62 protein-coding genes, 7 tRNA genes and 2 pseudogenes (2 of these 71 only partly in view) are annotated in these 57,671 nt (G+C 40.1%); 10 read left to right on the top strand and 61 right to left on the bottom strand.

What is annotated here, in order from left to right; genetic code table 11:
- Positions 1-718, bottom strand: partial view of a type II asparaginase gene (locus NSQ36_RS02860; protein WP_137055579.1) — the 5' portion only. The gene continues 431 nt to the left of window position 1, outside the view; only the first 718 of its 1,149 coding nucleotides appear in the window; the start codon lies at positions 716-718; its stop codon lies beyond the left edge, outside the window.
- A gap of 275 nt (positions 719-993) precedes the next feature.
- Between NSQ36_RS02860 and NSQ36_RS02855 the strand changes: the two genes are divergently transcribed.
- The gene (locus NSQ36_RS02855; RefSeq protein ID WP_339206705.1) at positions 994-1,362 is read left to right on the top strand and encodes a UPF0715 family protein; all 369 of its coding nucleotides are present in this window, start codon (positions 994-996) and stop codon (positions 1,360-1,362) included.
- On the opposite strand, the gene NSQ36_RS02850 is transcribed toward NSQ36_RS02855, so the two are convergent.
- The 7 genes from NSQ36_RS02850 to NSQ36_RS02820 all read right to left on the bottom strand — a co-directional run bounded on the left by NSQ36_RS02850 (position 1,359) and on the right by NSQ36_RS02820 (position 7,776).
- Positions 1,359-2,369 (bottom strand): alpha/beta fold hydrolase, encoded by a 1,011-nt coding sequence (locus NSQ36_RS02850; RefSeq protein WP_050945640.1) that lies wholly within the window; start codon positions 2,367-2,369, stop codon positions 1,359-1,361. The genes NSQ36_RS02855 and NSQ36_RS02850 overlap by 4 nt on opposite strands.
- Entirely contained in the window at positions 2,366-3,118 is a 753-nt protein-coding gene (locus NSQ36_RS02845) for a MerR family transcriptional regulator (RefSeq protein ID WP_161522987.1), read from the bottom strand. The genes NSQ36_RS02850 and NSQ36_RS02845 overlap by 4 nt, the downstream gene beginning before the upstream one ends.
- Before the next feature lie 105 nt (positions 3,119-3,223).
- A complete protein-coding gene (locus tag NSQ36_RS02840) occupies positions 3,224-3,985 on the bottom strand; it encodes an SDR family NAD(P)-dependent oxidoreductase (RefSeq protein WP_050945638.1) in 762 nt (253 codons plus the stop codon).
- A gap of 105 nt (positions 3,986-4,090) precedes the next feature.
- On the bottom strand, positions 4,091-4,456 hold the full coding sequence (locus NSQ36_RS02835) for an MmcQ/YjbR family DNA-binding protein (RefSeq protein WP_003213869.1): 366 nt from the start codon (positions 4,454-4,456) through the stop codon (positions 4,091-4,093).
- A 140-nt stretch (positions 4,457-4,596) separates the two neighbouring features.
- The gene (locus tag NSQ36_RS02830; protein WP_212046667.1) at positions 4,597-5,490 is read right to left on the bottom strand and encodes an alpha/beta hydrolase; all 894 of its coding nucleotides are present in this window, start codon (positions 5,488-5,490) and stop codon (positions 4,597-4,599) included.
- A gap of 195 nt (positions 5,491-5,685) precedes the next feature.
- Positions 5,686-7,125: a DHA2 family efflux MFS transporter permease subunit gene (locus NSQ36_RS02825; protein ID WP_050945631.1), complete on the bottom strand. Its 1,440-nt coding sequence runs from the start codon at positions 7,123-7,125 to the stop codon at positions 5,686-5,688.
- Positions 7,126-7,197: 72 nt separating this feature from the next.
- Positions 7,198-7,776, bottom strand: a complete 579-nt coding sequence (locus tag NSQ36_RS02820; protein ID WP_050945624.1) for a TetR/AcrR family transcriptional regulator — start codon at positions 7,774-7,776, stop codon at positions 7,198-7,200.
- Positions 7,777-8,081: 305 nt separating this feature from the next.
- On the opposite strand from NSQ36_RS02820, the gene NSQ36_RS02815 reads away from it, so the two are divergent.
- Positions 8,082-8,813 (top strand): glycoside hydrolase family 16 protein, encoded by a 732-nt coding sequence (locus tag NSQ36_RS02815; protein ID WP_003214284.1) that lies wholly within the window; start codon positions 8,082-8,084, stop codon positions 8,811-8,813.
- Between the two features lie 42 nt (positions 8,814-8,855).
- Here the strand turns inward: NSQ36_RS02815 and NSQ36_RS02810 are convergent, their stop codons facing one another.
- Positions 8,856-9,257: a MerR family transcriptional regulator gene (locus NSQ36_RS02810; RefSeq protein WP_113386745.1), complete on the bottom strand. Its 402-nt coding sequence runs from the start codon at positions 9,255-9,257 to the stop codon at positions 8,856-8,858.
- Positions 9,258-9,474: 217 nt separating this feature from the next.
- Here NSQ36_RS02810 and NSQ36_RS02805 point away from each other — a divergent pair, with 217 nt between their 5' ends.
- Both NSQ36_RS02805 and NSQ36_RS02800 read left to right on the top strand, forming a co-directional pair.
- Entirely contained in the window at positions 9,475-10,524 is a 1,050-nt protein-coding gene (locus NSQ36_RS02805) for an NAD(P)-dependent alcohol dehydrogenase (protein ID WP_003213908.1), read from the top strand.
- 248 nt (positions 10,525-10,772) lie between these two features.
- Positions 10,773-11,234, top strand: a complete 462-nt coding sequence (locus NSQ36_RS02800) for a CarD family transcriptional regulator (RefSeq protein WP_003214090.1) — start codon at positions 10,773-10,775, stop codon at positions 11,232-11,234.
- A gap of 280 nt (positions 11,235-11,514) precedes the next feature.
- On the opposite strand, the gene NSQ36_RS02795 is transcribed toward NSQ36_RS02800, so the two are convergent.
- From NSQ36_RS02795 to NSQ36_RS02780, 4 genes are all read right to left on the bottom strand, one after another.
- A complete protein-coding gene (locus tag NSQ36_RS02795; RefSeq protein WP_003214229.1) occupies positions 11,515-11,718 on the bottom strand; it encodes a cold-shock protein in 204 nt (67 codons plus the stop codon).
- Positions 11,719-12,072: 354 nt separating this feature from the next.
- On the bottom strand, positions 12,073-12,450 hold the full coding sequence (locus NSQ36_RS02790; RefSeq protein WP_050945610.1) for a hypothetical protein: 378 nt from the start codon (positions 12,448-12,450) through the stop codon (positions 12,073-12,075).
- 362 nt (positions 12,451-12,812) lie between these two features.
- Positions 12,813-13,613 carry an alpha/beta hydrolase gene (locus NSQ36_RS02785; protein WP_212046672.1) on the bottom strand — a complete coding sequence of 267 codons (801 nt, stop codon included), beginning with the start codon at positions 13,611-13,613 and terminating at the stop codon, positions 12,813-12,815.
- Between the two features lie 145 nt (positions 13,614-13,758).
- On the bottom strand, positions 13,759-14,094 hold the full coding sequence (locus NSQ36_RS02780; RefSeq protein WP_113386742.1) for a helix-turn-helix domain-containing protein: 336 nt from the start codon (positions 14,092-14,094) through the stop codon (positions 13,759-13,761).
- A gap of 177 nt (positions 14,095-14,271) precedes the next feature.
- On the opposite strand from NSQ36_RS02780, the gene NSQ36_RS02775 reads away from it, so the two are divergent.
- Positions 14,272-15,246, top strand: a complete 975-nt coding sequence (locus NSQ36_RS02775; protein ID WP_113386741.1) for an NAD(P)-dependent alcohol dehydrogenase — start codon at positions 14,272-14,274, stop codon at positions 15,244-15,246.
- Positions 15,247-15,547: 301 nt separating this feature from the next.
- Positions 15,548-15,892, top strand: coding sequence for a hypothetical protein (locus NSQ36_RS02770; RefSeq protein WP_034620217.1), 345 nt, complete (start codon positions 15,548-15,550; stop codon positions 15,890-15,892).
- Between the two features lie 392 nt (positions 15,893-16,284).
- Here NSQ36_RS02770 and NSQ36_RS02765 read toward each other — a convergent pair whose 3' ends face one another.
- The 23 genes and pseudogenes from NSQ36_RS02765 to NSQ36_RS02655 all read right to left on the bottom strand — a co-directional run bounded on the left by NSQ36_RS02765 (position 16,285) and on the right by NSQ36_RS02655 (position 34,269).
- On the bottom strand, positions 16,285-17,115 hold the full coding sequence (locus tag NSQ36_RS02765; RefSeq protein ID WP_088003288.1) for a hypothetical protein: 831 nt from the start codon (positions 17,113-17,115) through the stop codon (positions 16,285-16,287).
- 103 nt (positions 17,116-17,218) lie between these two features.
- Positions 17,219-17,599: a cystatin-like fold lipoprotein gene (locus NSQ36_RS02760; RefSeq protein ID WP_113386740.1), complete on the bottom strand. Its 381-nt coding sequence runs from the start codon at positions 17,597-17,599 to the stop codon at positions 17,219-17,221.
- Positions 17,600-17,770: 171 nt separating this feature from the next.
- Positions 17,771-18,811, bottom strand: coding sequence for a tetratricopeptide repeat protein (locus tag NSQ36_RS02755; RefSeq protein ID WP_339206699.1), 1,041 nt, complete (start codon positions 18,809-18,811; stop codon positions 17,771-17,773).
- Positions 18,812-19,079: 268 nt separating this feature from the next.
- Entirely contained in the window at positions 19,080-19,661 is a 582-nt protein-coding gene (locus NSQ36_RS02750) for a hypothetical protein (protein ID WP_333982361.1), read from the bottom strand.
- Between the two features lie 4 nt (positions 19,662-19,665).
- On the bottom strand, positions 19,666-20,337 hold the full coding sequence (locus tag NSQ36_RS02745; protein ID WP_339206695.1) for a hypothetical protein: 672 nt from the start codon (positions 20,335-20,337) through the stop codon (positions 19,666-19,668).
- A gap of 416 nt (positions 20,338-20,753) precedes the next feature.
- The gene (locus NSQ36_RS02740) at positions 20,754-21,254 is read right to left on the bottom strand and encodes a hypothetical protein (RefSeq protein ID WP_339206693.1); all 501 of its coding nucleotides are present in this window, start codon (positions 21,252-21,254) and stop codon (positions 20,754-20,756) included.
- Positions 21,255-21,263: 9 nt separating this feature from the next.
- A pseudogene (locus NSQ36_RS02735) lies at positions 21,264-22,243 on the bottom strand (lysozyme family protein).
- On the bottom strand, positions 22,240-24,366 hold the full coding sequence (locus NSQ36_RS02730) for a hypothetical protein (protein WP_339206691.1): 2,127 nt from the start codon (positions 24,364-24,366) through the stop codon (positions 22,240-22,242). The pseudogene NSQ36_RS02735 and the gene NSQ36_RS02730 overlap by 4 nt, the downstream one beginning before the upstream one ends.
- A 12-nt stretch (positions 24,367-24,378) precedes the next feature.
- Positions 24,379-24,561: a hypothetical protein gene (locus tag NSQ36_RS02725; RefSeq protein ID WP_339206689.1), complete on the bottom strand. Its 183-nt coding sequence runs from the start codon at positions 24,559-24,561 to the stop codon at positions 24,379-24,381.
- 1,163 nt (positions 24,562-25,724) lie between these two features.
- Positions 25,725-26,081 (bottom strand): annotated as a pseudogene (locus tag NSQ36_RS02720) (ATP-binding protein); the annotation flags it as partial.
- An 85-nt stretch (positions 26,082-26,166) separates the two neighbouring features.
- Positions 26,167-26,250, bottom strand: a tRNA-Leu gene (locus NSQ36_RS02715).
- A gap of 48 nt (positions 26,251-26,298) precedes the next feature.
- A tRNA-Leu gene (locus tag NSQ36_RS02710) sits at positions 26,299-26,381 on the bottom strand.
- A gap of 7 nt (positions 26,382-26,388) precedes the next feature.
- Positions 26,389-26,464, bottom strand: a tRNA-Lys gene (locus tag NSQ36_RS02705).
- A gap of 30 nt (positions 26,465-26,494) precedes the next feature.
- Positions 26,495-26,569 (bottom strand) — tRNA-Gln (locus NSQ36_RS02700).
- A 20-nt stretch (positions 26,570-26,589) separates the two neighbouring features.
- Positions 26,590-26,661 (bottom strand) — tRNA-Glu (locus NSQ36_RS02695).
- Positions 26,662-26,670: 9 nt separating this feature from the next.
- Positions 26,671-26,761, bottom strand: a tRNA-Ser gene (locus tag NSQ36_RS02690).
- Between the two features lie 4 nt (positions 26,762-26,765).
- Positions 26,766-26,840: transfer RNA gene (locus NSQ36_RS02685), tRNA-Asn, on the bottom strand.
- Positions 26,841-27,049: 209 nt separating this feature from the next.
- Positions 27,050-28,897: a sigma-54-dependent Fis family transcriptional regulator gene (locus NSQ36_RS02680; RefSeq protein WP_339206687.1), complete on the bottom strand. Its 1,848-nt coding sequence runs from the start codon at positions 28,895-28,897 to the stop codon at positions 27,050-27,052.
- A gap of 108 nt (positions 28,898-29,005) precedes the next feature.
- Positions 29,006-30,385: a dihydrolipoyl dehydrogenase gene (gene lpdA, locus NSQ36_RS02675; protein WP_339206685.1), complete on the bottom strand. Its 1,380-nt coding sequence runs from the start codon at positions 30,383-30,385 to the stop codon at positions 29,006-29,008.
- An 18-nt stretch (positions 30,386-30,403) separates the two neighbouring features.
- Complete coding sequence (locus tag NSQ36_RS02670) at positions 30,404-31,549, bottom strand: dihydrolipoamide acetyltransferase family protein (protein WP_137055568.1); 1,146 nt, start codon at positions 31,547-31,549, stop codon at positions 30,404-30,406.
- A 17-nt stretch (positions 31,550-31,566) separates the two neighbouring features.
- Positions 31,567-32,604, bottom strand: a complete 1,038-nt coding sequence (locus NSQ36_RS02665) for an alpha-ketoacid dehydrogenase subunit beta (RefSeq protein ID WP_137055567.1) — start codon at positions 32,602-32,604, stop codon at positions 31,567-31,569.
- Positions 32,605-32,627: 23 nt separating this feature from the next.
- Entirely contained in the window at positions 32,628-33,602 is a 975-nt protein-coding gene (locus NSQ36_RS02660) for a thiamine pyrophosphate-dependent dehydrogenase E1 component subunit alpha (protein ID WP_284905678.1), read from the bottom strand.
- A 193-nt stretch (positions 33,603-33,795) separates the two neighbouring features.
- Complete coding sequence (locus tag NSQ36_RS02655) at positions 33,796-34,269, bottom strand: SprT family protein (RefSeq protein WP_003214448.1); 474 nt, start codon at positions 34,267-34,269, stop codon at positions 33,796-33,798.
- Positions 34,270-34,368: 99 nt separating this feature from the next.
- Between NSQ36_RS02655 and cmpA the strand changes: the two genes are divergently transcribed.
- A complete protein-coding gene (cmpA, locus tag NSQ36_RS02650) occupies positions 34,369-34,503 on the top strand; it encodes a cortex morphogenetic protein CmpA (protein WP_339206681.1) in 135 nt (44 codons plus the stop codon).
- 19 nt (positions 34,504-34,522) lie between these two features.
- On the opposite strand, the gene NSQ36_RS02645 is transcribed toward cmpA, so the two are convergent.
- From NSQ36_RS02645 to acpS, 14 genes are all read right to left on the bottom strand, one after another.
- Positions 34,523-36,682, bottom strand: coding sequence for a Tex family protein (locus NSQ36_RS02645; RefSeq protein ID WP_284905679.1), 2,160 nt, complete (start codon positions 36,680-36,682; stop codon positions 34,523-34,525).
- A 76-nt stretch (positions 36,683-36,758) separates the two neighbouring features.
- Positions 36,759-37,358, bottom strand: coding sequence for a PP2C family serine/threonine-protein phosphatase (locus NSQ36_RS02640; protein ID WP_003214034.1), 600 nt, complete (start codon positions 37,356-37,358; stop codon positions 36,759-36,761).
- Entirely contained in the window at positions 37,358-38,146 is a 789-nt protein-coding gene (gene sigB, locus NSQ36_RS02635; protein WP_003214304.1) for an RNA polymerase sigma factor SigB, read from the bottom strand. Before sigB ends, NSQ36_RS02640 begins: the two co-directional genes overlap by 1 nt.
- The gene (gene rsbW, locus NSQ36_RS02630) at positions 38,112-38,600 is read right to left on the bottom strand and encodes an anti-sigma B factor RsbW (protein WP_003214356.1); all 489 of its coding nucleotides are present in this window, start codon (positions 38,598-38,600) and stop codon (positions 38,112-38,114) included. The genes sigB and rsbW overlap by 35 nt, the downstream gene beginning before the upstream one ends.
- Positions 38,597-38,926, bottom strand: coding sequence for an anti-sigma factor antagonist (locus NSQ36_RS02625; protein ID WP_003213847.1), 330 nt, complete (start codon positions 38,924-38,926; stop codon positions 38,597-38,599). The genes rsbW and NSQ36_RS02625 overlap by 4 nt, the downstream gene beginning before the upstream one ends.
- A gap of 59 nt (positions 38,927-38,985) precedes the next feature.
- Positions 38,986-39,993, bottom strand: coding sequence for a PP2C family protein-serine/threonine phosphatase (locus NSQ36_RS02620; protein ID WP_137055564.1), 1,008 nt, complete (start codon positions 39,991-39,993; stop codon positions 38,986-38,988).
- Positions 39,994-40,003: 10 nt separating this feature from the next.
- On the bottom strand, positions 40,004-40,405 hold the full coding sequence (locus NSQ36_RS02615) for an anti-sigma regulatory factor (RefSeq protein ID WP_003214085.1): 402 nt from the start codon (positions 40,403-40,405) through the stop codon (positions 40,004-40,006).
- 2 nt (positions 40,406-40,407) lie between these two features.
- Complete coding sequence (gene rsbS, locus NSQ36_RS02610; RefSeq protein WP_003214235.1) at positions 40,408-40,776, bottom strand: RsbT antagonist protein RsbS; 369 nt, start codon at positions 40,774-40,776, stop codon at positions 40,408-40,410.
- Positions 40,777-40,780: 4 nt separating this feature from the next.
- Positions 40,781-41,611 carry an RsbT co-antagonist protein RsbRA gene (locus tag NSQ36_RS02605; RefSeq protein WP_003214372.1) on the bottom strand — a complete coding sequence of 277 codons (831 nt, stop codon included), beginning with the start codon at positions 41,609-41,611 and terminating at the stop codon, positions 40,781-40,783.
- Between the two features lie 114 nt (positions 41,612-41,725).
- Complete coding sequence (gene ndoA / locus NSQ36_RS02600) at positions 41,726-42,076, bottom strand: type II toxin-antitoxin system endoribonuclease NdoA (protein WP_003214169.1); 351 nt, start codon at positions 42,074-42,076, stop codon at positions 41,726-41,728.
- 4 nt (positions 42,077-42,080) lie between these two features.
- Positions 42,081-42,362, bottom strand: coding sequence for a hypothetical protein (locus NSQ36_RS02595; protein WP_003214273.1), 282 nt, complete (start codon positions 42,360-42,362; stop codon positions 42,081-42,083).
- 293 nt (positions 42,363-42,655) lie between these two features.
- Entirely contained in the window at positions 42,656-43,837 is a 1,182-nt protein-coding gene (alr, locus tag NSQ36_RS02590; RefSeq protein WP_284905680.1) for an alanine racemase, read from the bottom strand.
- A 135-nt stretch (positions 43,838-43,972) separates the two neighbouring features.
- The gene (locus NSQ36_RS02585) at positions 43,973-44,989 is read right to left on the bottom strand and encodes an outer membrane lipoprotein carrier protein LolA (RefSeq protein ID WP_106030172.1); all 1,017 of its coding nucleotides are present in this window, start codon (positions 44,987-44,989) and stop codon (positions 43,973-43,975) included.
- 160 nt (positions 44,990-45,149) lie between these two features.
- A complete protein-coding gene (acpS, locus tag NSQ36_RS02580) occupies positions 45,150-45,515 on the bottom strand; it encodes a holo-ACP synthase (protein WP_226804681.1) in 366 nt (121 codons plus the stop codon).
- A 94-nt stretch (positions 45,516-45,609) separates the two neighbouring features.
- On the opposite strand from acpS, the gene NSQ36_RS02575 reads away from it, so the two are divergent.
- Positions 45,610-46,215 carry a rhomboid family intramembrane serine protease gene (locus NSQ36_RS02575; RefSeq protein ID WP_050945548.1) on the top strand — a complete coding sequence of 202 codons (606 nt, stop codon included), beginning with the start codon at positions 45,610-45,612 and terminating at the stop codon, positions 46,213-46,215.
- 56 nt (positions 46,216-46,271) lie between these two features.
- On the opposite strand, the gene NSQ36_RS02570 is transcribed toward NSQ36_RS02575, so the two are convergent.
- The 7 genes from NSQ36_RS02570 to NSQ36_RS02540 form a co-directional block, all read right to left on the bottom strand.
- Positions 46,272-47,768 (bottom strand): PH domain-containing protein, encoded by a 1,497-nt coding sequence (locus NSQ36_RS02570; RefSeq protein WP_339206674.1) that lies wholly within the window; start codon positions 47,766-47,768, stop codon positions 46,272-46,274.
- Positions 47,758-48,237, bottom strand: coding sequence for a PH domain-containing protein (locus NSQ36_RS02565; protein WP_212046679.1), 480 nt, complete (start codon positions 48,235-48,237; stop codon positions 47,758-47,760). The genes NSQ36_RS02570 and NSQ36_RS02565 overlap by 11 nt, the downstream gene beginning before the upstream one ends.
- Before the next feature lie 110 nt (positions 48,238-48,347).
- Positions 48,348-49,838, bottom strand: coding sequence for a DEAD/DEAH box helicase (locus NSQ36_RS02560; protein ID WP_003214093.1), 1,491 nt, complete (start codon positions 49,836-49,838; stop codon positions 48,348-48,350).
- Between the two features lie 165 nt (positions 49,839-50,003).
- Positions 50,004-50,342: a hypothetical protein gene (locus tag NSQ36_RS02555; RefSeq protein ID WP_003213982.1), complete on the bottom strand. Its 339-nt coding sequence runs from the start codon at positions 50,340-50,342 to the stop codon at positions 50,004-50,006.
- Between the two features lie 127 nt (positions 50,343-50,469).
- Positions 50,470-51,162 (bottom strand): alpha/beta fold hydrolase, encoded by a 693-nt coding sequence (locus NSQ36_RS02550; protein WP_003214409.1) that lies wholly within the window; start codon positions 51,160-51,162, stop codon positions 50,470-50,472.
- A 27-nt stretch (positions 51,163-51,189) separates the two neighbouring features.
- A complete protein-coding gene (gene murF / locus NSQ36_RS02545) occupies positions 51,190-52,554 on the bottom strand; it encodes a UDP-N-acetylmuramoyl-tripeptide--D-alanyl-D-alanine ligase (protein WP_339206671.1) in 1,365 nt (454 codons plus the stop codon).
- 81 nt (positions 52,555-52,635) lie between these two features.
- Positions 52,636-53,718 carry a D-alanine--D-alanine ligase gene (locus NSQ36_RS02540; RefSeq protein ID WP_253621834.1) on the bottom strand — a complete coding sequence of 361 codons (1,083 nt, stop codon included), beginning with the start codon at positions 53,716-53,718 and terminating at the stop codon, positions 52,636-52,638.
- A gap of 183 nt (positions 53,719-53,901) precedes the next feature.
- Here NSQ36_RS02540 and NSQ36_RS02535 point away from each other — a divergent pair, with 183 nt between their 5' ends.
- Both NSQ36_RS02535 and fbpB read left to right on the top strand, forming a co-directional pair.
- Positions 53,902-54,222, top strand: coding sequence for a thioredoxin family protein (locus NSQ36_RS02535; RefSeq protein ID WP_034663973.1), 321 nt, complete (start codon positions 53,902-53,904; stop codon positions 54,220-54,222).
- Positions 54,223-54,568: 346 nt separating this feature from the next.
- On the top strand, positions 54,569-54,718 hold the full coding sequence (gene fbpB / locus NSQ36_RS02530) for a Fur-regulated basic protein FbpB (protein WP_003214266.1): 150 nt from the start codon (positions 54,569-54,571) through the stop codon (positions 54,716-54,718).
- Positions 54,719-54,817: 99 nt separating this feature from the next.
- On the opposite strand, the gene NSQ36_RS02525 is transcribed toward fbpB, so the two are convergent.
- The 4 genes from NSQ36_RS02525 to NSQ36_RS02510 form a co-directional block, all read right to left on the bottom strand.
- Entirely contained in the window at positions 54,818-55,153 is a 336-nt protein-coding gene (locus NSQ36_RS02525) for a hypothetical protein (RefSeq protein ID WP_137055558.1), read from the bottom strand.
- A 117-nt stretch (positions 55,154-55,270) separates the two neighbouring features.
- Positions 55,271-56,038 carry an ABC transporter permease gene (locus NSQ36_RS02520; RefSeq protein ID WP_137055557.1) on the bottom strand — a complete coding sequence of 256 codons (768 nt, stop codon included), beginning with the start codon at positions 56,036-56,038 and terminating at the stop codon, positions 55,271-55,273.
- Positions 56,016-56,942: an ABC transporter ATP-binding protein gene (locus NSQ36_RS02515; protein WP_310427588.1), complete on the bottom strand. Its 927-nt coding sequence runs from the start codon at positions 56,940-56,942 to the stop codon at positions 56,016-56,018. Before NSQ36_RS02515 ends, NSQ36_RS02520 begins: the two co-directional genes overlap by 23 nt.
- Before the next feature lie 127 nt (positions 56,943-57,069).
- Positions 57,070-57,671, bottom strand: partial view of a dicarboxylate/amino acid:cation symporter gene (locus tag NSQ36_RS02510; RefSeq protein WP_034620244.1) — the 3' end only. Its footprint extends 640 nt past the window's final position; only the last 602 of its 1,242 coding nucleotides appear in the window; its start codon lies off the right edge, out of view; the stop codon is at positions 57,070-57,072.

Below are 57,671 nucleotides of genomic sequence, written 5' to 3'. Positions count from 1 at the left end.
TTTCTCCAATGTAGCCTTGCTCAAGAGACTTGAAGGAATCGGTTGTGGTCGTATTTGTCTTTGTAATAAAACGAGCTGATGCAATTCGGTCATTTAATGTGACCATGACCCCTTTGCCCTTTGCTTCTTTTGTAGAGGCGATTTTGACAGCATGATACAAGTTTAGCGGGCCATCCGCACTGATAGCAGACGCTGGTCTCATTGAGCCAACGACCACAACTGGCTTATCACTTTTGACAACCAAATGTAAAAAGTAAGCGGTTTCTTCAAGTGTATCTGTTCCATGTGTGATGACAATCCCATCGACTTGATCATCGTTTAAGAGTTTATTGACTCGTTTGGCTAATTTTAAAAGAAGAGCATCATCCACATTTTCACTGCCTACATTCGCCACCTGCTCACCTGTTACGTTTGCAATATCCTTGAGCTGAGGAACTGAAGCAATGACTTTATCGATGCCAAGTGAACCAGATTTATACCCTGTCGTATCTGTATCACTGTCTGAACTGCCAGCAATCGTCCCGCCTGTCGCTAATACCTTAATATTAGACAAGGACTTATTCCCTGTTTCTACGGCTGTCGTTTTGTCCTTTGATTCCTTAGATGCGGTTTCGTTTTCGCTTTGATTTTTCTCTTGGGTACTTGTATTGGCACAAGCTGCTGTCGACATTAATAAAACTGAAAGAAGGACAGCACCTAACCATTTTGTTACGTTCATTCGATCATCTCTTTTCTTAAATGTGATGGATTCAAAGCTAGGTCTCTTTCTATAGGATTTACTTTATACCATTCCTTCATTCATCAGCATGAGGCGAAAGATACAGAACCAAATAAAGGAAAAAAGGGCATTATTACACTTATTTTTTACATCTAAATACCTAACTTTACTTTTTAAAAAGGAGTATTGAGGTTGTTCAATTAAGAATAGTAAACGATGCTAGATCATCAATTTATGATAAAATATAGTGAATTTTACAAAAAGGAGTATACATATTGCAAAAGCTTCAATCATTTCACAAAATCCTAATAACACTATTCCTTAGTTCGATTTTACTCAGTCTGTTCGTATGCTTCTATCCACCGATTCAGGGAGAGCCTGCGTTCATGGTATTTTACGTTCCCATCTTTTTTGTTTGTTATTTCGTCTTTGCGGTTCCTTTGCAGTTGTTGTTTTCTTTGCAACCAAAGGCTTTCCATCCACTTTATCTTGCTGCTTATTTACTGATCGCAATGGTTGTCATGCTTTTTGTGATCGATGGTATTGGGAGTTCAGTATCTATACCTATCATTATCATGAGCAGTCTCATCTACTGGATCTTTGATTCTTTGCTTTATCAAAGAACGCATAAAAAAAACACCTAATGTGAAGGTGTTTTTAGCTGCTCGAGTATATGCTCACAATGATCCAAGTACGCTTGGCTAAGCAGGAAGTCTTTCGGTGCGGCGATCGCTGCTAATGTGATCAGGGCATTGGAATGATGAATGAGCGGATTCAGCATTGAATGCTCTACGTCTCTTATTGTTTGAATATGCAACCATTGAGGTGCTACTTCTTCCTCGTAGATCCTTTTTGTTTCTGCGGAATCTACGTTTCGGTCATTTTGTGCCAAAACCAAATAGATCGGTGATTGGATGCGCTTGATATCTGAAGTGGCATCGGCTTTCATGTTCTTTTGAATGAATTCATAACGATCTTTTGTCATCTCTTGATCGTCCGTTTTCTTTTGATATGTGCGAAATGCTGCGCCTTCTTCTAATAATTTGTTTTGCTCATCTTCTTTTTTGAGTGTTTTTTGAATTTGTTCTTTAGATGCATCCGCTTCTTTTAATGTTTGAAGTGTATTGTACCTTCCCTGTCTCATCCAATTGACAGCAGGCCCGACAAGGATGGAGGCTGTGATATCGGTTCGATCTGTCATTACTTTTGGGATCACCCAGCCCGCTTGGCTTGCTCCCCATAAGATGATTTGTTTTGATTGAAGATTAGGCTCTTTCTTCGCCCATTTGATCACATTCTCTACTTCCTTTGCACGATCATCCATGGATTGATGCAGCCAGTTTCCCTCTGATTGACCCACCCCGGGCTTATCCCATGATATAGACGCATAGCCTTGCTTTGCAAAGCGTTCCATTAAAGGTCTGTATCCTCCGTCATATGTGGCATTTTGTGGACCATCTCCGTGTACAAAAAGGACAATTCCTTTTATTGACTCCTTCTTAGGTGTTGTGACGATACCTGATAATGTCCCATCCGCAGTCTCCATGACGACTTCCTTTTCATTCATAGCAAAGCTGTTTTCATAAAATACAAATGCTGTGATACAAATGAAGGCCGCCACTGCGATGATCAGCCAAATCCTTTTTTTCAATTTCTATTCCCCGCTCTCTGTTCAACTGTGTACACCATGGAATCTTGGTACGTGACAGAGACCGGTACATTCTCATATAAGATCATATAAGAAGGCTGGGCAAACGGAGCTTCGTGTAGAAAAGCCTCAATTTCTTCAATGACTTTCTTTTCATCTTCGGCTAAAAAACTTTTGACCGCGTAAGAACCAGCATCCAGTCTCACATCGTAATCCTGTTCATTTGATACATAATAAGAAATTGTTGAGTCATCTTGCAGATTGATCACATAATATCTCTCCTCAAAAAGAGACAGATCCAGCTCCTTTTGGTGAACGATTTGTTTAAAGTCGAGCTCTGTTTCACTCTTTAGAAGATGATCTGGGATCTGTTTTAAATAACGAATTGGTCGATCTTGAGTCGTTGTTTGATTAAGCTGAAGGCTGTTTTGAATCGACAGCATATGCTCCAGACGCTGTTTCACTTCGCTCAATTCCTGTAGTTGCTTCTCGACCTGATCCAGCATACCTTGATAGGACAGAGTCATACCGGGTTCTTTCGAAAAGCTCTCGCTGATATCTTTTAAAGAAAACCCCGCCTTTTTTAAGAAGAGGATTTGATAAAGGGTGTAAATTTCTTTTTCATCAAATAATTGGTATCCATTTTGAGCGACCTTCGCAGGGCGGACGAGATCCTGTTCTATATAATGACGAAGCGTATACTTTGTGATGTTTAATAGCTTACATACTTCTCCACTTGTTACATACGTCACTAGATTCCCTCCTTGTGTACATAGTCTAAACCATGTGGTTACCACACAGTCAATCATGCCATAAAAAAATCACCGAGGACATCTTCCCTCAGTGATGTGTCATTTCTATTTCATACTTGGACCAGCATGTGAAAAAATCGGATCTTTCAATTCAAAATCAAATGTCTTGCCGTCAACAATACCGACTGTTTTCTCATGATCATACAGCTCGAGCAGACAAGCTGCCATTTCTTTTGATGTATGATATTTCTTGATATTGCCTTCATATTCGAATTGATCTACATCTAATGAACGCTTTGCAAATTCCGATTCTGTTGCAGAAGGTGCTAATATTTTTGCCTGTAACTTAGCTCCCTTTTCTTTCAACTCTAGTGCCAGTCCTTCTGTAAAGGCACTCACGTAAAACTTTGTGGCCGAATAGGTGACTGCATTGCCGACGACTGTATAGCCCGCTCTTGAAGAAATGTTGATCAGCTGAGCCCCTTCTACTTGCTCATAATCACGAACAAATAAAGTGGATAAAATCGTTAAGGCTTCGATATTCAGATGAAGCATATCTCCAATTTTACTTACATCCTGTTCTCCTATCGAGCCGAAATGGCCGAATCCTGCATTATTAATGAAGGTGTCGAGCTCATATTCAGCCAATGATTCATAAAATGAATACACTTGCTCCATGTCGGTTAAATCGACAGACTGTATATTTACTTCGATATCGGGATATTGATCAAGAATTTCCTTCTTCAGTTCTTGGAGTTTCTCGAGCCGGCGTGCAGCTAAAATAAGATTTTTGCCTCGTGCTGCAAAGGCCAGTGCCGCCTCATATCCAATACCTGAACTTGCTCCTGTAATGACTGTATAGCTCATTTTATATCCCCCTATGAACGTCTTCTAACTAGTTAAATTATAACGACAGCACTTCGCTCTAGTCAATTTTGAAGAGAATCACAGGGGTGATTAGCTTGTCTATCTTCATTCATCATGTTGGAGGATGTCATGTTGAGATTTTTTTGTTAATTTGTGAAAAACCAATTGGTAGGAATGTTCGATTAACTCCTCTACAAATGAAGCTGGAATGTCTGCATCAAGGTAGATGGAATTCCAATGAGTCTTATTCATATAATAGCCCGGAATAATCCCCTCATGCATCTCTCTTAGTTCTTCAGCACGTTGAGGGTCACATTTTAAAGTGATCACAGGCTTTCGATTCGCATCCCCGCCCATCATAGCAAACATCTTTCCACCAATATGATATCGATCTGCCTGCCATTCTGGCTGATAATCATGGGTGACTCCTTTTAAAGAAAGGCAAAATGCCTGTAGATTCTCTTTTTCCATTAGATTTGCTCCTTTTTAAGTCGTCTTCTATCTTTCTATTATATCGACAATGAAGGCATATATCTGATTTTTTTCATTCACTTCACAACAATAAAGCACAGACCCGCTGGGTTCTGTGCTTTTCTATCAATGCTTCTTTCTTATTCAAATGCCTTCTTCAATTGATCACTCATGAGATGCCAAGCTTCTTCAGCTATTTCTAAATCTCCGGCATGCGTGAAGGCGTGAGGGACTCCTTTAAACTGTCTGTACGTGACGTCTATCCCTGCTTCTTTTAACTTCTCAGCATATTGTTCGGCTTCTTGAGCTAGCGAATCTCTTTCAGCTGTGATAACGAGAGCTGGTGGCATTTGTGCCAAGGATGAACGATCGGCAAAGATTGGAGAAACGAGCGGATTGCGCGGATCTTGGCCTTGCAGATAGAAGGCATTAAAGAGCCTCGCCATTTCAACTGGGATCGCTTCTTCAAACGCTGGCTTTTGTGCTGGATCAGTGGCTAAATCAAGTGGCGGATAATCAAGCACTTGATAGACAATCGGGAGTTGGTTCCCTTTTTGAATATTTAAGAGACAAGCAGCCGTTGCCAAGTTTCCTCCTGCGCTATGTCCGCCAATGGCTATTGCTTTGGGATCTATTTGAAGCTCATCAGGGTGTTCATACAGCCACTTCAGCACATCGTAGCATTCATGAAGAGCGGCTGGGAAAGGGTGCTCTGGAGCAAGCTGATACTCGACATTGACGACGATACATTGGGCTCGGTCTGCAATGACCGGACACCAGTGGTTATCCATTTCAGCACTGCCTAGAATAAATCCTCCGCCATGTAAATTCACAAAAACAGGAAGCGACTGCTTTGATGTGTTGACCGGCTTAAATACCCATACCTTTGTTTCGCCAGCACTTGTTGGAATGTCATATTCCATTTTGTTCACTTCAGGTGGATGGACTGGTTTTAGTTCCGATTGACTCGGTAATGAACCTTCAGATGGTTGACGTAATGACTCAGCGATTTTGATTTGTTCTTCTAAGTTCATGATCTCAGTCTCCTGTCTTATTTATTTCTTCTTAACTCATTCGTTTCTTTTTCCTCTTTTCCTTCTACTGAATCAGCAGCACATTCACATTGGTTCACTTTTTATCTATCTCCCCATTTTCGCCCTCTTTGAAACAAGTATTGAGAAAATAAAAAAAACACTGCGGCGCTAAGTCCTCAGTGCTTTTCATCTGTTTTATGAAACTTGCTGTTCTACCTTCACTCGTTTAATGAAGAAAGCGATGATCAAACCAATGACTGTCATGATCACAGCAAAGATAAATGCATGCTGGACGCCATTTGTAAAGGCGAGCAGCTTGTTCATCGGATTTGCAGGATCAGCCACATTTTCCATAAAGCTGCGGGTTCCTGATGAAAGGATTGAAATACCGACCGCAGTACCAATGGCTCCTGACACCTGCTGCAATGTATTCATAATCGCTGTACCATGCGGATATAGCTCTGGCGGCAGCTGATTTAATCCATTCGTTTGTGCAGGCATCATGATCATCGCGATGCCGACCATTAATGTAATATGAAGAGTCACAATGTATCCAATTGATGTATTCACACTTAGATTGGTGAAACCTAACATCGTCGCTGCGACGATCGCAAGCCCTGGAATCACAAGCCATTTCGGTCCAAACTTATCAAATAAACCACCCATGATAGGAGATAGCAGACCGTTGATAATTCCACCTGGCAATAGCATTAAACCTGCTGTAAAGGTCGTTAGTGCCAAGGATGTTTGCAAATACAATGGCAAAATCATCATGGCAGACAGCATCACCATCATACACACTAAGATCAGCAGTAACCCAATGACAAACATCGGATATTTAAACGGGCTTAAGTTCAGCATCGGTTCCTTCATATTCAACTGTCTGAGAGAGAATACAAGAATCCCAATGACACCTACTACAATTGCCACGATCACATGCATACTGCTCCAGCCGCCGCCTTCACCGGCGCTACTAAAGCCATACACAATTCCTCCGAAACCAATGGTTGAAAGCACAATCGATAAGATATCGATTTTCGGTCTTGTTGGCTCAGTAATATTTTGCATGAAGATAAAACCAAAGACGAGTGCAGCTATTAATAGCGGAAGTGAAATCCAGAAAATCCAATGCCACGTCAGCGATTTCAAAATAAGGCCAGAGACTGTTGGACCAACAGCTGGTGCAAACATGATCACAAGACCTATAATCCCCATAGATCTGCCTCGTTTATGAGGCGGGATGATTACCAAAATCGTATTGAACATCAATGGAAGAAGCAATGCTGTTCCGACTGCCTGTACGACACGTGCCACCATTAAAATACTAAAGACTGGCGCAACTGCTGCGATAAAAGTTCCAATGATCGAAAAGACGAGCGATGTCATGAAAAGCTGTCTTGTTGTAAACCATTGAAGAATGAGTCCTGAAATTGGTACGAGAATACCAAGTGTTAATAAATATCCTGTTGTCAGCCACTGAGCTGTCGTCGCTTCAATTCCAAAGTCTAACGTTAAGCTTCTCAGCGCCATATTTAGTGCCGTTTCACTGAACAGGCCAATAAAACCGGCTGTGATAAATGAGATAATAATGGGCAGCGTTCGAATATGAGAAGCTGCTGCTTGCTGTTTGTTCATAGTAGGTTGGCTCCTTTTCTTTTTCAATTTAAATCAATCATAGGAAGTAAGGACGGTCAGAAATGAGCCACTTCAATGTCTATTGAAAACAGATAAAATCTGTTTTTCTGCAGCGAATTGAGCGATTTTTTCGATTGAATAACCAGATTCATGAATATAAAACATCAGTTCAGGCGTCATCGGAGAGGACATACAAAGTGTCGTCAGTTCAATATCCTGTATGTTCGCTTCCCCTTTTTCATCTGCTTCTTCTAGCAAATCACGAATCATTTGCCTAAGCGATTGACTGTAATGACAGTCATACACTTTGCTTGTCTGCTCTAAATTCCCAGATATCGTAAGCATCCGAATCCAGTCTAAATGATGACCGACAATGAGATGAATTTCTTCGAGCACATAACGCAAACGTTCACGAACTGGCTGGTCACTGATTTTGCTCAAGTAAAGATGCAAAGCAGGGATCAGCTGTTCAAATCTTTCTCCAAGGATCGAAAGGCACAAATCACTTTTATTGGCATAACGGCGATAAAGAGTACCCTGCCCAACACCAGCTGTTTTGGCAATTTTATGCATGCTGACATTTTCCACGCCAAATTCCTGAAACAAAGTAAAAGCGACTTCTTCAATTTCCTTCCCAATATCCTTTTCCATGATGCTTCACCTTCTTTACCTTCATCCATATTGCACTTCTCTCTATGTGTTCAATCAAAACTTTTTGATTTTCATTAGGACAATTGTACCGGTATTATCTTACGGACAACTGTCCGCTTTGTCAATCATTCTTTAGTAAATCGCCTGAAAAAGATCATTTTCTTTCATAACTTCCTATAAAAAAATAGAAGAGTCTAGTAAAATATCCTCTTTAATATCATATATTAGACCGATTTTCCATTTCGAGAGAATCATGTATGATCAATTAAGAAAACGCTTTCAAAACAAGAGAGGGGAATGCCTACATGTCTTACCGTGTGAAACGAATGTTAATGCTGCTTGTCACTGGAATCGTCTTGAGTTTGTCCACATTTACTGCGGGTGCCTCGGCCCAAACAGGCGGGTCGTTTTATGAGCCTTTTAACAACTATAATACGGGGTTATGGCAAAAAGCCGATGGGTACTCGAATGGAAACATGTTTAACTGTACGTGGCGTGCAAACAATGTCTCCATGACGTCGTTAGGGGAAATGCGGTTATCGCTTACAAGTCCTTCCTATAATAAGTTTGACTGCGGAGAAAATCGTTCCACTCAAACATATGGCTACGGGCTTTATGAAGTCAGCATGAAACCAGCCAAAAATGTTGGGATCGTGTCTTCGTTCTTTACTTATACAGGACCGACTGATGGTACGCCTTGGGATGAAATTGACATCGAATTTCTAGGAAAAGATACGACAAAGGTTCAGTTTAACTACTATACCAATGGTGTAGGAAATCATGAAAAGATCGTCAACCTTGGTTTTGATGCAGCAAACTCTTATCACACGTATGCATTTGACTGGCAGCCTAACTCGATTAAATGGTATGTGGACGGACAATTAAAACATACTGCCACTACTCAAATCCCTCAAACACCAGGAAAGATTATGATGAACCTCTGGAATGGTGCAGGTGTCGATGAATGGCTCGGCTCCTATAACGGTGTTACACCACTCCATGCGCATTATAACTGGGTGCGTTACACAAAAAGATAACCACATTACAAAACCTGTGACTTGTCACAGGTTTTTCTTCATTCAAATGGAATTGGTTTTTAGTTGATGAACGAGCTTTTGTTCATAACTGTGGATAATATCTTCATAACTTTCTATCTTGTAATCTAACCGCTTAATCGTCTCTTCGATTTCCTTTTGCTTTTCTACAAGTCTTTCTCTCTCATTGACCAAAATACTTTTCCGCGAGGACAGGGTATGATCCTCGCCCTCGATAAATAAAGCCGTATATTCTCGAAGTGCATCAATTGAGAGACCCGCATTTCTCATGCATTTTATAAATTCAATCCACTGAATATCCTCTTCTGCATAATCACGAACACCGTTTTCATCCCGCCGGATCGGTCGAATTAACCCAATATTCTCATAGTACCTGAGCGTAGCAGTAGATAAATTGAGCTGCTTGGCGGCTTGTGCTATTTTCATTGTTTTCACCCTTCTCTTCTTCTTTCACCTTATGAAAAATGAAATTCCTTCTTCTCATCATCTCCAATTTGATAGAGAACGCAAGATGCTTTTGGCTCAATTCTTTATTTAAGGATGTTGAAAAGCCTGAAGAGGGTTCTCTATTGACTTAGAGTTCACTTTAAGACGTACAGTATAGAAGTAGAACAGAATCTTACTTTTGAAAGGATGATCCAGAATGTGTCAGACGCACCAATCAAACGTTTTAAGTGTTTCACATGCAAAAGCGAATTTTGAACGGACAACCATTGAACGAAGAGCACTTCGTCCACATGATATTTTAATTGATATTCAATTTAGCGGGATCTGTCATTCAGATATCCACAGCGCCTTTGATGAATGGGGCGGCGGTATTTTCCCAATGGTTCCGGGTCATGAGATTACTGGAGTTGTTACGGCTGTCGGTGATGCTGTGACGAAATTTCAGATTGGAGACCGTGTAGGCGTTGGCTGCTTTGTTGATTCCTGCGGCACCTGTGAATATTGCCAAAACGGAGACGAGCAATATTGCACGAAAGGAGTCGTCCAAACCTATAATAGCATTGATTATGACGGAGAACCAACTTATGGCGGCTATAGTCAGAAGATTGTCGTGACAGAGCGCTTTGTCGTCAGCATTCCAGATCAACTATCCCTTGATGCCGCAAGTCCTCTTCTGTGCGCTGGCATTACCACTTATTCTCCGTTAAAGCACTGGAAGGCAGGCCCGGGTAAAAAAGTGGCCATCGTCGGGATGGGTGGACTCGGTCATGTCGCCATTCAATTCGCACGTGCACTTGGCGCTGAAGTCACGGTATTGAGCCGCTCTATGAATAAAAAAGAAGAGGCACTGTCATTTGGTGCAAAAGACTATTTTGCCACAAGTGATCCCGATACATTTAAAACATTAGCCGGTCAATATGACCTCATTCTCAATACAGTCTCTGCCAATATCAATGTAGACGCCTATTTATCCTTACTTCGCGTGGATGGAACCTTAGTGAATGTCGGTGCACCGCCTAATCCAGATCAATTCCATGTCTTTTCATTAATTTCCGGCCGCCGTAGCATTGCTGGTTCACTCGTTGGCGGCATCCAAGAAACACAAGAAATGCTCGATTTCGCAGCTGCTCACCATATCGCACCACAAATTGAAGTGATTAACGCAAGTCAAGTTGATGAAGCGTATGAACGTGTGCTGAAAAGTGATGTGCGTTATCGGTTTGTCATTGATATTTCGACATTATGATCGGATTCTATCTGGAAAGACCAGCTCAATGGCTGGTCTTTTTTAATGGTGGATATCCTGTTTTTCTTGTAGTGAGATTTTAGAGGATATGTTCAAAAATCATCCAACATTTTCATGAAATCATCTCTTTTTTTTAGAACTAAATTTATTGACAAAAAATAAATAAACATGTTATTATTAAAAATTTGATTATTTTATCTCTAAGTGTGGTACCCTTAAAGTAGATACATGATATGGAGGCGGATGATATGTTTCAAATTGGTGATAACATTGTTTATCCAATGCACGGAGCAGGTATAATTGAAGCCATAGAAGAAAAAGAATTTTCTGATGAAAAACAACAGTATTATGTGATTAATATGTCAATCAGTCATATGAAAGTGATGATTCCAACACGGAAAATATCGGGTTCACGCATTAGACCTGTTACAGATATACTGGCATTAAACAATGTGATGGACATTTTCCAGCATGGCGAATCAGATCAAATACCGACATGGAAAGAACGGCATACAATTAATACAAACAAAATAAAAACGGGTAGCATCCAAGACGGTGCTGAAGTTGTACGTGACCTGATGCGTATGAAAAAAGAGAAAGCACTAAATGCAAGTGAAAAGAAAATGCTAGATGATGCCCATGAATTTTTGCTAAGTGAATTAGAGGTCATCAAAGGGATTACAGAAAAACAAATCAAAAGTTTCTGTTAAGAACTCTGCCGCTCTTTTGGGCATCCCTCACCATTTTTGAATTCAAGTTCTCTGACCCACCCTTCAATTAATGAAAGAAAAAAGAATTTATTTAGGCAAATTCCGCATATTGTAAATCCAATATGCTATACTGTTGATAAACCTTTGAAGCATGAATTTTTTTACGATTACCTTGTAACATCTCCCTACTTGTACGCTGAGTAGGGTTTTTTATTGAAGAAATAAATGAAAGCACAAAAAAACAGGCTCTCTACAGAGAACCTGTTTTAAAAAATGAAGATTAAGCAGTTTTTTGAACGTTAGCAGCTTGAGCTCCACGAGAACCTTGCTCTACGTCAAATGTTACTTTTTGACCTTCGTCTAAAGATTTGAATCCGTCACCTTGGATAGCTGAGAAATGTACGAATACATCGTCGCCTTCTTCACGTTCGATAAATCCAAAACCTTTTTCTGCGTTAAACCATTTTACTGTACCTTGTTCCATGTTTGTTGCCTCCTAGTGCGTTATCACACAATGTATTATACTATCCTTGCCCAAAGTATCCTCAAGACGAAAAGTCTTTCTTCATGCTATCCTTTACGCCGAACAAAAATAATTAATCTTATTGTAACATGATTCGGAAATAATTGCAATTTAGGATTTAAAAGAGCAAAATCAACGATCATACTCAATTTTGTTCTTCTCTGACTTTAAACTATTTTTTTGCAAAAAGGGTGTTCAATCCGAAAGGAATAAACAAGTTTATAACGTCAATCCATTTTTCAGACATCTTTCAGCTTTATTTAAAAGTAAGGAATAACGAAACATTACTGTACTCTTAGAAAATTGATTTTTATTTTAGTTAAGGTTAGCATCTTTATTCCTATCAATTCTTAAAGTTACTATAAGACTAGCTACGCTGGCTAAAGTTCCTACAACAGAAACAACAATTGTTAAAAAATCCGGAATAAGAAATCCTATTGGAATGAGCCCCAGAAAAGATAGAACAATAAAACATTGGTATACACTAGATATAGTTCTCACAATCAAGTGACTGAAAAAGGACATCACTAACGGAGGAATGAATAAACATACCATTATTCCAATTGATATTATTAAGATGTGAGGCTGATCAAATGAAATGACATGATCCCCAGGGGAATTTTTGGCAGCCACTAGCAAAACAACTATAGACATCATGAGAGTAAGTAAAACTAGAGAAAACCTTTTTATCATGTTATAACTCCTTTGGTTGATCTTAAGCGACTTAATTTCTTTTTATCAAATTATCTCATTATAACCTTTATTTAACAATATGAAAGGAAACTAAAAGCTGAATAAAAGTGCTTATTCAGTTCTTTTATGGACAACAATCACATCATGACTGACAACTATTCTTTAGAGGATAGTAATTAAGATTTCACAGCTAGCATACAATCGATGTATCTTGTGATCTCTTTCTAATAAAAGAGCACACAAAAAAAATACCAATGGTACACGACCCTTGGTATTTTTTAGAGATGCCCGAGAGGACTGGAACCTCCACGGGGTTATTCACCCCTGACTCCGATTTGCACATATTTTGCACAAAACCTAATCTATTTCTTTACATTTTCCGACTCAAGTCTGATTAACCAGTTATGAACTAATGAGTTAAATACATCGGGTTGTTCGATTTGCAAGTTGTGGCCAGCCATATCAAGCACAGCAAAGGTTGCCCTTGGATAGTCTTCGATCAGCCGCCACGCATCGTGATATCCAACTACATTGTCTTGACGCCCTGTGATAATGAGCGTGGGATACTGAAATTCAGATGAAATGTCGAAGGTATAGCCATATCCATTTTGAAGAATGTTATTGATGAATTCATGATTTGTTTGTTTAGAAGGAAGGTAAATTTCATCTCGAAACCTCTCCCATTCCGGTTTTCCTTGCACAACTGCCATGGAGCAAAATTCATCCGTCTCCTCTGGAGAGAGTTGTGATATCAAGCTGCTGTCACTTTTTAGAACGGTCTTCTCTGGCACGACTCTTTGATCGAATACAGGTATAGTCATTGGGGCCACAAGTAGTAATCCACGAACGGTTTCTAGGCGTGAATGAACAATACCTCTAGCTATGTACCCTCCATACGAATAACCACAAACAATAAACTGTTCATCAGGGATCATTTCGTCCAAAAGACGCAATACCGCTTCTAACATATCATCAGAATTCTGAATAGATGGATGCGGCTCGGAACGTCCCATACCCGGTAAGTCTATGTATATTCTCTTCCAACCGCTTTGTTTTTCAAATACCGGTTCAAATGCATGTAACATCACTTGATGGTCAAGTGTCCAACCATGTAATATAACGATCGGATATCCTTCTCCAATGACTTTATGGTAAATTGACATGTATTTGCATCCCCTTTTCTAGCGCTTCCCTAGTAATCTCAAGATTTTTTGTTGTTTTTCTTCATCATAGCTTAAAGTGAATAAAATCTTTGTTAGGAAGCTATGCTATGATTCCCCAACGAACTTCTCACGTAGATGGATTTTATTATGACTTTGATTTTTTTAATTGGTTTTCGCCCCATAAAAGAAGTTGTTCAAATATAGGGATCAGCTCTAGTCCTGCCCCAGTCAATGAATATTCTACTCTTGATGGAACTTCATTATACTGAACCCGTTGAACAATTCCGTTTTCAATCAGGTCCTTTAATGATTGATTGAGCATTGTTCCTGTAATTCCATACACTTTACGCTTTAACTCATTATATCGAATCTCCTTGTAACTACATAGTACAGCTAAGATTTTCAAATTCCATTTTCCCGCTAATATATTTAATGCATAATTCGCTGGAGCTATCGCTTTATTCAGCTCACTTTCAGTCATATTTTATCCACCCCTTAGTCAGTTTTTCCTTCCTTAAGCAGTTTATATTGCGTACTTGTTAAATCAATTCCATTTATTATAATCAAATATGTAAACCGTGTCATCCATGTAATAGAGAGCAAAATTGATTATAAAACCCTTCAAGTTAATACTTTTTCAAGGAGATGGAGTGAGTAAATGAAAAATGAAAAGATGCGTGCTGCACAATACACTAATTATGGATCACCGAATGTTCTTTTTGAAGATTCTATATCAAAACCTGTTATAGAGTCTGGAGAAGTACTCATTCGTGTACATGGGTCGAGTGTAAACTCTATGGATACGCTGTTTCGATCAGGCAAGTTGAAACTATTAACGGGTAATCAATTCCCTAAAGGGACAGGGGCAGATTTTTCTGGAGAGGTTGTTGAAGTAGGATCGAACGTAAAAAGTTATCAATTAGGTGATAAAGTGTGGGGAGTTCTTCCTATGAATCTCAGGAGCCAAATTGGTAGTGCCGCTGAATATGTAGCTATATCACCTGAGAAAATATCTAAAACTCCTACAAAGATTGATCTCATACAAGCCGCGGCATTGCCTGGCGTAGGTGCTACTGCAATTATTGCCTTAAAATATCAAGCTAAACTTAGAAGAGGCGAAAATTTACTTGTACGTGGTGCAAGTGGAGGAGTCGGAAGCATTGCGATTCAAATTGGAAAAATGTTAGGTGCTCATGTAACTGCTCTTGCAAACGAAAAACATCTCACTTTTCTTCAAGAGCTAGGTGCAGACGAAGTACTTGATTATAAAAAGACGTATCCTACTGATCTTAAAAAGTTTGATGTAGTCATGGACACAGTTGGAACTGACCTCAAACATTATAGGCGCCTGCTTACAAAGAACGGAAGAATGGTTACTATTGGATTTCCTAGTTTTTCGTCTTTCATATATATATTAGCTTCAACTACTTTCGGTTCTCGTAGAGTTCGCACATTCAGCGCAAACCCCAAAAATGAACTTTTAAAAGAATTAGCATCTTATGTAGATTCCAACAAGGTCAGACCAGTTGTTGATAGCATTTATGTTTTATCTGATGTTGCCAAAGCTCATCATTCCTTAGAAACTGGAGGTGGACGAGGAAAACGTATCATAAATTTACTTGATAACAAATAAACCATCAAATGACATGACATTATTCAATTTTTCTGTTGTAAGAGGTACATGCTTGGTAGCCATTTCAAATCTTCCAGCTCTTCTAAAGTATTCAGCTGCTTCTAATGCAAAGTCTTCAATATCACTATACATTTTCCTACTTTTTAAGAACCCAAAACATCGGTCTAACAAATGCTTATCTTCTTTTAAATACAGACCTTGAAGAATGTTAAATTTCGAAATATACTCGACATCCATACAATTCAAATATTTTACATGTTATGATTAATTTGTAATAAAACCAAACTGAGGGGGAAGTATTATGAATAAACTTTACAAGGGATTAATTGTTTCAGTATTATCAATTTCTTCATTAGCTCTTCCAGCTTTAACAAATCAAGCTTCTGCGCAAGAACCTGCAAAAATTCACAATATAGCAAAGCCAACAAATGAAATTGGAACGGTCGATTTCCATATGCTAAGAAACTCAAACGTTGGATTGCTGTATGGCTATACAAGATGGGAAATCATCTCTGGCAGTCACCTTATTAGCATTAGTTCTAGTGGTGTCGTATCTTCTTACTCATCACTGGGCACGGCGTTGGTTTATGCCTATGATATAAACGATAATTACGTCATTTTTAAGATTACAGTTGAACCTCGATAATTAAAAAAGTCCACTTACTTAAGGTAAATGGACAAATTCATTTAAAAGTGATAAAAAATTAAAAAACCAAAGGTTTACCACCTTTGGTTTCTTAGATGCGGCCGAGAGGACTTGAACCTCCACGGGTTATTCACCCACTAGGCCCTCAACCTAGAAAATTTGTATTACCACTTACGAAAAGTTGATTTTATTACAATTAAGACAGACTATTTATGTTAAGTATCATTAATTCCAATAAAAGTTGGACAATAATAGGACACTTTAATTTCGAAAAATTAATATTGTAATAAAATTTGTTGATACCTTCTCTCATAATTCAGTGATTTTCACCATTTTTTCAGAAATGATTAATCACAAAAAAGAGCAGACATAAAAGTCTACTCAAAATTTTCTTACCAATCTAATCCACCAATACCAGCGTAGACGCCAGGAGCATTAGGAATAAAACGCAAGTTTGCCCCTTTAAAAGTCATGGTGTTTCCATTTAACTTTATCCTCTTATTTTCACCCATAAAATGACCTTTAACATATTTAGTACCCCATACAGTATCTCCCAATACTCCTTTACGTACAACAGCGTAGTTGATACCTGTATTATTAGGTTTTGTACTCAATTGTGTATCAATGCCGAGAATTACATATTTGTGTAAGCCAGGAACACTAAATTTTGAGTTAGAGTAAAAAGTTTTACCACCTTGTCTTTTCGAAAAATCCCACCACATCAAGACATCCATTGTTTTCATCACTGGATCTTGATTTTCAATTATAGAGAAAGCATTCTCATAGTATTGATCGCTACCTTGTTGCAATGTTTTATTATCATCACTGCTTAATGTATCAGTGTTAATATTCACTTTCCATTCAGTACCAACCTTCTTGACTTCCAGAGGAACGTCCTTTACTAATCCCCCTTCATAAGAAGAATTGACGACATAATAATGAGTACCATCACTCAAAGTTTCTGATTTTACTATTTCATAGTTATTTAATTTTTCATAACTCATCATCTCTTTATAATCAGCAACTGTTAAGTCCCTCTCATCAATAACATAACTCATGATCTTATCAACATTTTGTTCTTTAACAGCTTGAAGATATGACTCTAAAACTGACTGAGGTGTTACTCCTTTATTTGCAGAAGTTGCAGAAATACTAGTCGAAACAGTCGTAATTGCCAACGCAAAGACCAGCATGAAAACAAGACCGCCTAGAAATCTTTTCACGTAAAATCACACTCCCTATAATTTTTACACACAAAACTATTTTTACATATAAATACCAAATTGTAAATACTTTTCCACACAAGTGAAGGAATAGACATGAAATCTACTTTTCCAATTTTGTTTCTTTCCCTTTAACTTCTTCATAATCAGGTGTTTTCATATATAAACCAAGTCGATCCCCATCTCCATTAGCGGGCATATTAGCCATTTCTTCGTAATCATCTCCCATTTTTTCATAGTATATATACGAGGTATAGTTCAAGGAATCATCATTATAAAAAACAAACTTAATATATTTACCACCATCATATACACGAACTAAGGCATTATCCCTTTCAACTTCTTCCGTATCATATCCACTCTCAATTAAAGAGAGTTTATATTTTTTTATTACATTATCAATCGCATCATCGTATTTATTTCCTCCACACGCAGTCAACAAAAGAAAGGCAACTATATTAAGGGAAATAAAAAGGTTCTTCAAAGTTCATACCTCTTTTCTCCATGTTCTTATTAATAATCAAAAAATGGACATTTAAAGAACATTTTCAGCTGAATAATTTGTAAACCTTATTAACTTCCTACACGCTCAGCTAAAATTTTTGATTCTCCACTAAATATTCTATTATAGTAAGCACTATCATTTTTTGATAAATCACCCGAGATCGCTATGCCCACGACTATCATTAATGCCAAGATAATCATTTTCATTTTCATATATGACTTCTCCTTTTTTAATTTCTGTTCTAGCTAGATTGACAATATGATAATAGTCACTAGCCATTTCAAATCTTCCAGCTCTTCTAAAGTATTCAGCTGCTTCTAATGCAAAGTCTTCAATATCACCATACATTTGCCTACTTTTAAAGAATGCAAAACATTGGTCTAGCAAATGCTTATCTTCTTTTATATACAGACCTTGAAGAATATTAAATTTCGAAATATATTCAACATCATTATTCATTTGAGCCAAAGAAATACCTTTTTTTACATAAACCTTAGCTTCAGTCGTTCTGTTATCCTTGCATAAAACATGAGCCATATTAAATATTGTTTTCGGCAAAAAGCTGTGGTTCCCTTCTTCAAAAATTTCAAGAGCACACTTTAAATAACTTTCTGCTGCTTCATAGTCTCCACGAGCATTACAGCAAATCCCCAAATTCATATAAGATGTACCTTTTAAATACTCTTTGTTTATTTTTTGGGCGATCCTCAGATTTTCTTTGAATTGGCTAAGTGCTCCCTCATAATCTAAGATGTCCATCAAATTTCCAGCTATAATGCATTGAACATGGATAATATGATCATGGTAGGTATCATATTTACTGTAAATTCTAAGAGCCTTCTTAGCATAATTCAAAGAAAAGAAGGTTTGCTTCATATAATAATAAACTTCTGAAATTTTAAAGTAGAATTCAGCATGTTCAATCTCATCTTCAATATCGTTTAATTTAGTCTCCGCTATTCTGTAAGCACTAATGGCAGTGGTTAACTCACGCCTTCTGAATTCATACATTCCCATGAAAAAGAAGAAATAGTATTCCAACATGCCTGTGAGGTTTCCTTCATTTTGCCGCAATTGCTCATAGGTTTCATTGACTTCTGTCAGGTCTTTTGAATTCATATAAGAAAGCATTAACTCATGTCTGAAATCTAACAGTTGATAATACAATAATACATCTTGATTTTCCTCCATATTTACTATCAACTTTTCAACTTCTTTTTTATCTCCTTAGCTTCTTTTGCTAAGTTGTTTTTTATAGCTGTATACCAAAAATTTAAACGAGTCGAAACCAAATCATACGGAATTTTGCTTAAAATCAAGTAATCCACCCCTACAATTAATGTTCTTTCTATTAATGTCAGAATTATGTCAAATAATTGAATTAAGCAAAAGAGTAAAAAGTTTCAAAAAAATCAAATATTTAAAAAAACTCATAATAGAGAATGAGCCTTTTAAGTTCCTAACCTTTCTTGCTTATAAATAAAATAAAGTTGTGTAATATTGAAACATTTCTAATAGTTATAAATAGAGAATGAAGTATTACAGCAAACCATATATTAAAAAAAAGAATCATTAAAAACAAATATAAAAAATTAGTTTCTATAACCGAATAATCGATCAGCTTTAAAATAACAGATGCCAAAATACTTCCTATAAGAATAAATAGCTGCAGCATTATAGCATAACTAAAATAACTCGTTAAACTATTCAAAAGGTCTCTTCCTACTTCATCACTTTTAGTCCCTTTATCAATCGAGTTAACAAAATTAACTAAGTTACTTGCACTTATAATAGCTATACTTGCCGTATTAAAACCTGCTAGTATCGACATTACAGTTATTATTAAAACATTAAACTCTCTAAATATATTAAGGATATCTAATCCACTAATCGAAAGTATATTGACTATAAAAACAGCAATGACAATAGGTAATAAAAGATCATGTTTTAATTCATCTTTTGAAGAGGAAACAAAAAATTTCTTGACTATATTATATACATCATGATTGACAGATCTCTTATTAGGGGCTCCTTCTGCCATAGTATTAACTCCTTAATCTTATTTTTTTTCCTTTTTTAACTATACCATTAATAAGATCATTAAAATTAATTAAACCTTTACTGTTAATGTTTACTTTCACGTAAAAACTCTGTGGATGGTCCTCTAGCTTTATAGCTCTTGGATGGCCCGATTCTCCAACACCTTCCACCATAATATTATTATACTTATCTAACTCTTCTAAATTTTTTATGAATTTCTCTACTTTCTTCATACTTCCTCCTCTTTCTTTATTTGACAAAGAGTATGTTATTTCATCAGCATTTTCAATTTCTTCTGCTCCATTACGAATAGCATTAATAACACTACTATTGATATCCTTATTGTAGTTGACTTTCATAGTAGCTTTCTTAATTCTCAACAAGCTGTTAATTTCATCAAAAAAACTTTGTGAATAAACAGTTTTTATATTGAATAAATTTTTGGGTGTAATAGTTAAATTACTTTTTCGGTTAAATTCATTTATTTCTTTTTCAAATAACTCTAAAAAACTTCTTAAGTAAACATCTATAGAACCCTTGGTTACAATTCTCTGACTATCGCTCTGCAAATACAGGTTACCATTTGTAACATCCACTACAAAGTAGACAGTGTTTTCATCTCCTTCATCGACTGTTTTATTACTTGGGCGCCTTCCCAAAGTTTTTCGGTGAACCAATTGTTCGACATTCCCGTACCTTGCAGAAGTGAATTTCCCTACATAGAATTCTGCATCATCACTTACTGAGAATTCTTCTAGGGTCAGAAATTTATTGTCTACATCAAGTATTTTTTCCTTTGAAGATGCAATTTTAATTAAAAAATTCAGAAAATGTTCTTTATCAAATCTATTTTCTATATACTGGTCTTCTTGAATGTTTAGTTTAGGTGTTTTTATTTCTTAAACCGATACTTTAATCCACTTTATTTTATTGCTCATATCTAAAACTCCTTTCAAGTGTGTAAAGTCTAAATGTTATTACATATAATGTTACAAGGGTTAATATTTACCTAAAATTATACCTTTATTTTCTAAAATTGAACATACTTTTTTCATAAGAATTTGTATTAAAAATTAAACCCTTCTTTTGATTATTAATTATTTCCTTTAACTTGGACATTATCGACAATCCATTTAGCTTTATCTTTCTTCAATTCTGTTTGAATAATCAATTCTTGTTTAGTTGTCACAGCATTCACAGTAAGCGCAATTTTTGCTTCATTCAAATAAAGCTCCCTGTCTTCATCTACCTTCTTTGAATAGCTTTCGAGAGATAACAAATCTCCCTGCATTGTTACACTATGTTTTTCAGGACTCTTTGAAGGAAACGCATAACTCATAGCCTTATCGGTTGCTAGCTTTCTAACTGCACCTTCTCGATCATCCGCATCTTCATATTGAAAGAACGCTTCAAAAAATTTCTGATTCACTCTAGCAGCTTCTGATTCTTTCAACTGGCTCATTTGATTCTCTACTCTTTGGCGGTCTTTAATAGCTTGATTTTTTTCAGCACTTAACTTGTTGTATGTCATGTAATAACTCGTAATCCCTAAAATCAAAATCACACCACCCAATACCCAAAATACTTTTTTCATAAAATCCTCCTAATTTTTTATTCTTCCAAACGACACCAAGTGGTCACGCCAATATCCCTTTTTAAGATCAGAGTATTGGACGCCACTATCATTACTATTATACATTCTTCCATCTCCTACATAAATTCCCACATGCGTGATGAATTTACCTTGATACGTACCTGTGAAAAAGACTAAGTCTCCTGGTACTGCCTGACTTTCAGCAATCTTTTTCGTTGCGCCATACTGTTCTTGTGCCGTCCTAGGCAATGAAATGAAATACCCGCTTTTCTGTATGCCCATTGCACAAGACCCGAGCAATCAAAACCCGTTTTTGGAGTTGAACCAGCCCATTGATATGGATTACCTTCATACTTAAGAGCTTCATTCATAATGGCCTCATATCCTTCGATAGCTCCATTCACTGGTTTAACGCTGCCACCTCCTTTTAGATAACGAAATACGTGATCAACATAGTTCGGATCACCATAGCTTCGCCAACCTAATTTCAAGGCTTGGAATTTGCTAAATTCTAGCGCAAGAGCTTTTGTATATTTCCCTCCACGCTTTTTAACAAAGTCTATGAAGCCCCCTCCGAAATTGTAAGACTGCAATGTTAACCGAACATCTCCACCTGCTTTTTTATATACAGCCGCAAAATGCTTTATACCAACCTGTATTGAATATTCTGGATTGGTTATCGTATTAGGCGGCAAGCCTATTGATTCGCTCGATTGCATGATGTCGAGGTAACGCCCACCACTTTCCTGCATAGTTAGAGCCATGATGATATTCAATTGATCGTAAACACCTTCTTTACGAGCATATTTTTCAAATACGTGACGGAGCCTTTCAATCTCTGGCGCAATGCCATTTGTCACGTACTCATCATCACCGTCAATTTCTTCTTTTTGGTTACTGCCCCCAAATATAAGCACAACCACAATCAACATTCCCCCAAAAAAGATAATTGGGAGTGAACTAAAAAAAGCCGTCAATAGCTTTTTCATGATCTGTCACCTCGACCATTTTTGCTTTGACGACTTTCTATCTGATCCAATTCTATTTTCACGTGTTTTGGTTGCTGCTGAATAACTCTTTTAGTTTTTGGTTGTGCATCTGAAGTCTTAACTGTTTCATTTTCAGTTTTTTGAACTGATGCACTTAATTTTTCTTCTGATTGTATTTGTTCATTTCTTGCTACGTTAGTATTAGGAACAGGACTCACAGAATTTTGATTACTGTTATTTTCCTCTGTTAACGTTTTTTCAGAAATGCCTTGATCGCTTCTTTCAACATCAACCTCATGAATTGATGTTGAACCCTTCGGACTATTGGTCTTTTCTTCTTCGGCAATATGTTCTTTAATTTGATCACTTCTCTCTACATCAACTTTAGGAATGGCATTTGAAGCAGCATTTGTATTATTGTCGCCTTCCTCATTCAGTTGATCTTTAGCAAGCTGTTCACTTCTTTCAACATCCACTTTTGGCATGACATTAGAAGCACTTGTATTACTATCACCTTCCTCTTTCAGTTGATCTTTAGCAAGCTGTTCACTTCTTTCAACATCCACTTTCGGCATGACATTAGAAGCACTTGTATTACTGTCGCCTTCCTCTTTCAGTTGATCTTTAGCAAGCTGTTCACTTCTCTCTACATCAACTTTAGACATAGCATTTGAAGTATCTGTATTATCCTTGTTCTCCTCCGCCAATTGATTAGAGGCTGCTAATTGACGCTTTCTTTCAACTTCTTTTTTCGCAGCTAAATCCCCCTTATTAAAATTGTCCTGTGAAGTTCTATCAAATTTAGAATTGCCAGTAGTTGATTGATTTTGTGGAGCACTTCGTCTTTCCGCTGAATACTGTTGTTCCTCTTCTGCCTTTTTCCTTTCTTCAGCAGCTTTTTTGGCGTCATGTCTCTTTTTCCATTCGCCAATACTGCTACCAACTTTATTTACACCTTCCCATGAAGGTTGAACGACAGACTTTCTAGTATTCTCTAATAAATTTGCATCCACAGATTGAACTTTCCCAGCCGTAACAAACTTGATGATCTTGTCACGTTTCAAGAAAGAAACAATAAGGATTGCTGATATAGCTGCCACATTTAAAAAGTACATTCCTAAATTTGTTGGCGGAATGGTTTTATTTGTAATGACACAGATTGCATAAACAAATATCAAAACAAATGTGAGCATAGCTTTCATCACAAATAAAGCAAGCATCCTTCCTAGCGACACGAATCCGCTATAAGCAAACTGGGGAACGTAAGAAAGAATGAACGCCATCGGAAGAAACAAGGCAATCGCAAGTACAATAATTTGAATCAAGAAATTAAGAAAAGGAATTAGAAAGAATGGTACACCAAGAGAAATGGCAGCCAGCAAACCTATAAATGAATAGCCTAACTGTGCATAAATACTTCCCTCTGCAATACTCTGATTTTTATATTCTTTGACTTCCTTATCATTAATAAATTTCTTTTTCGCACTTTGACCCTCACTGGTCAGTTTAAAAGAAAGCAGCGTATCTATTCGATCAAGACCACCTTCTCCATCACCTTTTTTCAAGATTGTTTTTTCATTTGGTGTACCGTAATTAGTAACCAAATATGGACTTTTCAAAGCTGCATCAAAATAAAAGTTTCTCAATACGGCGGTTGTTCCTTTTAACTCCTGTCCTTTTTTCACATCATCCATACTCAAAGAAGAATCAGTTCTCCCAGAAAAGGAATCAACTAATTTATTTCCAACATTTATAAGTTTGCCTTGTCCCTCAATTGACAAGGCATTAAGAGATTCGACCCAATATCCAGCTTTATTTACCCATAAGCCTGCCACAATCATGACAAGGAAAAACAAAGCGAAACGTCTCATACCCTCCTTAAAATTTCCTCTTATAAAGAATAGATAGACTAGGAAAGCTATCAGAAACACAAAAATTATTTCTCCAAAACTTTTCTTCAAAACATTGTACATATCCTTAGAGACACTCGTAATAGCGTCGCTAAAGTTATTTATTGGTTCCGCACTCATAAACAAATCCATTGCCTTATCAACGACAAGAACAATTATTTGTGTCGTACCTAGCATTACGTTGGACAGAGAAACAATAGTACCTTTTATCATTCCGTCTTCTGCTTAATTGTGAGCTTGGTAATGCTCCAATGGAAAACGACTTATTTCAAGATCAACCCCACCAATCTTTTCAATTTTTGGTTTAACCGTTTTGTCTCCTTCTTTATCATCCGCAAAGACCAAAGTTACAGAAGAAACCAATATCACTAGAGCTAATAAAGTTATTATTAAGCTTCTCTTCTTCATTTCAACCTCCTAGATCCCAATAAAAAAAGCCGCTCAAATATGAACGACTAATTTTCAAATCTCTTCTTTTTATGATATTAATTTTGAAACCCGTACCCGTGCCCATCGTGTTCGTTGGTTGATTTTTTTCGTTTCGATCATCTATATGTTGTGTTTTGTAAAAATCCGTTATACTATATATAGTGTTAGTTACATAGTGTCAAAAAAAAAGAGACTATCGTGAATAGTCTCGGAAAGGAAATGGTGAGTTCAATATGTCTATTAAATTTTTAGTACTTTTTTTGTTGATTCCAATAAACATTAAATCATTTAAAAAATGATTTATCTGTAAGACCAGCCTAGTTTAACTCTGCCAAGTTAAATTGGGCTTTTCAATTCTTCTAATCTAACTATATAAATTGTAGCATGTTTATTATCACTGATCAAGTTTGTCGATTACAAATTGGGCAATTCTAGTTAGGAAATATAATGTTTATCTGTGAGAAAGCAAACATCATTTTTTGAGCTATTAATCTCCTTTTTTCTTAACTAAAATTGCATTTTGTTAAACAAAAATTGTAGTTATAAAAAGAAAAACAAATCTGCTAATCAAGCAGTCACATTTTTTTGGTTTCAACAAAAGCAAAAACAAGGTAAAATAGGAAAAGGAATACAAGCTGGGCAAGAGCATGTATTCCAACGTCCCAAAAATGGGAGGTGAAACTATGATCCTTTTAAATATAGTCGCTACTTGCTTAAGCATAGTCGCGTCTGTAGCAACAATCTTCGTTTTATTCATTAAACGAAAGAAAAAGGCATAGTTTTTGAGAAATTATGGACCCGATATTCGGGTCTTTCTTTATTTCCTCCGTCTACTTCAAGGAGACCTCATCGGAAGTGTAAGTAAGTTTTTTTGAATTATTTGTTGCGCTTCAGTTTTAAAAAAAAGAGTCACTCTTTAGCTGTGCACTTCAATTGCAATTCTTTTGTTTAATAAGTAGAAAAGTGTACTTCGCTGTACTTTTGCGCTTCAATGTTTCGCTACACTTCAATTGCAATTCTTTTGTTTAATGACAAGTTCATTATAGCATCAATAAAATACAAATAACATATATTCGCATAAATAAAACTACAAATAACATAGCAAACAATGCAAGTATTTAAAGATATTTAGAAATGGTTACTTATAAATACATCTCTTCAGCATATGCCACTTCACTTTTATTGATGGTCTCGAAAGCACCCATCCACTCTTCAACAGGCATTCAATTGAGATTTTTGAGGTACGCCCGTAAATATCTTTAAACAGGCATTGGCCTTGAAACATTGAACCAAGCATCTTTTGATTTTCTATACTTGGTTCAAGATTCATCCATTTCAAGACATCTTCCCTTTCACTTGGTTCATCGAATGCAAATGCGACACCAAAGTTTCCTTTGTCAACATCATGTAAAGCATCCTTTGTTAATTGCGAGATGGAGAACTTAGCATTATTGTAAGAACGCACCTAATACGCTCTCATTCATTTGATACTCTATTTTTGCTTTTGGTGAAGGTTGTACTATCCTGCCAGCAACATTTAGATAAGACAAAAAACCAAAGGTCTACAACCTTTGGTTTCTTAGATGCGGCCGAGAGGACTTGAACCTCCACGGGTTATTCACCCACTAGGCCCTCAACCTAGCGCGTCTGCCATTCCGCCACGACCGCGTGTATGATGTGCTCATATATTCATAAGTGCACTGTTTGAAAAAACAATGCGGGTGAAGGGACTTGAACCCCCACGTCATAAAGACACTAGATCCTAAGTCTAGCGCGTCTGCCAATTCCGCCACACCCGCGTGACAATGGTGAGCCATGAAGGACTCGAACCTTCGACCCTCTGATTAAAAGTCAGATGCTCTACCAACTGAGCTAATGGCTCATCTGCTATGCAGAAAAACATATAAAAAAATGGCTGGGCTAGCTGGATTCGAACCAACGCATGACGGAGTCAAAGTCCGTTGCCTTACCGCTTGGCTATAGCCCAACGAATCAAAAAACAAAACATGACCCGTACGGGATTCGAACCCGTGTTACCGCCGTGAAAGGGCGGTGTCTTAACCGCTTGACCAACGGGCCATAAAATAATGGCGGAGAAGGAGGGATTTGAACCCTCGCGCCGCTCGCGCGACCTACACCCTTAGCAGGGGCGCCTCTTCAGCCACTTGAGTACTTCTCCATTATGGCTCCGCAGGTAGGACTCGAACCTACGACCGATCGGTTAACAGCCGATAGCTCTACCACTGAGCTACTGCGGAATAATAAGACATGTTTCATTATATATATGCCAGAAAAATGTGTCAAGAATTTTTAAGCGTTTCATTCCTGCTCAATTTGCGACGGCTTTTATAATTTAACATATACTAATATAACAGTCAAGCCTTTTTCCATGCCATTTGTTTAACTTGGCAGAAAGCCCCCGACCTCTTCAAGTAGACCAAGGGCCTTGATGCAGCCTTCCATGAGATTAAGACAGATGAAACTTTCGCATCCACTTATAAAAAGTACTTCTTGGCACCCCTGCTAGCCTCGCTGCTTCTGACACATGACCTTTCGTTTTATGCAGTGCGTCTATCACTGTTTGCATTTGAATGCGTTCCCTGAATGTGAGTTCTTTTGGAGTCTCGGTACACTCTGCTGGATGCAGCTTCTGCTTTTTCTGATCAATCGCCTCTAATACTGAAGCATATTGTGATTCACCAATCCATCCGCCTTTAGGAAAGAGGACCCTTAGATGCTCAAACAGGTTAAAAAGCTCTCGTATGTTTCCTGGCCAATGATACTCCTGCAATTTCTGAAAAAATGATTCAGGAAACGCCGCATTCCAGTGGTGCTTCTTTTGGTAATAACGATATAAATCATGAATGTCTTCTTTTCTTTCTCTAAGCGGCGGGATATTGATCGGATAGACATGAAGACGGTAATACAAGTCTTCTCGTATTTTTCCTTCCTTCAGCAGTTCGTTCATATTACGGTGAGTCGCTGTAATGATTCGAATATCCAAAGGGATTTCGTGTGTCCCGCCGAGCGGTACGACTGCCCTTTCTTCTATCACCCGAAGAAGCGCTACTTGCATCGCATATGGGATTTCACCAATTTCGTCTAAAAAGAGTGTTCCTTTATGAGCTTGTTCAAATTTGCCTTTAGCTCCATGACGTTTTGCCCCTGTAAATGCCCCTTCAGCATAGCCAAACAGCTCACTTTCTAACAGGCTTTCAGGAATGGCTCCGCAATTAACAGCAATAAACGGCCCTTTATGCCTTTCACTGGCGGAATGAATGGCTCTAGCGGCGAGTTCCTTCCCTGTCCCTGTTTCTCCCCAAATATACACATGAGCATCTGTTTGTGCTGCTCTCTTCATCTCGTTAAGCGTCTGTTGAAATACCTTACTTGTTCCTGATTCCCCGGGAAATTGAGCAAAAGAAACGGTGATGCTGCTTTTCGCTGCTTCTTCAAGGGAAAGGGACATGCCTAGCATCTTTCCGTCTTGCTCTGATTGAATGATCTGCTTTCCCCGGATAACAAATGGATAATCCTTAAGCCGCTCGACATCCATTCCATACCAGTCTGAAAATCGTTCTCTAATCGACCTGCTGGCAGAAACAATTTGCTTTTTTTCATTACAGACCACATACGGTTCGTCTGTTTCCACCTGCTGGAGACAATGAGTGATGAGCTCCAGCTCTCTCCTTTTTTGCTGGACTTGAATTTCTCTCTCGATGGCATAAGCAACCGTTGAAGCCATTCCAAGCATAAAAGGGTGCTTGTTATCCGTCATACAAGAGATGTCAATCACCCCTATGATTGTACCGCCTGCATCGCGAATAGGAGCGGCTGAACAACTCCAATGGTGAGAGGCGATAGAAAAATGCTCAGTTCCATTGATCGTCACTGCTTCTCCGATGACGAGTGCCGTTCCGATCGCGTTTGTCCCTACATCTGTTTCAGTCCAGCGTGAACCCTCCATAAAATTAATTCTTTTTGCTTCCACCATCGTTCTTTCGCTTCCTGTCAGACTTAGCACATAACCGTCTGCATCGATGAGTAAGGCCAGCATGTCAGATTCTTTTAATTGCTGACTGATTTTATTTAAGTAAGGAAGAGCCGCATTTAGGAATAATGAATATTTCTTTTTTTGGGCACTGAAACGCTCCTTTTCTAACAACGACTGTCCTTTATCTAAATACGGATTCACATTTGCCTGTTTACACCTGTGCCATGATTCTACCACTCTCTTATTCAGACGAGACTGATCAAGCAAACCTTCACGAACAAAACGTTTCCACGTATTTAAATAACAAGGCGTCGGACTCATTCCATCCTCTCCTCTAGGGGCTTTTTATTCATTATAGATAATTATAAAAGCGCTTTCAATTATCATTAGCTAACCCTAGAAGTCAATCGGATAGAAAAGAAGCCTTTTTCAGCAGTGCACCGCTCGTCCAATGGTTTGCAGCAAGGCTTCGTGTATCGCCTCTGAAAGTGTCGGATGTGCCGCAATAAACTGCTCTAATGTATCAGCGGTCAGCTCTGTATGCATCATCACCGCCGCTTGTCCAATCAGTTCTGTTGCATGCGGTCCGATAATTGAAACACCTAATATTTCTTGATATTGCGGTTCTACAATGACCTTTACGTGACCGGCTGGTTGATTTAAGATTAATGCTTTTCCATTTGCAGAAAATGCACATGTCCCTATCCGAATCTCCTCATATTGTTTTCTAGCACTCTCTTCATTTAAACCAACACTGGCTATTTCTGGAGAGGTGTATATGCACCTCGGAATCACTTGCTCATTGACCTTTACATGCTCACCTGATGCATGGGATGCCGCAACCGTTCCTTCATGAAAGGCAGTATGAGCAAGCTGGACCCCACCTGTCACATCACCGCACGCATAGATATGCGGGAGATTGGTTTGCATATGTTCATTGACGTAGATACCGTTTCTATCAAATGCAATACCAACCTGATCAAGATTCAACTCTCCAAGCCGCGGAGTTCTGCCAATGGCCACTAAGCAAAGATCCGACTGGATTTCACACTGCTCGCCTTGATTATTCTCCACCACTACTTTACTTGAAGAGGAATCAAGCTGCTTGACTGCGGCGGACGTCAAAATATCTACACCCGTTTCTTCGAGCTGCTCGTGAAGACATTGTGCAATATCACGATCTTCTTCAGGTAAAATGTGCACTGCCCGTTCAACCATGACAACCTTTGATCCCATTCTGCTAAAGATGCTCGCAAACTCACAGCCGATCACCCCGCCCCCAATGATACAAAGCGAATCTGGAATCGAAGAAAGTGACATGGCATCCTTGCTGTGAATAATCCATTCGCCATCAAAAGGTGCAAACGGTAAAGCAGCAGGCGCTGCCCCTGATGCAATAATGATTTGTTTTGCTTGAATGATTTCAGACTTTTCTTCACTTTCTATCAATAGCTCATGTGCTGATAGAAATGAAGCCTTCCCATTTACCACGGTGACTTTGTTTTTATTCATCAAGTAGCGAACACCATCAGTGAGCCGCTTGACGACAAACTGCTTCCGTTTTTGGACAGCATCCCATTGGATGGTAGGCTCATGTTCTGGAAGCTCAATTCCAAAATGTCCAGCTGATTTCACATGCTCATACATATCGGCGCTTTGCAAAAGTGCTTTGGTTGGAATACAGCCCTCATTGAGGCAGGTACCTCCCAGCTGACCTTGATCAATTAACACAACCTCCCTGCCAAAACGGGCGGCTGTTATGGCCGCCACATAACCTGATGGTCCGCCTCCTATAATGACCAGTGTCATGGTACGTTCACCTTCTTCCTATAAAAGAATGGATATTGGTTCTTCTAAATGTGCTTTGACCGTTGATAAAAATGCGGATGCCGGTGCTCCGTCCAGTACGCGGTGATCAAACGTAAGACTGAGAGGCAGGATGGTCCCTTTGCACAATTCATCCTCTCGATAAACAGGGGTGTCATACATTGTTCCGACGCCAAGGATACCTGCTTCCGGAGGATTCAAAATTGGCGTGAAATGCTCTACACCATACGCTCCAAGATTGGTCAATGTAAAGGTTGAACCTTGAATTTCATCATGAAGAAGCTTTCCTTCACGTGCTTTTTGACCATACAATTTAATGCTCTTCGCCAGCTCTATCAGCGTTAACCGCTCCGCATGCCGAATGACCGGTACAGCCAATCCGTTATCTAACGCAGCAGCAATCCCAAGATGAACATTCTCAAAGGTTTCCACAACTCCGTTATGATATTGACTGTTCATCGCAGGGTGTTCTAACAACGAAAGGATCGCTGCTTTGGCTACAAAATCGGTGATGGTCAACTTTGTATCGTAACGTGCTATGGCTGTTTCATTCAGCTGTTGTTGTAAGTTTGTAAGTTTTGTCACGTCCGCTTTCATCGTAATAGTTAATTGTGCACTTGTTTGCAGGCTTTCCATCATTCTTGAGGCAATTGTTTTCCGCATCATGTTAATAGGTTGATGCTCTGTTTCGTTTTGTTTTTTCTCTTCTTGTTTTTTCTCTTTCCGTTCAGGAAGCGCATGAAGCACATCCTCTTTCGTAATTCTTCCACCTGGTCCTGTCCCCACGAGCGTATCAATGTCTAGGTTTGCGCTAATCGCCATTTTACGGGCAACAGGTGAGATTTTCTTTCTCTCTTTCTTTGGTTTTGACTGGATGTCTCTATCTTTCTTTTCCTCCACTTGTTCATTTCCTTCACCGATATAGCAGATGACCGTGCCAGGCGGTACACCTTCTCCCTCGGGCACTTTTATATCCAATATGGTTCCTTCAGCAGGTGATTCGATCTCCATTTCAATTTTTTCGGAGTTGATGCTTGCAATGCTTTCCCCTTTATTTACGGTCTCACCGACCTCCTTATTCCAGACAGATACCGTTCCTTCTTTCATCGACATGCCCAATTTAGGCATCACAACTTCGATAGCCATCTCCCTCTCTCCTTTCTTTAGTTCAAGATCTTGTCATGGCTCTTGCCAATCATCTCTAATACGGTGTTCACAACTTTATCAGGTGTTGGCAGATATATATCTTCAAGAGGTGGTGAAAATGGTACCGGTGTATGAGGAGCCGTTACTTTTTTGATTGGAGCGTCAAGTAAATCAAATCCTTTATCTGCAATCAAAGAAGAGATATCTGCGGCAATTCCGCACCTTGGATTTGCTTCATCGACAATGACAAGTCGATTTGTTTTTTCTACTGAAGTCAGAATGGCCTCTTCATCGAGCGGCGACAAGCTTCTTGGATCAATCACTTCCACTTCAATACCTTGAGCAGATAATTGCTCTGCCGCTTCGAGTGCTGTATGCACTTGTTTGCCTACTGCAAAGATGGTTACATCAGATCCTTCTCTCTTCACATCTGCTTTACCAAGCGGCAGTGTGTAATACCTCTCCGGCACATCTCCTGTGATATTGTAAAGCGTCTTGTCTTCAAAAAAGATGACAGGGTCCTGATCCTCGATGGCTGCCAGCAGCAGCCCTTTGGCATCATATGGTGAAGAAGGCACAACTACTTTCAATCCAGGGATGCTTGTAAATAGTGCATACAAACTTTGTGAATGCTGGGCAGCTGCTCTAAAACCCGCCCCATGTGTCGTTCGAATCGTGATTGGCACCTCTGCTTTTCCGCCAAACATGTATCGGAATTTTGCGCCTTGATTCAGGACTTGGTCCAGACAAGTACCGATAAAATCATTAAACATAAGCTCCGCAATTGGTCTTAGCCCTGTTGAAGCAGCTGCCATAGCCGCGCCTACATAGCCAGCTTCACTAATCGGCGTGTCAAGGACACGCTCACGTCCAAACTCCTGAACGATTCCTTTCGTTACACCAAGAACACCGCCCCATGCTTCATCATCCTGTAAGTGATCTACATGAGCGCCACCCGCAACATCTTCTCCCATTAAAATGACATCTTCATCTCTTCTCATTGCCAGTTTAATCGCTTCATTCAAAGCACTAGACATGCTGATTTCTCTTGTCATTTCCCTCTCCCCTTTCAGATTTATTAATACGAAACATACACATCAGTCAGCAATTCAGTATGATCTGGATATTCACTTTCTTCGCTGAATCTCACGGCTTCATCTATCGCTTCTGCTACAGCCGCTTCAATACTTGATATCTCTTGATCCGTTAGCAGCTGCTGCTTTAATAATTCATTTTTAAAAAGAGTGATGGCATCTTTCTCTTCTTGATGTTCGGTTTTTTCTTGATTGGTTTTGTAGCGCTGGGCGTCTCCTTCAAAATGACCATAATTCCGATATGTCATGCATTCAATCAATGTCGGACCTTCTCCATTTTTTGCTCGTTCTATCGCTTGTTCTGCTGCTTGATAAACGGCTGTCACATCTTTTCCATCTACTTGAATACCCGGAATACCATAACTGGCGGCTCGATCCACAATCGATTTGCAGCTTGAAGCATAGGAAAATGGCGTCGCTTCCCCGTAACCATTGTTTTCTGCGATGAAAATGACTGGCAGTTTCCAGATGGCAGCGAGATTGATTCCTTCGTGAAAAGTCCCTTGATTGTTAGCACCATCCCCAAAAAAGCAAACGCTTACATTATCTGTCTTTTTATATTTAGCTGTGAGGGCTGCCCCGCACGCAAGTGGAAAGCCGCCTCCAACAATTCCGTTGGCACCGAGCATTCCTTTATCAAAATCTGCAATGTGCATAGATCCACCTTTTCCTTTACAAAGGCCTGTGGCTTTTCCATAGATTTCTGCCATCATTCCTTTTAGATCACAGCCCTTAGCGATACAATGACCGTGGCCACGGTGTGTACTTGTAATACTGTCTTGTTCATTCAGATGAGCGCAGACTCCTACAGCAACAGCTTCTTCACCAGCATAAAGATGGACAAAACCTGGCAAGATCCCCTTTGTAAAAAGCGTGTGTACTTGATCTTCAAATTGGCGGATTTCCTGCATTTTTCGATACATCCAAACGGCTTTTTCTTTTGTGAGTGCCATTTCCATGATAAAACCTCCTATCTTTTTTGCTTGCACTTCTATACAAGCAAAAAGCGTGCCAACATCATGGCGCTTGAAAGCTTAGGTTTTTGAGCGATTCACACTGATCAAAAAAGAGACAAAATGAGACTTGCGTCTCTATTTGTCTCAATATGTCTACTTCATCTCACAAAAAAAGCATCCCATAAAGGAATGCTTATCACTCTGAACCGATTGTACGCTGCCATTTTAATTTTCCTTTGCAGACGCCGCACACATAACGAGAGGTATCAACTCGCCTTTTCCTGATAAAATACTGACCGCATCCTGTGCAGACATATTCTTGCCGTTTCTGTACACGCCGTTTATTTTGTACAGTCTTTAGCGGTGTACAAAAACGCGGGGCTCCTACTTGTTTTAATAACTCTTTAAAGGAACGGTCACGATGCTGATAGCCTTTTCCCTCAAGATGCAGATGATAATGACACAGCTCATGCTTGATGATCCCGATTAATTCTTCTCGTCCATGTTCCTCTAGGTATCGGCGGTTCAGTTCGATATTGTGTGTACCAAGTAAATACCGCCCGCCTGTCGTTTTGAGACGGTCATTAAAAACAGCCTGATGGCGGAATGCCTTACCAAAGAACTGCTCAGAAATATGCTCTGTTAACTGCTGTAACTCTCTCTCCTTCAATCAAGATCGTTCCTTTCTATAAAAACATCGAACGGGACAATTTCCCCTTTGCATACATTGAAGGTACACCCACTGTTTCGATCAAAGGAGGAATGGGCGATGCCCAACTGGCTGAAAAATCAGATGCAGAAGGCTTTTTTCGAAAAAAATCATTACCAAATCAAGTTGTTGAATCAATGCTGGTACTTCTACAGAAAAAAACATTCAGTCGCATCAAGGCACACCCCATGCTGAGGTGCGCCTCGTTTTTTGTTTACTCTGGTTTCAGCATGGAGAGGGCAACGCGGCCTTTTGCCTGGTCAACGGAGTCGACCCATACAGTCACAATGTCACCAACTGATACAACGTCAAGCGGATGCTTCACAAAGCGGTTGCTGAGCTTGGAAATATGGACAAGCCCGTCCTGTTTTACACCAATATCAACGAATGCGCCGAAGTCTACAACGTTTCTCACTGTACCTTGCAGCTCCATTCCTTGCTTCAAGTCCTCTAATTTCAACACATCTGTTTTTAAAAGAGGTTTTGGTACTTCATCGCGCGGATCACGCTCAGGTCTTGTCAGCTGATCGACGATATCTTGTAATGTAATGATACCAATATCAAGCTGCTCTGCTGCTTCATCCAGCTTGACCTCTGCGATTTTCTCCTTTAACTGCTCTGTGCCAAGATCATTTGGTGTCATCTTGATCATGCGTAAAAACTGTTTTGTTTCCTTATAGCTCTCTGGGTGAATGCCTGTCCGGTCAAGTGGATCTTGTCCGTCTGCGATGCGCAGGAAGCCGATACACTGCTCATAAGTCTTTGCCCCAAGTCTTGGAATGTCCTTTAGCTCTTTTCTGCTTGTGAATCTTCCAATCTCTTCGCGGCGCTTGATGATATTCCCTGCGACAGCTTTTGAAAGACCTGACACATATTGCAGCAGCGCCTGTGAGGCCGTATTGACGTTCACACCGACTTGGTTGACGACCGTCTCTACCACGAAGGTTAACGAGCTGTTTAATTGTTTTTGGCTCACGTCATGCTGGTATTGGCCCACTCCGACAGACTTCGGATCAATTTTCACGAGCTCTGCTAAAGGATCTTGTAATCTTCGAGCAATGGATATAGCACTTCGTTCTTCGACTTGCAGGTCTGGAAACTCTTCTCGCGCCAGTGCAGACGCAGAGTATACACTTGCTCCTGCTTCATTCACAATCAAATAGGAGACCGGCTGATCCAGCTCTTGAATGAGGTCTGCAATGAATTGTTCGGTCTCTCTTGAGGCTGTTCCGTTTCCAATCGCAATGACTTCAATGTTAGATGATTGAATGATCTCTTTCACTTTTTGTTTCGCTTCCGCTTTTTTCTGTACAGGCGGGTGCGGGTAAATGACGCCTATATGATGGACTTTTCCTGTATCATCCACGACGGCTAATTTACAGCCTGTACGAAATGCAGGGTCCACTCCAAGTACACGTCTCCCTTTCATCGGCGGCTGAAGCAGTAGTTTTCTTAAGTTTTCAGCAAAAATATGAATCGCTTGTTCCTCTGCTTTTTCTGTCAGCTCTTTGCGTATTTCTCGTTCGATGGAAGGCTGAATGAGGCGTTTATACGCATCGTCAATTGCCGCATCGATAAACGGTCTCGCCGTCGTCTGTTTGCCTTTTATGACTTGTTTGTCGAGATAGAAACGAATATTTTCAGCAGGTGGCTCGATGGCTGCCTTTAAGATGCCTTCTTTCTCTCCACGATTGACCGCTAGTACGCGGTGAGGCACTATCTTTTTGATGGGCTCTTGATAATCGTAATACATTTCATAGACATTTTTCTCATCGCTCTCGATGTCTTTTCCTGATGTGACCAGACTTCCCTTTTGGTACGTTTCGCTGCGAATCCATTTCCGCATATCAGGATCATCTGCCAGCTGTTCAGCAATGATGTGCTGCGCGCCTTCAAGTGCCTCTTCTACACTTGTTACTTCCTTTTCTTCGTTGATAAAAGAAGCGGCCTTCTTCTCGATCTCATCGCTTGGCAAGGTGAGTATATATTCTGCCAGCGGCTCGAGCCCTTTTGCTTTGGCTACATTCGCCTTTGTTTTACGTTTTTGTTTGAATGGTCGGTATAAATCTTCGACCTCTTGCAGTTTATGAGCTTGTTCAATTTTTTGTTTTAATTCATCCGTCAGTTTGTCTTGTTCTGCGATTAAGCGAATGACTTCTTCTTTTCGGTTCATGACATTTTGGATATATGTATAGCGCTCTGAAATGGTTTGAATTTGCACCTCATCCAGAGAGCCTGTCTGCTCTTTCCGGTAACGGGCAATAAACGGGACGGTGTTACCATCCTCTAAGAGCTTGATGACACTTTCAATTTGTTTTGTTGAAAGCTTTAATTCTGTTGCAATTTGTTTCAATAAAAAGTCAGATGTCTTCATACTTTGCATCCCCTCACTGTGTCTTCTCTTTTAGTGTATCAAAAAAATCGGCAAAACAGAAAAAAGGTCAGCTATTTTACGTGAGCTGACCAAGTACATAGGTGAGATCGTCTTTCTTGTCTTGTGTGTATGTTTCAAGCTGTTTGGCAATGTCTGCAACTGAATGACTATGCTTTAAACACATTCTCATGTTTGGCACATTCAGTCCGTCTGAATACATAATGAATGTCGATCCTTTTTCGTAGGAATAGGTGTATGTTTTATATTTTCTAGGTTTCCCTGATAAGTATCCTGATGTCGGAAGTGGATAAATATAGTCGCCAGAAGGGGCATTCAAGATGAACCGAATATTACCAACCGAACAATAGGTAAACTGCTGCTGGGAAAAATTCACCTTTAATATGGCTACAGTGGCTCCGCGTTTATTTTTCATCGCCTGATTGCATCTGTCGATGAGGGTCGTCATATCCTCATGTCCATATTCTTCGACAATTTCGCTGACTAAAGAAGATGATTCATTGGCGAACTGACCGCTGCCTAATCCGTCTGCCACAGCACAAATTAGTTCTTCATCATCTGCTTTAATAAAAAAACTGTCCCCGCAGCATGATTTCCCTTCTTTATTCGATTGATAGATAATGGCATTCACATGCTCATGCTGTTCAATCTGCTTCATTACCCTAGCTCCATAGACGCATCTTCTGATAATGCATCTCGTAGCTTTTTAACTGCCTTCCGTTGCAGTCTCGATACATGCATTTGGGATATCCCTAGTAAATCGCCTGTTTCTTTTTGACTCTTATTTTGCAAATAAGTCAGATTGATAATCTCTTTTTCTCGGTCTGTCAGAACATGAAGCACACTCTCAAGCATCATTTTTTGGTTTACACGTTCGTAGCCCTCTTCCTGTGAGCCAACAACGTCTAAAATGGTGACTGTGCTTCCTTCAGAATCAGCCTCTACGCCTTGGTCAACAGACAGTGCTTGATAGCTTTTGCCCATCTCCATGGTTTCCAGTACTTCTTCCTCCGTCACATCTAGGTATTCTGCAATTTCTTGGACTTGCGGTGATTTTTGCGTCTCTGTTGTTAGATGATCAACAGCCATCTTGATTCTTGGTCCAAGCTCTTTGATTCGCCTTGGTACATGGACACTCCATGTTTTATCTCGTAAAAAGCGTTTGATTTCCCCGATGATGGTTGGAATAGCAAAGGCTTCAAATGATTTACCGACTAGCGGATCGTATCGCTTAATGGCGCCAAGTAAACCAATCATTCCAACTTGTCTGAGGTCCTCATGAAAGCTTTTTCCTTTTGAATATTTTTTTGCCAGCATATCAACCAAGTTTGTATAGCATTCGACCAGCGTGAGCTGCGCCTGCTCATCTTGGTTGGATTGATAGCTTTGGATAAGACGATCCACTTCATCTTTAGTTAGTTTCATAGTTTTGGATGGTTGTGTCATGGTCAACTCGCTCCCTGTTTAAAAACTTTGTCATCGCAACGGTAACTCCGGAGTTTGCTTGCACCTCGACTTCATCCATCAATGTTTGCATTAAGTATAAACCAAGACCTCCTTCTGCCAATTGATCCACCGTATGAGCAGATGTATACGGCCCTAGGTCTTCCTGCTTTTGCTTAAAGTCAAAGCTACCGCCTTTGTCCGCGACAATGATTTCTAGACGATCCTCGTAGACAAGAAAGCGAACAGCTACCTCTCCATCTTCGCCATTTTCACCTTTGTAGGCATGCTGAACTGCATTTGTACAGGCCTCACTGACCGCAATTTTTAAGTCCTCAATCTCTTCATAGGCATAACCCATTCGACTTGCTACGCCTGAAAGAGTCAGGCGGATGATGCCTACGTATTCTGGTTTCGCTGGGATTTTCATCTCGATTAGATCTACTGATTCGTTCATTGTACCCCACCCTCTGTCTTTGCAGAAATGTCAATGATGTCCTTTAGTCCAGTAATTTCAAACAACCTTACAAGCCGATCTGACAAGTTCTCAAGCTTTAGTGTTCCACCTGCTTTTTGAGCCGCTTTAAACAGCCCAACAAATACACCTAATCCTGTACTATCCATATACGTAACATCCTTCAAACAGATCTCAAGATGCTCTCCCGCCTCGGCTTTAGGCATGAGTGTTTCTCTTAGCTGAGGAGCAGAGTACACATCAATTTCTCCGCTGACACTAATTTTCGTTTTTTGATCTATTTGATGCTCTTTCACTGTCATATTCATTATGCATTCACCTCGAAATTCTTGTTTCCTAGAATTTTATATACCCGCATCTTCACTTTCTAAACCTTTCTTTTGAGCACAAGTAAAGTGAAGTCATCGTGAAGCTGAAAATCTTGTAGCTTGAGTAAGCTGGCATAGATGGCATCGACCATTTCCTGAGCTGAGTAGGGTAGGTGCTCTGCTATAAGCGCTTTGATATCCTCCCGCTCTAAAAAGCCGTCCTCCGACTTAGATTCTGTAACACCATCAGAGAATAAGATCACCATATCTCCTACGTCCAAATGCTTCTCATACTGCTTATAATCAAAATCTGGTGCGATTCCAAGTACAAGCCCTTTTGCATCTAAATCGTAAAATTGGTTCTCTTTATTGCAATAGAAAAAGCCCGGCTCATGACCAGCCGATGCATATTTAAATTCATGCGTTTCTTTATTATAACTGCCATAAAACATGGTGATAAACATACTTGGGTCTACGTTTTGCTCGACAACACGATTAAGGGTTTTCAGCACTTTAGTTGGGCCGCTCCCTGACTCAGGCAAGGAATCCATCGCATATTTAATCATCGACATACAAAGCGCAGCTGGGATTCCCTTTCCAATGACATCTGCGATCGCAATATTAATCGTATCGTGATCCGTTACAAAATGGTAATAATCTCCACTCATCTGTTTTGCCGGTACACTGATCGCCCCAATATCGAACGTATCTCCTTCTGGAATTTTCGTTTCCAGAAGGGTTTGCTGAACATTTGCAGCAATTTCAATTTCAGATTTAATTTCTTGCTGAATGCCTCTAAGTGTTAAATGTTCCTGATAGGCAAGTCCGTACCCAATCATGACTTCAATTAAGAAGTCTAGTGAATGAAAAACATCTTCCGGCAAATCAGGGTAAAGCTCCTGAATCACTTTTCGGTGAACACTCACTATTTCTTCAGGAGGTATTTGATGCTCAATGGTTTTACGGCTAAATTTTTGAGCTTGATAAAGCGATGTTTCAGTTAAATCACTGATATAACGACTGAGCAGCTGATGGTACCGCTGCTCCATTACCTCCTTAAAATCCATGGTTTCCCTCCTAGCGAAGCCACTTAACAGCTTGTATCTCCGTTCCTTGTTCTGGTGCAGAATCTAATTTAAATTCATCCATCAGTCTTCTGACGCCCGGCAAGCCTGCTCCGAGTCCGCCTGATGTAGAAAATCCGTCTTCCATCACTTTACGTATATCCATGATGCCAGGCCCCTCATCGGCTGCGATGACTTTGAGTCCACGCTTTCCGCGCTCCATCACTTCTTCTATACAAATCTGACCTTTACCAGCGTATAAATAGATGTTTCGAGCTAATTCTGAAATGGCCGTCGTAATTCTTGCTTGGTCAACTGTTCCAAAACCAAGTTCTTTTGCAACATTGCGCCCCAATTGTCTTGCTGCGACTATATCCCATTCCGTCAATATTTTCACACAGGATTGGTCTTTCATATCTATTCCCCCAATTCCCGCTTCAGTGTCTCAAGCCCTTGTTCAAGATCTAGTGCTGTTTGAATTTCTTCCAGCGATATACCAAGTTCAATAAGCGTCACAGCGACTGCCGGCTGTATTCCTGTTAATACAACTTTTGCCCCCATGAGCTTGGACATGGTGATCACATCGCCTAATACCTTTGCGATAAATGAATCAATCATATCGACGGATGTTAAGTCAATGACAACACCGTTTGCTCCTGTTTCATGAATTTTATTCAGTAAGTCTTCTTGAAAGTGAAGAGCTGTTTGATCATCAAGCTCCCACTGTATTGAGATCAGAAGACAATTATATAATTTTAAGATTGGAATCTTCGGGTGATTTCTCAATTGGTTATCCCTCCAATGAAACAATTTTTCGATTTGTCATTTCCAAAGCAGTTTGAATTCCTTTTTGAAGGGTATTCTTTGTTGTAACCTGAGATAAATCAATTCCAAGGTTAACGATCGTTTGGGCTATTTCTGGGCGAATACCGACAAGTAAACACTTCGCTCCTACTAATCTCACAGCCTCTGACGCTTGAATGATATGGTGGGCCACCATTGTATCCACGACAGGTACCCCCGTGATATCAATCAAGACGACCTGTGAGCGATGTTTGACGACACCATTGAGCAGATTCTCCATAATTTTTTTCGCACGATCTGTATCAATTGTTCCAACAAGTGGCATGACGGTGATGTGCTCAAATACAGGAATAAGCGGGGCAGAAAGTTCCTGTAGCGCCATTTTTTGAAGGCTGACGGTTTTTTCCCATGAGATGGAGTACTGGTTTAAGATCTCGTTATGGATGGGTGTGATGAATCGATCGATTTGCCAAATGAGGTCATGACTTTCTTGTGTTGTATCTTTGTCATCGTTCATTTTTTCATATAAATGTGTACGGATTTCCGTTAGACCGTTTGCCAGTAACTTAAGTGATATACCCATTTGAACAATTTTTAAAGCAAAATTTTGCACTTTTTCTTCAAAATCCTCACTATACCCCTCTGAAAGAGATGTAATGATCAGTTGAACATATTCCGAACAGATGGTTTCATACATTTTGTCGTTCAGCATCATGTCCGTTTCTTTTTCTCCGAGTCGTTTTAAAATGTCCGTCCACTCATTTTCTAATTCCTTTTGATGCTTTCTTGCAAAAGCTAACACGATATGATTCGACATGTTTTACCCCCTACTTACATTTAAAACTCTTCTTTAGTCTGTCTTCATTATAACGTTAATAAAAATTGAACACAAAAAAAGTTGCTCCCAGTAGAGCAACCATATCTCACCATATTAAAAATCAATAAGAGCCAAACTAACTTGTAAGGCTTCATCAACCTTCTCCATCATCTCATCATCAAGATGTGTGATTTTATCTGTCAATCTTTGTTTATCGATTGTACGAATCTGTTCCAAAAGAATGACAGAATCTCGTTCAAAGCCGTAGCGCTTTGCATTAATTTCGACGTGAGTCGGTAATTTCGCTTTTTGTATTTGGGCTGTTATGGCTGCAACGATAGCAGTCGGGCTAAAGCGATTTCCAATGTCATTTTGAATCACCAATACCGGGCGAACCCCGCCCTGCTCGGAGCCAACAACAGGAGATAAATCAGCAAAGTAAACATCACCGCGTTTAACAATCAAATGTTTAACCCCCGCTGACTAATCGCTCAACTGTATTCTCAGCCTCAAACTCTGCGTATTGTGCCTCTGAAGAGATATTCAGATTAATTTTCGCCATCTCCATGTAGCCGCGTCTCATCGATTCACGATTTTGTCGAATATTACGTTCACGAATATACGTTTTTGTCGCTCGGTAGATCAATTCATTTCTTGTTACCTTATCCTGCTCTGCTACTCGTTCGATCTCAGACATTAAAGCCTCCGGCAGTCGAATCTTCATTTCATTTGTTGCGCTGGATTCAGACAAAAAACATACACCTCCACAAAACTTACGGATACCGTATCGATCCATTCCAAGACTAATCATACCATTATTCAATGCACAAGCAAAGCTGTTTTTTCATGAATTCTTATTAGAACATGAAGCGGCTCGCCACCCGTAAATCAAGATGATAATGGAGTTCCTCTTTCCCATTATACGCTTTTTTCCGAAAATCATACGGTATTTCCAAAATCTCTAAAAAAGGGAGAATGTTTACCCTACTTTTGTCGAATAAAAAAGAACGAAGTCAGTTTGACTATCGTTCTTTTGAATGTTGTTTATAAAAAACTTGGCCCGCCTTGAAGGAGCGGATTCCGCACATGCACTCTTTCGCCGTCCTCTAAATATACTCTTGGGACGCGGTGGCCAATCGAGCAAGTGACTTCATAGTTAATGGTTTCAAGCCTTTTGGCGATTTCATCGACTGATACCATGTCTTCTCCTTGCTTACCAATCAAAACGACCGGCTCGCCTACTGGAAGCTTGTCATTCAGTTCAATCATGAATTGATCCATACAAACCCTTCCTGCGATCTTCCGGCGTTTTCCGCCAACAAGCACTTCCGTTGCTGCCAGCTTCCTGATCCACCCATCTGCATAGCCGACTGGAACCGTGCCGATCCACGTATCTTGATTGGCTGTATACGTCGCCCCATAGCTGACACTCTCACCCTCTTGAATATGCTTTACATGGGCAAGCTTTGTATGAAGAGACATGGCTTCTTCGAGCTTGAAAGGCAATTCATCTTTGATTTCTTCAGACGGTGACAGCCCGTACATACTGATGCCGAAGCGAACCATATTAAACAAAACGTCTTTAAACCTTAAACCTGCAGCACTGTTGGCGCAATGAACGAGCAGCTTGTCCGTATGAAGCGGCTCAAGCAGTGTTTGAAAGGTGTCGACCTGCCGATCAAAGTAGGCTTCATCCTTTTCATCTGCTGTAGCAAAGTGAGTAAATACGCCTTCCAGCTGTAAATAAGATTGCTCGCTGACAAGCTTTTTCACTTCGTTCACTTGCTCTATCGTTTTCACACCTAATCGGTTCATTCCGCTGTCTATTTTCAAATGAAAACGTATCGGTTGTCCCATCTGCCCTTTCACCATTTTGGTGACGTCTCTCAGCCAATCGATGGAGTAAGCGGTCATGATGACATTGTAACGAACGGCGACTTTGACATATTCCGGCGGTACTGCGCCGAGTACAAGTATTGGTGCTTTGATGCCTTTATTTCTTAAAGAAACCGCCTCATCTAAAAAGGCGACGGCTAATACGTCTGCTCCTGCTTTGAGAGCAGCTCTCGCCACTTCTATATCTCCATGTCCATATGCATTGGCCTTCACCACAGCCATCAGTTGAACACTTTGACCGATATGATCTTTCATATGTGAAACATTATGCTTGATTGCTGATAAATTAATTTCTGCCCATGTGTCTCTATAAAAGGCATTTGTGTCCATCCGTCACACTTCCCTATTGAATGATTCAATCCCCTCATATGATACTAAAAATCAAGAATAATGTGAAACAAATCAAAGAAAATCAGCCCATGCATAGGGCTGATGTTTCATTTCTAAGGCTCTCGCCTGAGGTATTTATTTAGCTGACTGGCCTTCTACACTCTTTGCAACCATCAAGAGCTCTTCCTTCGATAGATCACTTGAAGAAATCAAGTAGTCCACTCCGTCAGATGTCCATGAAAGGGATTGATCTGTGAGAACCCCAACTGTCATGCCAAGGTCGACTGGCTCACCGTTCATTGTCACAGGCGTAGATGCTTCAGCGACTCTCGCTTTTTCCTGAATGAGTGTGAAGGATTTCTTTCCGCCATACGTCATGACATAACGCTTACCTGCATCTGTCATCATTTCTTTCTCTTCCATCTTCTTCACACCCTCTGGCATGTCAACTGGTGTTTTCACCGCAAAGCTGTCAGATGGGTCTGCACTTGTGGCAACATCCATTTGAGAGAGTGTCATGTTTTTCTTCTCATCAAATGCATCTTTGTCAAAGGATTTATTGAATTCAAAGTGAGAGAATTCCACTTTCACCATTGGCTTTTTGTCGCTATCCAGTACTTTCACACTGGCAGGCGCCATTGTTTTTTTATGAAAGGTAATCTCTTGGGTAGGCAGCATTTGGTTGTGCTGATAATTGGTTTTGGTTTCAAACACATACTTTGAATCTTTCGCTTTGAACTGAGCGGCACTGTCATTTTTAATGTCCTTCACGAGTGACTCAAATAAGTAGACCTGACTGCTATTATTTGGCCAATCACTGTGGAAACGGAAGCTCTTGTTCAATGAAGGTGTCAGCACAAACACACCATTGCCATTTCTTAAAATGACTTGACTCTGATCCTTTTTCGGATTTTCTAAATAGACACGGTAAAGTTCCGGCTTCTTGTACCAAATTTCTACTTGATACTCCTGCGGGTCATTTCCTGTCTCAATGGTCATTTTTGCTTTGGCTTTGTATGATGTCATTTCCCCTGCCTTTTTGTTTAAATCTCCAACGATATCCTGCTGAGATTTTTGACCGCATGCGGAGAGAATCAGTACAAAAAGGATTCCCGTTACAAGCAAAACAAAGCTTTTTCTCACCCTTTTCAACCCCTTCGTTAATTGTGTTAAAAGGAAGAAACCGCTTGTTTGACTTTAACAGTACGCCTCAAGAGTTAACTGCGTACCGCGAACCATCAAAGCCTGTTAGCAACTCGCCCTTCCTTATCGCACTACCCAATATATGAAGGGGGGACAAACAATATGCAGACTAGCTTGACAACCTTTCAATTAAAACTTGTGCAGCAGCATATTCTTTCGTGTGAGTGATGGACACGTGAACCTGGTCACCCTTCGTCTTTTCGCTTTTGATGAAAGGTTTTCCAAGTTCGTCTTTCTGGATCTCCATATCATGAAAGCTTAAATGCCGGCCGATTCCCGTTCCGTATGCTTTAGCGAAAGCTTCCTTTCCTGCAAAACGTCCTGCCAAAAATTCCAGCTGCCTCTTTTCACTGAGTGTGTGAAAGATGTCTTGTTCACTTAACGTTAAAATCCGTTCTGGTAAACGAGGCTGTCTACTAAGCACGCGCGCGAGCCGGTTGATCTCTACTATATCAATACCTATTCCTTTGATCATGAGGTACCTCCTATGAGACTCGTACTAATTTGGATGTTCTCTTCATAAACGTGTTACTATAAACTTACCATTATCTAGTCAAAAGGGGTTTGTTATGTTTATTCGAACGGAGAGCTTTCAACAATTTATTAGATCGTATCCAATCGTCACAACGATCCTTGCTTTGCAATTTGGTCTATGGCTTATATTTGCGCTTCCTATCCCTCTTATACAGCTTGGTCACGACCATCTCGTCGGTTTCAATTATGGTGTAGCTACTGGAGAATGGTGGCGGCTCGTCACACCTATTTTCCTTCACGGAAGTCTGACCCATATTTTGTTCAATTCTATGTCTTTGTTCTTATTCGCTCCAGCGCTTGAACATTTGCTTGGGAAGGTTCGATTTCTCATTATCTATCTTGGTGCAGGGTTCATTGGCAATCTCGGAACCTATTGGGTGGAGCCTTTAGAGTATGTACATGTCGGCGCGTCTGGTGCGATCTTCGGTTTGTTTGGCGTTTATTTATACCTTGTTCTATTTAAACCGCATATGATGGACCGCGGCAATTCTCAGGTGATCTTAACGATTCTTGCCGTCTCTGTCATCATGACGTTCGTCAACTCGAACATCAATATCATGGCTCACTTATTTGGATTAATCGGCGGCATGCTCCTAGCACCTCTTACGCTATTTTTCCATTCAAAAAAAAGACGCTACTAACCTCATAAAAAATGTCGATCACTCCTATGAACAGGAAGCGGATCGACATTTTTTGTTTAAGAAGATTTATTTTTTTCATACGAATACCAATCCATTACACGTGCTGCATCTTCTTCCTCAAGGTGATGCACACCAAAGGAATCAAGCAGCGCAGAGGATTTCACAAAGGTGTGAATACTCGCCACTCGGCCTTTCTTTTGGAAGAAAGATTGCGTCATCGTATAGTTTTGCATTCGTTTTCTCAAGACAATGCCAGTGGTTTTGCCAATGCCTCTTGATGTCAGTTGAATCAATGGATCTTTGATCGTATAGCCTGATTGTTTATAAGCTAAATAACCAAAAAACAAAGCAATAGGCAGCGGAATAAGTGCCAAATACCCCCATGGCGGAAAACGGACAGATAGGATTACGCCGACAAGTAATGGCACAAAGCCGAAAGAGATCAGGTAGCGCTTGAGCGAACGCTTTGGCACCTTTTTCAGTTCAGCTTCTGGCGCCAAATGATAATCATCTGTGAATTGAGAGAGCAGTTCGTTGATTTTTTTCTTCCGAATCAGTGGAAATAAGACGGAAGAGGTTTCTTTTTCTGTAATAGAACCTCCTGCACTCACAAGCATCACCGTCGCAAAGCCAAAGGGTTCACGAAGAATATTTTCTTTGATTTTCACTGCTTGAATTCTCGCAAGCGGAATGGTCATTTGATGCCTCTCAATGAGCCCTCTTGTGATGATGATGTCTTTCCCTTTTCGTTTCGCGGTAAAATTCGCATATTGAAGGGCTGTTACCCCAACACTAAGAATCCAAGCAATCAATACGGCAATAAATATGAGAATCGCATAAATCTCAACACTCGCATGACTTAAAAAAGAAAACCGCTTGAGGAAACCGTCCAAAGGAAGAATTTCATCTATTTGTGTGTAAATGGCGAGGCACCCAGAAATAATGACTCCGATCCCACTGGAAGTGGTCGCAGCCAAAAGCAGCTCTGGTATACCCATTCGGTAGGAAACATTGATTTCTTTTTCTACAGGTTGCTGCGCTGTCAGAGGATCATGCGGGACATCCCCATTTTCATCCACTTCTTCTTGCTGCAAGCTTTTCTTCCGGTTGAAAATCGATTGCTTTAATTGTTCCGCTTCTGCTTTTGTAATCGCCGTCAGACTCACTTCCGGACCGTCTGTTCCGCCAGCTGTTTCGATTTGGACCCGCACCAAACCAAAAATCCGTTGGAAGATACCTTCACTTGTATTCACCGTTTGAATTCGCTCTAGCGAAATATATTTTTTCTTTTTTGTGATGACGCCCGATTCTACGCGAAATTCATCATCTTCCATCCGGTAGGTGAAGCGCCTCCATGCTAAAACGGTTAAAACAGCTTTCCATAAAAGAAGCACACCAAGAAAGATAAATGCATAAAAACGAATGCTCGAATTCGAGTTCACAAAAATAAGCACGAAAAAAGGGATAATGAAGTTTTTAATCATGGATACGGCATCTGATATAAAATCAATGAACATCGAGATTGGATGTACACGTTTTGGTTCAGACATCATCTTCCGTCACCCTTGCTAAACGAGATATGTAATCACGAAGCTCATCTGCTTCTTCTAATTCTAGCGCCGGTATATCATGAACTGTGGCAGCAGTCGATATTTGAACAGATGCCAAACGGTAGCGCCTTAAGAGCGGTCCTTGTGATGTATCGACATGCTGGACACGCACCATCGGTACAATCACACGTGTAACGCGAATGAGTCCATGCTGAATTTCAATTTCATTTTCGAATACTTCGTAGCGCCAGATGCGATGACGTATTTTCGGTATAAGCCAGATGCCAAAAATAATCTGCAAGACCCATAAACCGGCGAGGATGGCGCCAATCCAATATGGCCATTGAAGATAATAACTAGCAACAAATACCCCAATGATGATGAGTAAGAAAATCAATGAGATAATTCCATTTTGAAGACGCCATACCTTTAAACCATTTAAACTTATTTGACGTTGCGGCTGTTTTCTCACATTCTTCCCCCATTCTCTTACTTTTCTATCAATATATTACGAAAGAAAGCCTAAAAAGTTTCAGTAAACCTGTTAAAAAAAGCGAATCCTGCAAAGGATTCGCTTTTAAATTAGCTATTATAAGATTTCTTTTGACGGCGATCGCTAGAAGAACGATTGCGGTCATTTGAAGAACGCTTTTTATCACCGTAAGATGAACGACTTTTTCCGCGATAGCCGCCTCCGCCGCCACCGTCTCTACGTTTAGAAGAGCTGCGGTTGTTACGATTGCGTTTTGAAACCATTGGTGCTTCATCTGTCAAACGAACAGGCGTTGCATCTGGCTCTTTTGTCATCATTTTGATGGCAGCCGCAACCACTGTGACAGAATCATGATCTTCTAGCAATTCAGCAGCAGCTGTCATGTAGAAGTTTAAGTTGTTTTCACTGATGATTGTGCGCAGACGATCAATTGTTACTTGTTGTTGTCCCTCGATTGCCTCATCTAATGTTGGTTCTTTCATACGATCCATTTTACGTTTAGTTGTTTGCTCAATCGCACGAAGCATATCTTTTTCACGCGGTGTGATAAATGTCACCGCCATACCTGTACGTCCAGCACGTCCAGTACGTCCAATACGGTGTACGTAACTTTCTGGATCTTGTGGTACGTCAAAGTTATACACGTGTGTTACGCCTGAGATATCAAGTCCACGTGCTGCAACGTCTGTTGCTACAAGCACATCGATTGAACCTTCTTTGAATTTACGAAGCGCAACCATACGTTTCGCTTGAGTCAAGTCACCATGAATTCCTTCAGCTGTATAACCTCTAAGGTTAAGTGCTTCAGTCAATTCGTCAACGCGGCGTTTCGTACGGCCGAAGACAATTGAAAGCTCAGGTGATTGAATGTCAAGAAGACGAGTCAATGTATCAAACTTCTTACGCTCATGGATATCCAAGTAGAACTGTTGGATGTTAGAGACAGTCATTTCTTTCGCTTTTACTTTTACGTGTTCTGGGTTTGTCATGAAACGTTCTGCAATGCGCTTAATTGGTGCAGGCATTGTCGCAGAGAATAAAAGTGTTTGGTGTTCACTTGGTACATTTGAAAGGATCGATTCAATGTCTTCGATGAAACCCATGTTTAGCATTTCGTCTGCTTCATCAAGCACAACAGTTTCAACATTTTGAAGACGCATTGTACGACGGTTAATGTGATCGAGTAAACGTCCTGGAGTCCCTACGATGATATGAGGATTTTTCTTGAGCGAACGGATTTGGCGACCGATATCTTGTCCACCGTAAATCGGAAGTACACGCGCACGCTTGTCTTGGCCAATTTTGTATAGCTCTTCAGATACTTGAATCGCTAATTCTCTTGTTGGCGCAATGATAATCGCTTGGATATTTGGAGACGCTGGGTCAATTTTTTCTACAAGAGGAATACCAAACGCTGCAGTTTTTCCTGTTCCTGTTTGTGCTTGTCCAATGACATCTTTATTTTGAAGACCGAGAGGAATTGTTTCCGCTTGAATCGGTGTTGCTTCTTCAAATCCCATGCGGTTAATAGCTTTCATGAGACTTTCGCTTAATTGAAAATCTTGAAACGTTATAGTCAAATTATTCAAACTCCTTCTAATTGCTGTTTCAGTAATCTCGTGAATGATCATTAAAAACTGCCCTTACCCGAAAGGACAGGTCCATTATATACAAAGCCCGAATTACCCTACCTTATATCTTACCATTACACTATTTGTTTTTCAACAAGACAGAAATGGATATATCTACTGTTCCACAATGACAGATTCACCATCACTTTGATCGCCATCCATCCATTTCCACTTTTCGAACAGTTGAATTTTTCCGTTATCCAACTGCTTAGGTGTAGAATTGCAAGACCCGCTTCTCATGCTGCCGTCTTTGCTGACATGGTGGTACCTAAAATGAAGTGTTCCATCCTCATTTACAGTTCCTACAAGTACACCAGATACAATACTGCCGCCTTGATATGTGCCCGTTAATATATTCCCGTCCTGACGATATTGAAATATGGTGCCTGCCGATACTTCTCCGTTACTCGAATTAGACTGCGGGACAAAGGTTTTTCCGTCGTATTGAAACAACCGAATCAGCCACCTTTTCTTTCCTATTGTACCATAGGCTTGTCACTCATTCGACAAAAATGATGCAATTTTTAACAAGTGGGATTCAATTTATATTAGTTTAGCCACATTTTCGCTTTTCTATAGATTAAATTGTTTTTTTTAGAAATTGCTCTACTTTTTCAAACAATTGCTGTGCACACGGCTCGTGACAAACATGATGTTTACAGTCAGGTAAATAAAACACTTCTTTCTGACGAGACGGGATTTTATGATCAATAAATTGTGCACTTGAAGCTGGCACAATCCCATCGCTTTCCCCTTGAACAATTAACACAGGGAGGTGTAGTTTCTCAAGGGAGCTCTTCGTTTGCTTCACCAGTTTCATAAATTCAACAGCGGCTGACAGCGGTGTGCTCGTTAGCTTATGACGGTATCTATCATACAAAGGATTCGTATCAATCAGCCCAGACAATGATTCTTTCACCAACTGCCTTGTGTCTTGAATCATTTGTTTTGGATTCACATATTTCGCCGCAGCACTTAAAAGGACGAGACGAGCAACTGGATACTTCGCTGCAAGATAAGAAGCAATCATTCCTCCCATGGAAAACCCGATCAAAAAAATGGTATCACATGTTCTGTAAAGAGAAAGAAGTTCTAATTCAGCTGTCGCAATCCATTCTTGATAGAGAATACCTTTTAGCTGAAGTTCATCTCCATGCCCCGGAAGCGTGACAGACTGAACGTTCCAATCTGTCTTCTGCTTTAAATATTGCGCTAGCGGTTCCACTTCATAGGGGGCGCCAGTGAATCCATGTATACATAGACAGCCAATCATTCTGTCACCTTCTTTGCCGCTCACTTTTTATAGCGCAGTAATGACTTCTTCTAATCTCATGCCGCGTGAGGCTTTGACGAGAACAACATCGTCAGGACCTGCTACATCAGCAAGTTTTTTCTTCAGTTCCTCTTTGTCCATAAATGAGAACACACGCGCATCACCGAATGATTTCTTTGCTCCTTCAGCGATGAATGCACCTAGGCGGCCATACGTCATCACATGATCAATGAATTCAGGCTTGATGTAGCGGCCTAGTTCATAATGATACGTTTCTTCCTCGCTGCCCATCTCAAGCATGTCTCCAAGGACAAGAATCCTATTTGCAAAGCCGTCCATATCTCCTACAAGATCAATGGCAGCTTTCATGGAAGTAGGACTTGCATTATACGCATCATTGATAACAGTGATTCCTTTTTCCGTTTTAAACAGTTCAAGACGCATCCCTGTCAACTTTGTTTGCATGAGTCCTTGGGCGATTTGTCTTTCATTCAGTCCGAAATGCTGGCCTATGGCAATGGCAGCAAGGGCATTCTTTACATTATGTTTCCCTAATACAGGAATGAGAAACCCCTGGGCATACCCTTCGACCTGAAATTCAGTTCCTTCTGCAAGCTGGTTGATATGCGTTACCTTGATATCACAGTTCTCTGCTTCTCCAAAGGTTTTCACTTGCTGCGAAAGTGCAGTCGCTCTGTCGCGGATCAAAGGTTCATCTCCTAAGTAGTAAAAGATGCCATCCTTTTTTAGCCCTTTTGCGATCTCACATTTTGCATCAGCAATGGCTTCTCTTGATCCTAAATCTTGCATATGAGATTCTCCGATATTGGTGATGACTGCTGCATCAGGCTCAGCTAGGTTCGACAAGAACTCGATCTCGCCTTTTGCACTCATGCCCATCTCCAATACAGCTATCTCTGTACCTTCTGGCATCGCAAGAATGGTGAGCGGAAGACCGATATGATTATTAAAGTTACCGTCTGTTTTATGAACTTGATACGTTGTTTGTAAGACGGAATGAATCATATCTTTCGTTGTCGTTTTCCCGTTACTTCCTGTAATACCGACAACACGAGGGTTTTCTTCTTTTAAATATGATTTTGCCAATTGCTGCAGTGCTGCCAGTGTATCGTCGACAAGAATGACAGGTACACCGAACGGTGGATTGGCTTCTTTTTGATTCCAAAGAACGGCTGCGGCTCCAAGCTCCACTGCTTTAGAAGCAAATGTGTGACCGTTAAAATGTTCTCCAATTAAGGGGATAAACAATGCACCTTTTGATACTTTTCGTGTATCTGTCGTCACTCCGTAAATTTGCTCTTCGCCAAAAGCTTGATTAGATAGTGTCCCACCAGCCATTTGGGCGATTTGATTCACTGTACGTTTGATCATGATTTTTTCGCCTCTCTTTCTCATTTCACGTTTGAAGGAAAAGAGACACTACCTAAGGATAGTGTCTGCTTGTTGCTCACATTAAAAAGTCGTTTTAATGGTTTGTTTTTCTTGATGGCGTTCAATTGCAAGTGACACTAGCTTTTCAATTAGCTCTGGATACTCTACACCAGTGTGCTTCCAAAGAAGCGGGAACATACTGAATGGTGTGAATCCAGGCATTGTATTCACTTCATTGATCAACACTTCGCCTTTTTCTGTGAGGAAGAAGTCTGCACGTACAAGACCAGAACCATCTAGGGATTTAAATGCCTTAATCGCCATATCATGAATCGTCTTGTATTCATCTTCTGACACACTCGCAGGAATGATCAAATCTGTATCGCCATCTTCATATTTTGCTTTGTAGTCATAAAAATCTGTTTTAGGTGCAATTTCACCAACGACAGAGCACTTCGGCTCGTCATTTCCTAATACACCTATCTCGATTTCTCTTCCTACGACGCCTTCTTCTACGACCACACGACGATCATATTGGAAAGCCAAGTCGAATGCGGTTTGCAGCTCTTCTTTGCTGCGGCATTTGCTTATTCCAACACTTGATCCCATGTTGGCAGGTTTCACAAAGCATGGATAGCCAAGTACTTGTTCTACCTGTTCTAAGCTGTCTGGTGCGGCTTTCTCATAGTCTTTTTTATTGAAGGAAAGGTGCTTTGCTTGCGCAAGTCCTGCTTGAGCAAAAACATCTTTCATCATGACTTTATCCATACCCGCGGCAGAAGCAAGAACGCCGTTGCCGACATACGGGATATTTAGCAGTTCAAGTAATCCTTGCATCGTTCCATCTTCACCATTTGGCCCGTGCAACAATGGGAAGACAACATCAATCTTCTCATCAGCGGATGTAGGCTGTGGAAACATGCTCTCATTTAAAGAAGTTGGTAAAAACGTCTTTGCGTTCTGTTCAAATTGAAGCATTCTGACGTTTGATACTGGTTCAGTGAGTTTTTCTCCTCTTAGCCATTCGCCCTCTTCTGTAATATAAATTGGATGTATATCGAACTTCTCAGTGTTAAGTGCTTTTGTAACTGCAAGGGCTGTTTGCAGTGATACATTATGTTCGGCTGACTTTCCGCCGTAAATCAATCCTAAACTTATTTTCAATGGATACTCCCCCCACTAAAATTCATCTTTACTATCTTATCACTTTCAAGCAAAAATGCTCTAATTAATTTTTGTTGTTACGGAATTGAAATGATTTGTAAAGTTGTAAGCGCCTCCCGAGCATTTGTATGTCATTCGCCTTTATTTTATATTAAAATGACATTGAAAAGGAGTTGTGACAAATTGAAAAAAATCACAAGTACTGAACAATTCAATGAAATCATTCAATCTGACAAAGAAGTCATCGTTAAATTCTTTGCAACATGGTGTCCTGACTGTACAAGAATGGACATGTTCATTCCAGACATCTTAGAGGCGTATGCTCACCATGAATGGTTTGAAATAAACAAAGATGATTTCCCTGAATTAGCAGAAACGTATCAGGTCATGGGTATTCCAAGCCTGTTAATTTTCAAAAATGGCGAAAAAACAGGTCATTTACACAGTGCAAACGCAAAATCACCTGAAGAAGTGACAGAGTTTCTTCAAGGGCACGTTTCTTAAATCGTGAAACGAAGGACATCAGCAAACACTTGCTGGTGTCTTTTTTTCTCTATCTCTTACATCAAATCTCTTCATAAGACGAATTGTTCAGTCAAAACGTTTCAATGAGCGAAAGAATGTTTTATATAGAGGCTTCTCTTACGACAAGAAATGACAGAAATTATTTCCTGGGAAAGAATGAGCGTCGACTAGGCTTCGAATTTGTCGATTACGTGAATTTTCTGAATATAATCTTTACTTCCGGCATTGTGCTTTGTATAATAGAGGTGCTAATTGAAAATGATTATCAATTTCATCTATGTGGAATCCTATAGACGTCTATTCTTATAAAGGAGCGATGAGTCACATGTCTAAGAAGAAAATCAAAACGTATCAGCAATTGATTGAAGAAAACAAGAAAGCCATCATGCGCGATCCTAAAATGATGGAAAGTATATACGAAACCATCGACAAAAAGCATCAGAAGCAGCTTGCAGCTGCTGGACGTGAATCATAAACATAAGGGGGAGCAGTCAAAGCTGGCTGCTCCTCTCTTTTGTCTTTTTCAACAAAAAAAGCCGATAAAATCTATGCTGTGATTTTATCGGCTTTTGTTTTAATGTGATTTCGCTACACGGTCCTGCTTCATTCCTAAATAAATGAGCATATATGTGAGATAACCCATAGTCATTGTTAAACCACCGAAGAAGAACTGAGAAAAGACAGGCTCCTCAAATGTTGTGACAGCTGCAAGTATGATCCAGCTCGCATATAAATAAACCATGAACCATTTCATGTTTCTTTTAAGTGTATACAGAAAGAAAAGACCCGCTAACGAAAAGATCCCCAGCGCTAGTCTGAAATAAATAAGATGATCAAACTGGAAGGCAAAAGACACAAACGAAAACGACAGCAGCAACAAAATGGGTAAAACCGTAATGAAATTTTTCACGATAGTGCCACCTCCAAGACTCCCTCTTATTATAAGACAAAATCAGCCGGTTATCGTGAAATGCAGACTCGTTTTCACAAAGATGTCACGAATTTTTCTTGTTATTTGACACAATTTTTACACATTTACATCACGCTTCCAAAAAAGAACCCAAGCCGTGCCAACAAAGAAAACAAAATGCGCCCCTACCATAAATAGAGAAAACAAAGGGCTCATGCCATGGAAGGGCGGCGGTCCTTGAAAGCTGTACTGAGTAAAGTCTGTATTAGCAAAAAGCAGGATTTTCCCCCACTGATTTTCTAAAAGAGACATAATAGGCACAAGTGATTTAGCCGCATATAAAACAAAAAACGAGGTCACAAGCGCAACGAGGCTGTTCCTAAACAAGCTGGAACACATAAAAGCGAAGCTTGCCATCATGATCACTTCCACCCACTGAGATCCGATCACAGCAAATGTATGCTGAAATAGTCGTCCCGTACTTTCATCAAATGCAGTACCAAAGAAAATAAAGCCAAATAGGAAAGCAATGACATAATAAAAAACAAACAAATAGATGACCGTCAGCACAAGTGTGATGTATTTTGACAGGAAAATTTGCAGCCTTGTTTTGGGCCGTATCAATAAAAACTTGATCGTTCTTTTTTGAAATTCTGTTGAGATCAAGGTTGCGCCAATGACAACCGCGAGCACCTGTAAAATAAACACGACGTTTGTGGAATAAGCAAAATAGTTGGCGACAGTGTCTTGTCCACCAAAGCTGGAGATGACTCGTTTCAACGCTAGAGCCATCGCTAATTGAAACACAACAATCAATCCAAGTGCAATGAACGTGATCTTTTTCCTCGTAATTTTCTTATGCTCATTCTTGATGAGTTGAAGCATCTGCCGTCCCGCCTTCCGTCCATTTCATAAATGCCTCTTCAATTGATGGCTTTTGAGGCGTCATTTCAAGTACATCAAATCCAGCCAGAACAAGCTGTTTGTTCAGCTCAGGCACTTGCTCTTTGTTCAATTGAAGTAAAACATGCGATCCATTTCGTTCATATGTATAGTCATGTGTCTCGAGCCACGTCACTGCCTTTTCCACTGGCTGAATATTCATGAGCATCTGTTCTTTCCCCTCTATGCCTCGAAGCATGGCACTGGCTTTGATCTGTCCTTTTTGAATGATGATCATGCGGTCACATAGCTCTTCAACCTCATGTAATAAATGTGTGGCGAATAATACGGACGTTCCTTCTTCTCTTACTAGCGTTTGCAAGTGCTCCCTGAATTCCTTCATACCTGCAGGATCAAGTCCATTTGTCGGTTCGTCTAAAATGAGCAGGTTCGGCTGATGTAATATGGCTTGTGCAATCCCAAGCCTTTGTTTCATCCCCAGTGAATATGTCTTCACCTTCTGATGAATGGCGTGCTCCAGACGAACTCTTTTCACCACTTCCTGCATTCGTTCCTCTGTCACTCCATCGTGCATCGCCGCATACAGTTCAAGGTTTTCGAAGCCTGTTAAATAAGAATAAAATTCGGGATTTTCTATGATTGCACCAACAGATGACATCGCATGTAGGAAATCCTCATCCTGTGAATATCCATTGATCATGATTCGGCCATTGTTTTTTTTCATCAAGCCAACGATCAAACGAATCAAGGTTGTTTTTCCAGACCCATTTGGTCCTAGTAAGCCGACGATTTCCCCTTTCCCTATTTCTATAGATATATCTTGTAAGATCATTTTCCGGCCAATTCGTTTATCGACTTTCTCTACTTTTAGAACAGCAGATTCCAACGTGGTTCCTCCTTCTGATGTAAAACCTAAAGCGGCAAATAAGACCGCTCATTCTGTTAAAAGTATATCACGCAAGACAAGGGACTCCATGAAAAAAAGGGCTGATCGAGTCAGCCCTTCTTTTACATTACATGGATAGGTTCGGTGATGCTGCGTCTGTCTCGTGTTTTTTCTCCGTTTCTGTCACAATCACCGCACATGCGGCGTCACCTGTAATATTGACAACGGTTCTTGCCATATCTAATAAGCGGTCTATGCCAAGGATGAGCGCAATGCCTTCAACCGGCAGATTCACAGAGTTCAGTACCATAGCGAGCATAATGAGCCCAACTCCTGGCACACCAGCTGTACCGATACTTGCTAAGACAGCCGTTAAGACAACCGTCAGCATTTGGACAAGCGTCAGTTCAACTCCATACACTTGCGCGATAAAAATAGTCGCGACCCCTTGCATAATCGCTGTGCCATCCATATTAATGGTTGCACCAAGCGGCTGTACAAAGCTTGAAATCGGCTCCGGCACCTTCAAACGTTTCTGGGCTGTTTCCATCGAGACTGGGAGGACTGCGTTACTACTTGACGTACTAAATGCGACAACCATTGCTGGAGAAAATCCTTTGAAAAATGCCATCGGATTTCGCTTCGCTAAAATGGCGACAGTTGACCCATAAGTTAGGAAGAAATGCAGCACGAGCGCAACTAACACGACCGAGAAATAAAGGCCCATCG

The sequence above is a fragment of the Bacillus sp. FSL W8-1143 genome, from assembly GCF_037965155.1.
Lineage (GTDB): Bacteria > Bacillota > Bacilli > Bacillales > Bacillaceae > Bacillus > Bacillus pumilus.
This window is presented reverse-complemented; position numbering and strand designations above follow the sequence as displayed.

Excerpts from the sequence above, each read along its gene's own strand:
- NSQ36_RS02645 (WP_284905679.1), bottom strand. The coding sequence starts at position 36,682 with ATGAAGACATCTGACTTTTTATTGAAACAAATTGCAACAGAATTAAAG.
- NSQ36_RS02625 (WP_003213847.1), bottom strand. The coding sequence starts at position 38,926 with ATGAATATGACAGTGAAAGAGCATCAAATAGATCAAAAAACGAAAATT.
- NSQ36_RS02570 (WP_339206674.1), bottom strand. The coding sequence starts at position 47,768 with ATGATGTCTGAACCAAAACGTGTACATCCAATCTCGATGTTCATTGAT.
- NSQ36_RS02680 (WP_339206687.1), bottom strand. The coding sequence starts at position 28,897 with ATGAGTCCGACGCCTTGTTATTTAAATACGTGGAAACGTTTTGTTCGT.
- NSQ36_RS02755 (WP_339206699.1), bottom strand. The coding sequence starts at position 18,811 with ATGGAGGAAAATCAAGATGTATTATTGTATTATCAACTGTTAGATTTC.
- NSQ36_RS02605 (WP_003214372.1), bottom strand. The coding sequence starts at position 41,611 with ATGTCGAATCATATCGTGTTAGCTTTTGCAAGAAAGCATCAAAAGGAA.
- NSQ36_RS02670 (WP_137055568.1), bottom strand. The coding sequence starts at position 31,549 with ATGGCTATCGAAGTTGTGATGCCTAAATTGGGCATGTCGATGAAAGAA.
- fbpB (WP_003214266.1), top strand. The coding sequence starts at position 54,569 with ATGTCTAAGAAGAAAATCAAAACGTATCAGCAATTGATTGAAGAAAAC.
- NSQ36_RS02770 (WP_034620217.1), top strand. The coding sequence starts at position 15,548 with ATGAATAAACTTTACAAGGGATTAATTGTTTCAGTATTATCAATTTCT.
- NSQ36_RS02785 (WP_212046672.1), bottom strand. The coding sequence starts at position 13,613 with ATGTCAATTTACCATAAAGTCATTGGAGAAGGATATCCGATCGTTATA.
- NSQ36_RS02740 (WP_339206693.1), bottom strand. The coding sequence starts at position 21,254 with ATGAAAAAAGTATTTTGGGTATTGGGTGGTGTGATTTTGATTTTAGGG.
- NSQ36_RS02810 (WP_113386745.1), bottom strand. The coding sequence starts at position 9,257 with ATGAAAATAGCACAAGCCGCCAAGCAGCTCAATTTATCTACTGCTACG.
- NSQ36_RS02800 (WP_003214090.1), top strand. The coding sequence starts at position 10,773 with ATGTTTCAAATTGGTGATAACATTGTTTATCCAATGCACGGAGCAGGT.
- NSQ36_RS02780 (WP_113386742.1), bottom strand. The coding sequence starts at position 14,094 with ATGACTGAAAGTGAGCTGAATAAAGCGATAGCTCCAGCGAATTATGCA.
- acpS (WP_226804681.1), bottom strand. The coding sequence starts at position 45,515 with ATGATCAAAGGAATAGGTATTGATATAGTAGAGATCAACCGGCTCGCG.
- NSQ36_RS02815 (WP_003214284.1), top strand. The coding sequence starts at position 8,082 with ATGTCTTACCGTGTGAAACGAATGTTAATGCTGCTTGTCACTGGAATC.
- NSQ36_RS02550 (WP_003214409.1), bottom strand. The coding sequence starts at position 51,162 with ATGATTGGCTGTCTATGTATACATGGATTCACTGGCGCCCCCTATGAA.
- NSQ36_RS02640 (WP_003214034.1), bottom strand. The coding sequence starts at position 37,358 with ATGAAGCAGATTGAACAGCATGAGCATGTGAATGCCATTATCTATCAA.
- NSQ36_RS02730 (WP_339206691.1), bottom strand. The coding sequence starts at position 24,366 with ATGATAAAAGGTACTATTGTTTCTCTGTCCAACGTAATGCTAGGTACG.
- NSQ36_RS02750 (WP_333982361.1), bottom strand. The coding sequence starts at position 19,661 with ATGGCAGAAGGAGCCCCTAATAAGAGATCTGTCAATCATGATGTATAT.
- sigB (WP_003214304.1), bottom strand. The coding sequence starts at position 38,146 with ATGACACAACCATCCAAAACTATGAAACTAACTAAAGATGAAGTGGAT.
- NSQ36_RS02835 (WP_003213869.1), bottom strand. The coding sequence starts at position 4,456 with ATGGAAAAAGAGAATCTACAGGCATTTTGCCTTTCTTTAAAAGGAGTC.
- NSQ36_RS02615 (WP_003214085.1), bottom strand. The coding sequence starts at position 40,405 with ATGAAAGACCAATCCTGTGTGAAAATATTGACGGAATGGGATATAGTC.
- NSQ36_RS02830 (WP_212046667.1), bottom strand. The coding sequence starts at position 5,490 with ATGAACTTAGAAGAACAAATCAAAATCGCTGAGTCATTACGTCAACCA.
- NSQ36_RS02665 (WP_137055567.1), bottom strand. The coding sequence starts at position 32,604 with ATGACAAGAGAAATCAGCATGTCTAGTGCTTTGAATGAAGCGATTAAA.
- cmpA (WP_339206681.1), top strand. The coding sequence starts at position 34,369 with ATGCCCAACTGGCTGAAAAATCAGATGCAGAAGGCTTTTTTCGAAAAA.
- NSQ36_RS02775 (WP_113386741.1), top strand. The coding sequence starts at position 14,272 with ATGAAAAATGAAAAGATGCGTGCTGCACAATACACTAATTATGGATCA.
- lpdA (WP_339206685.1), bottom strand. The coding sequence starts at position 30,385 with ATGACACTGGTCATTATAGGAGGCGGACCATCAGGTTATGTGGCGGCC.
- NSQ36_RS02520 (WP_137055557.1), bottom strand. The coding sequence starts at position 56,038 with ATGCTTCAACTCATCAAGAATGAGCATAAGAAAATTACGAGGAAAAAG.
- NSQ36_RS02795 (WP_003214229.1), bottom strand. The coding sequence starts at position 11,718 with ATGGAACAAGGTACAGTAAAATGGTTTAACGCAGAAAAAGGTTTTGGA.
- murF (WP_339206671.1), bottom strand. The coding sequence starts at position 52,554 with ATGATCAAACGTACAGTGAATCAAATCGCCCAAATGGCTGGTGGGACA.
- alr (WP_284905680.1), bottom strand. The coding sequence starts at position 43,837 with ATGGACACAAATGCCTTTTATAGAGACACATGGGCAGAAATTAATTTA.
- NSQ36_RS02660 (WP_284905678.1), bottom strand. The coding sequence starts at position 33,602 with ATGGAAATGGCACTCACAAAAGAAAAAGCCGTTTGGATGTATCGAAAA.
- NSQ36_RS02790 (WP_050945610.1), bottom strand. The coding sequence starts at position 12,450 with ATGATAAAAAGGTTTTCTCTAGTTTTACTTACTCTCATGATGTCTATA.
- NSQ36_RS02575 (WP_050945548.1), top strand. The coding sequence starts at position 45,610 with ATGTTTATTCGAACGGAGAGCTTTCAACAATTTATTAGATCGTATCCA.
- rsbW (WP_003214356.1), bottom strand. The coding sequence starts at position 38,600 with ATGAACGAATCAGTAGATCTAATCGAGATGAAAATCCCAGCGAAACCA.
- NSQ36_RS02725 (WP_339206689.1), bottom strand. The coding sequence starts at position 24,561 with ATGAAGAAGAGAAGCTTAATAATAACTTTATTAGCTCTAGTGATATTG.
- NSQ36_RS02825 (WP_050945631.1), bottom strand. The coding sequence starts at position 7,125 with ATGAACAAACAGCAAGCAGCAGCTTCTCATATTCGAACGCTGCCCATT.
- NSQ36_RS02840 (WP_050945638.1), bottom strand. The coding sequence starts at position 3,985 with ATGAGCTATACAGTCATTACAGGAGCAAGTTCAGGTATTGGATATGAG.
- NSQ36_RS02620 (WP_137055564.1), bottom strand. The coding sequence starts at position 39,993 with ATGGATTTTAAGGAGGTAATGGAGCAGCGGTACCATCAGCTGCTCAGT.
- NSQ36_RS02805 (WP_003213908.1), top strand. The coding sequence starts at position 9,475 with ATGTGTCAGACGCACCAATCAAACGTTTTAAGTGTTTCACATGCAAAA.
- NSQ36_RS02820 (WP_050945624.1), bottom strand. The coding sequence starts at position 7,776 with ATGGAAAAGGATATTGGGAAGGAAATTGAAGAAGTCGCTTTTACTTTG.